Source organism: Companilactobacillus insicii (assembly GCF_003946015.1).
Lineage (GTDB): Bacteria > Bacillota > Bacilli > Lactobacillales > Lactobacillaceae > Companilactobacillus > Companilactobacillus insicii.
On sequence record NZ_RHNU01000008.1, the window covers coordinates 1 to 57,671 of the forward strand.

General features: G+C 35.0%; 43 protein-coding genes, 5 tRNA genes and 1 riboswitch (1 of these 49 running past the window's edge). Of the genes, 42 read left to right on the forward strand and 6 right to left on the reverse strand.

Features of this window, described 5'->3' with window-relative positions; translation table 11 throughout:
- Nucleotides 1–131 precede the first annotated feature (131 nt).
- The 5 genes from EKM79_RS03750 (at nucleotide 132) to EKM79_RS03770 (ending at nucleotide 11,056) form a co-directional block, all read left to right on the forward strand.
- Complete coding sequence (locus tag EKM79_RS03750; RefSeq protein ID WP_125566036.1) at nucleotides 132–1,232, forward strand: DUF3324 domain-containing protein; 1,101 nt, start codon at nucleotides 132–134, stop codon at nucleotides 1,230–1,232.
- A 98-nt stretch (nucleotides 1,233–1,330) separates the two neighbouring features.
- Nucleotides 1,331–2,311: a WxL protein host-binding domain-containing protein gene (locus tag EKM79_RS03755; protein ID WP_125566038.1), complete on the forward strand. Its 981-nt coding sequence runs from the start codon at nucleotides 1,331–1,333 to the stop codon at nucleotides 2,309–2,311.
- A gap of 1 nt (nucleotide 2,312) precedes the next feature.
- Nucleotides 2,313–3,353 (forward strand): DUF916 domain-containing protein, encoded by a 1,041-nt coding sequence (locus tag EKM79_RS03760; RefSeq protein ID WP_125566040.1) that lies wholly within the window; start codon nucleotides 2,313–2,315, stop codon nucleotides 3,351–3,353.
- 153 nt (nucleotides 3,354–3,506) lie between these two features.
- Nucleotides 3,507–6,422 (forward strand): BspA family leucine-rich repeat surface protein, encoded by a 2,916-nt coding sequence (locus EKM79_RS03765; protein WP_125566042.1) that lies wholly within the window; start codon nucleotides 3,507–3,509, stop codon nucleotides 6,420–6,422.
- A 188-nt stretch (nucleotides 6,423–6,610) separates the two neighbouring features.
- A complete protein-coding gene (locus tag EKM79_RS03770; RefSeq protein ID WP_125566044.1) occupies nucleotides 6,611–11,056 on the forward strand; it encodes a BspA family leucine-rich repeat surface protein in 4,446 nt (1,481 codons plus the stop codon).
- Nucleotides 11,057–11,079: 23 nt separating this feature from the next.
- On the opposite strand, the gene EKM79_RS12350 is transcribed toward EKM79_RS03770, so the two are convergent.
- Together EKM79_RS12350 and EKM79_RS12355 are read right to left on the reverse strand one after the other, a co-directional pair.
- Nucleotides 11,080–11,940: a hypothetical protein gene (locus tag EKM79_RS12350; protein ID WP_246005616.1), complete on the reverse strand. Its 861-nt coding sequence runs from the start codon at nucleotides 11,938–11,940 to the stop codon at nucleotides 11,080–11,082.
- Nucleotides 11,941–12,111: 171 nt separating this feature from the next.
- A complete protein-coding gene (locus EKM79_RS12355; protein WP_246005617.1) occupies nucleotides 12,112–12,600 on the reverse strand; it encodes a helix-turn-helix domain-containing protein in 489 nt (162 codons plus the stop codon).
- Between the two features lie 92 nt (nucleotides 12,601–12,692).
- Nucleotides 12,693–12,867: riboswitch (Lysine riboswitch) on the forward strand.
- An 88-nt stretch (nucleotides 12,868–12,955) separates the two neighbouring features.
- Between EKM79_RS12355 and EKM79_RS03780 the strand changes: the two genes are divergently transcribed.
- The 4 genes from EKM79_RS03780 (at nucleotide 12,956) to EKM79_RS03795 (ending at nucleotide 16,277) form a co-directional block, all read left to right on the forward strand.
- Nucleotides 12,956–14,407 carry an amino acid permease gene (locus EKM79_RS03780; protein ID WP_125566046.1) on the forward strand — a complete coding sequence of 484 codons (1,452 nt, stop codon included), beginning with the start codon at nucleotides 12,956–12,958 and terminating at the stop codon, nucleotides 14,405–14,407.
- Nucleotides 14,408–14,694: 287 nt separating this feature from the next.
- Nucleotides 14,695–15,984, forward strand: coding sequence for a serine--tRNA ligase (gene serS / locus EKM79_RS03785; RefSeq protein WP_125566048.1), 1,290 nt, complete (start codon nucleotides 14,695–14,697; stop codon nucleotides 15,982–15,984).
- Between the two features lie 65 nt (nucleotides 15,985–16,049).
- Nucleotides 16,050–16,122 (forward strand) — tRNA-Asn (locus EKM79_RS03790).
- 82 nt (nucleotides 16,123–16,204) lie between these two features.
- A tRNA-Thr gene (locus tag EKM79_RS03795) sits at nucleotides 16,205–16,277 on the forward strand.
- Nucleotides 16,278–16,332: 55 nt separating this feature from the next.
- Here the strand turns inward: EKM79_RS03795 and EKM79_RS03800 are convergent.
- Nucleotides 16,333–17,328 (reverse strand): aldo/keto reductase, encoded by a 996-nt coding sequence (locus tag EKM79_RS03800; RefSeq protein WP_125566050.1) that lies wholly within the window; start codon nucleotides 17,326–17,328, stop codon nucleotides 16,333–16,335.
- 741 nt (nucleotides 17,329–18,069) lie between these two features.
- On the opposite strand from EKM79_RS03800, the gene EKM79_RS03805 reads away from it, so the two are divergent.
- On the forward strand, nucleotides 18,070–19,422 hold the full coding sequence (locus EKM79_RS03805; protein WP_125566052.1) for an FAD-dependent oxidoreductase: 1,353 nt from the start codon (nucleotides 18,070–18,072) through the stop codon (nucleotides 19,420–19,422).
- Between the two features lie 49 nt (nucleotides 19,423–19,471).
- Here the strand turns inward: EKM79_RS03805 and EKM79_RS03810 are convergent, their stop codons facing one another.
- On the reverse strand, nucleotides 19,472–20,164 hold the full coding sequence (locus tag EKM79_RS03810) for an EAL domain-containing protein (protein WP_125566054.1): 693 nt from the start codon (nucleotides 20,162–20,164) through the stop codon (nucleotides 19,472–19,474).
- Between the two features lie 93 nt (nucleotides 20,165–20,257).
- Here EKM79_RS03810 and EKM79_RS03815 point away from each other — a divergent pair, with 93 nt between their 5' ends.
- From EKM79_RS03815 to EKM79_RS03855, 9 genes are all read left to right on the forward strand, one after another.
- Nucleotides 20,258–21,613 carry an FAD-dependent oxidoreductase gene (locus EKM79_RS03815; protein ID WP_125566056.1) on the forward strand — a complete coding sequence of 452 codons (1,356 nt, stop codon included), beginning with the start codon at nucleotides 20,258–20,260 and terminating at the stop codon, nucleotides 21,611–21,613.
- A gap of 293 nt (nucleotides 21,614–21,906) precedes the next feature.
- Complete coding sequence (locus EKM79_RS03820) at nucleotides 21,907–24,465, forward strand: YfhO family protein (RefSeq protein ID WP_125566058.1); 2,559 nt, start codon at nucleotides 21,907–21,909, stop codon at nucleotides 24,463–24,465.
- A 97-nt stretch (nucleotides 24,466–24,562) separates the two neighbouring features.
- Nucleotides 24,563–26,071 (forward strand): glycerol kinase GlpK, encoded by a 1,509-nt coding sequence (gene glpK, locus EKM79_RS03825; RefSeq protein ID WP_125566060.1) that lies wholly within the window; start codon nucleotides 24,563–24,565, stop codon nucleotides 26,069–26,071.
- Between the two features lie 88 nt (nucleotides 26,072–26,159).
- Nucleotides 26,160–27,665 (forward strand): glycerol kinase GlpK, encoded by a 1,506-nt coding sequence (gene glpK, locus EKM79_RS03830; protein ID WP_125566062.1) that lies wholly within the window; start codon nucleotides 26,160–26,162, stop codon nucleotides 27,663–27,665.
- Between the two features lie 167 nt (nucleotides 27,666–27,832).
- Nucleotides 27,833–29,311, forward strand: coding sequence for a peptide MFS transporter (locus tag EKM79_RS03835; RefSeq protein WP_125566064.1), 1,479 nt, complete (start codon nucleotides 27,833–27,835; stop codon nucleotides 29,309–29,311).
- Between the two features lie 126 nt (nucleotides 29,312–29,437).
- Nucleotides 29,438–29,520 (forward strand) — tRNA-Tyr (locus tag EKM79_RS03840).
- Between the two features lie 5 nt (nucleotides 29,521–29,525).
- Nucleotides 29,526–29,597: transfer RNA gene (locus tag EKM79_RS03845), tRNA-Gln, on the forward strand.
- 117 nt (nucleotides 29,598–29,714) lie between these two features.
- Complete coding sequence (locus EKM79_RS03850) at nucleotides 29,715–30,416, forward strand: GntR family transcriptional regulator (protein ID WP_125566066.1); 702 nt, start codon at nucleotides 29,715–29,717, stop codon at nucleotides 30,414–30,416.
- 79 nt (nucleotides 30,417–30,495) lie between these two features.
- Nucleotides 30,496–31,893 (forward strand): O-antigen ligase family protein, encoded by a 1,398-nt coding sequence (locus tag EKM79_RS03855; protein ID WP_125566068.1) that lies wholly within the window; start codon nucleotides 30,496–30,498, stop codon nucleotides 31,891–31,893.
- A 24-nt stretch (nucleotides 31,894–31,917) separates the two neighbouring features.
- On the opposite strand, the gene EKM79_RS03860 is transcribed toward EKM79_RS03855, so the two are convergent.
- The gene (locus EKM79_RS03860; RefSeq protein WP_125566070.1) at nucleotides 31,918–32,649 is read right to left on the reverse strand and encodes a WecB/TagA/CpsF family glycosyltransferase; all 732 of its coding nucleotides are present in this window, start codon (nucleotides 32,647–32,649) and stop codon (nucleotides 31,918–31,920) included.
- Nucleotides 32,650–32,706: 57 nt separating this feature from the next.
- Here EKM79_RS03860 and EKM79_RS03865 point away from each other — a divergent pair, with 57 nt between their 5' ends.
- The 9 genes from EKM79_RS03865 (at nucleotide 32,707) to EKM79_RS03905 (ending at nucleotide 40,930) form a co-directional block, all read left to right on the forward strand.
- Nucleotides 32,707–33,771 (forward strand): glycosyltransferase, encoded by a 1,065-nt coding sequence (locus EKM79_RS03865; RefSeq protein ID WP_125566072.1) that lies wholly within the window; start codon nucleotides 32,707–32,709, stop codon nucleotides 33,769–33,771.
- A 56-nt stretch (nucleotides 33,772–33,827) separates the two neighbouring features.
- Entirely contained in the window at nucleotides 33,828–35,300 is a 1,473-nt protein-coding gene (locus tag EKM79_RS03870; RefSeq protein ID WP_425454020.1) for a nicotinate phosphoribosyltransferase, read from the forward strand.
- Between the two features lie 3 nt (nucleotides 35,301–35,303).
- Complete coding sequence (gene nadE / locus EKM79_RS03875) at nucleotides 35,304–36,122, forward strand: ammonia-dependent NAD(+) synthetase (protein WP_125566076.1); 819 nt, start codon at nucleotides 35,304–35,306, stop codon at nucleotides 36,120–36,122.
- 101 nt (nucleotides 36,123–36,223) lie between these two features.
- On the forward strand, nucleotides 36,224–37,417 hold the full coding sequence (locus EKM79_RS03880; protein ID WP_125566078.1) for an aminotransferase class I/II-fold pyridoxal phosphate-dependent enzyme: 1,194 nt from the start codon (nucleotides 36,224–36,226) through the stop codon (nucleotides 37,415–37,417).
- 33 nt (nucleotides 37,418–37,450) lie between these two features.
- Entirely contained in the window at nucleotides 37,451–38,914 is a 1,464-nt protein-coding gene (locus EKM79_RS03885) for a glycosyltransferase family 39 protein (RefSeq protein WP_125566080.1), read from the forward strand.
- The gene (locus tag EKM79_RS03890) at nucleotides 38,907–39,878 is read left to right on the forward strand and encodes a glycosyltransferase family 2 protein (RefSeq protein ID WP_125566082.1); all 972 of its coding nucleotides are present in this window, start codon (nucleotides 38,907–38,909) and stop codon (nucleotides 39,876–39,878) included. Before EKM79_RS03885 ends, EKM79_RS03890 begins: the two co-directional genes overlap by 8 nt.
- Nucleotides 39,879–39,880: 2 nt before the next feature.
- Nucleotides 39,881–40,312, forward strand: a complete 432-nt coding sequence (locus EKM79_RS03895; protein ID WP_125566084.1) for a hypothetical protein — start codon at nucleotides 39,881–39,883, stop codon at nucleotides 40,310–40,312.
- On the forward strand, nucleotides 40,312–40,773 hold the full coding sequence (locus EKM79_RS03900; RefSeq protein ID WP_125566086.1) for a SprT family protein: 462 nt from the start codon (nucleotides 40,312–40,314) through the stop codon (nucleotides 40,771–40,773). Before EKM79_RS03895 ends, EKM79_RS03900 begins: the two co-directional genes overlap by 1 nt.
- Before the next feature lie 71 nt (nucleotides 40,774–40,844).
- Nucleotides 40,845–40,930, forward strand: a tRNA-Leu gene (locus tag EKM79_RS03905).
- A gap of 242 nt (nucleotides 40,931–41,172) precedes the next feature.
- Here EKM79_RS03905 and EKM79_RS03910 read toward each other — a convergent pair.
- Nucleotides 41,173–42,438 (reverse strand): tyrosine-type recombinase/integrase, encoded by a 1,266-nt coding sequence (locus EKM79_RS03910; RefSeq protein ID WP_164505994.1) that lies wholly within the window; start codon nucleotides 42,436–42,438, stop codon nucleotides 41,173–41,175.
- Nucleotides 42,439–42,669: 231 nt separating this feature from the next.
- Here EKM79_RS03910 and EKM79_RS03915 point away from each other — a divergent pair, with 231 nt between their 5' ends.
- From EKM79_RS03915 to EKM79_RS03975, 14 genes are all read left to right on the forward strand, one after another.
- Nucleotides 42,670–43,467, forward strand: a complete 798-nt coding sequence (locus tag EKM79_RS03915; RefSeq protein ID WP_125566090.1) for a hypothetical protein — start codon at nucleotides 42,670–42,672, stop codon at nucleotides 43,465–43,467.
- 219 nt (nucleotides 43,468–43,686) lie between these two features.
- Entirely contained in the window at nucleotides 43,687–44,484 is a 798-nt protein-coding gene (locus EKM79_RS03920; protein ID WP_125566092.1) for a hypothetical protein, read from the forward strand.
- 247 nt (nucleotides 44,485–44,731) lie between these two features.
- On the forward strand, nucleotides 44,732–46,435 hold the full coding sequence (locus tag EKM79_RS03925) for a hypothetical protein (RefSeq protein ID WP_125566094.1): 1,704 nt from the start codon (nucleotides 44,732–44,734) through the stop codon (nucleotides 46,433–46,435).
- Nucleotides 46,436–46,543: 108 nt separating this feature from the next.
- Nucleotides 46,544–47,131: a recombinase family protein gene (locus EKM79_RS03930; RefSeq protein WP_125566096.1), complete on the forward strand. Its 588-nt coding sequence runs from the start codon at nucleotides 46,544–46,546 to the stop codon at nucleotides 47,129–47,131.
- A 66-nt stretch (nucleotides 47,132–47,197) separates the two neighbouring features.
- Nucleotides 47,198–47,728, forward strand: a complete 531-nt coding sequence (locus tag EKM79_RS03935) for a hypothetical protein (protein WP_125566097.1) — start codon at nucleotides 47,198–47,200, stop codon at nucleotides 47,726–47,728.
- Between the two features lie 97 nt (nucleotides 47,729–47,825).
- Nucleotides 47,826–48,101: a hypothetical protein gene (locus EKM79_RS03940; protein ID WP_125566099.1), complete on the forward strand. Its 276-nt coding sequence runs from the start codon at nucleotides 47,826–47,828 to the stop codon at nucleotides 48,099–48,101.
- Between the two features lie 352 nt (nucleotides 48,102–48,453).
- On the forward strand, nucleotides 48,454–49,056 hold the full coding sequence (locus EKM79_RS03945; protein WP_211331266.1) for a recombinase family protein: 603 nt from the start codon (nucleotides 48,454–48,456) through the stop codon (nucleotides 49,054–49,056).
- Between the two features lie 271 nt (nucleotides 49,057–49,327).
- Nucleotides 49,328–52,366, forward strand: coding sequence for a MucBP domain-containing protein (locus tag EKM79_RS03950; protein ID WP_125566103.1), 3,039 nt, complete (start codon nucleotides 49,328–49,330; stop codon nucleotides 52,364–52,366).
- Nucleotides 52,367–52,731: 365 nt separating this feature from the next.
- Complete coding sequence (locus EKM79_RS03955) at nucleotides 52,732–53,163, forward strand: hypothetical protein (RefSeq protein ID WP_125566105.1); 432 nt, start codon at nucleotides 52,732–52,734, stop codon at nucleotides 53,161–53,163.
- Nucleotides 53,132–54,037: a hypothetical protein gene (locus EKM79_RS03960; RefSeq protein WP_125566107.1), complete on the forward strand. Its 906-nt coding sequence runs from the start codon at nucleotides 53,132–53,134 to the stop codon at nucleotides 54,035–54,037. The genes EKM79_RS03955 and EKM79_RS03960 overlap by 32 nt, the downstream gene beginning before the upstream one ends.
- Before the next feature lie 36 nt (nucleotides 54,038–54,073).
- Nucleotides 54,074–54,250 carry a hypothetical protein gene (locus EKM79_RS12190; protein WP_164505996.1) on the forward strand — a complete coding sequence of 59 codons (177 nt, stop codon included), beginning with the start codon at nucleotides 54,074–54,076 and terminating at the stop codon, nucleotides 54,248–54,250.
- Nucleotides 54,251–54,277: 27 nt separating this feature from the next.
- Complete coding sequence (locus EKM79_RS03965) at nucleotides 54,278–54,589, forward strand: CAP domain-containing protein (RefSeq protein WP_125566110.1); 312 nt, start codon at nucleotides 54,278–54,280, stop codon at nucleotides 54,587–54,589.
- Nucleotides 54,590–55,413: 824 nt separating this feature from the next.
- On the forward strand, nucleotides 55,414–55,965 hold the full coding sequence (locus EKM79_RS03970) for a PBECR4 domain-containing protein (RefSeq protein WP_125566112.1): 552 nt from the start codon (nucleotides 55,414–55,416) through the stop codon (nucleotides 55,963–55,965).
- 993 nt (nucleotides 55,966–56,958) lie between these two features.
- Nucleotides 56,959–57,671: the 5' portion of a DNA-methyltransferase gene (locus EKM79_RS03975; RefSeq protein ID WP_125566114.1), read on the forward strand. It continues 67 nt past the right edge of the window; the window shows 713 of its 780 coding nt (coding positions 1–713); the start codon lies at nucleotides 56,959–56,961; the stop codon falls past the right edge of the window.

The following is a 57,671-nucleotide window of genomic DNA, read 5'->3' on the forward strand; positions in this document are numbered from 1 at the left end:
AAAAGAACCATCAGAGAAATCCCATTAGATTTCTTTGATGGTTCTTTTTTTAGAGTCTAGAGTTTTGTCCCAGACTCTTTGCTTTATAATAATCCTATAATGGATGTGTTTTTAGTAATGGAGGATATAGCATGAAAAGGGTAGTGAGTTTTTTTACATTTATATCAATAATCTTAGTTGGTATAGTGACAGTTGGATTAAATAACAATCTTACTGTAAATGCGGCTGTTAATGGAGGATATGCACTTCAAGTCGCAGGTGATTCTAATGATAACGTAAATTTAGATAATAAGTCTTATGTGATTACAGGAGAGCCTGGAAAAAAGGTAGAGGTTAAACTTGCGATTGTTAACCAAGAAAGCAAAACGAGAACTTTCTTATATAATGCAAATACTGCATATACTGCTTCTGGTGGATCTATAGGATATGATAAAACAAAAGTAACTGATCCATCGTTAAAAATTCAAACCAGAAAATTAATAACACCAAATAAAGGGACAATAACTATTCCTGGTAAGTCTAGCGCAACAGTTACTGCAACAGTCACAATCCCCAAGAAAAACTTTAATGGTTACCTTCTAGGTGGATTTAATGTTAGCCCATATAAGGAAAAGGCAAAAGGTACTGTTTCATCAAACGGTACTTTGATTAAGAATAAATTTAGTTATTCAATTCCTATACAGATTAAACAAACTGGAAATGAAACTGTAGAACCTAAATATTCAGTTAGAACTGTTAGACCGGGAGTTGTAACATCAGATAAGGGACAAACTCCAGGAGTATTGGCCAATGTTCACAATTCAACAAATAGTTTTTCCGGTGCTTTAGACTCTACTGCTGTAGTTACTAAAAAGGGTGATAAATCATTTAAAATCAAGACTGCTAATGGATCTCAGAATATTGCTCCAACATCAAATTATGATTATTCTATTTCTTGGGGTAAGAAAGCTTTGCAATCTGGAGAATATCATTTAAAGCTTACATATAAAACAGCTGGTGGTATAAAGAGTTGGGTTATTAATAAAGACTTTACTATTACTAACTCAGATGCTGCTAAGTATAATAAGCTTGCTGGTATCAAGCCTAATTATCTATGGTTGTATATTCTTCTTGCAATTTTAGCCTTAGCTATTATTTTAGGATTAGGTATTTACTTGGGTAAGAGAAATAATAAGAATAACAATGGTGGTAATAATGGAACAAACAATCAACCAAGAAAACGCCGTCGTTAATATTTATAAATAAAAAATTAAATTGAGCTGTTCCAAGACTTGGAACAGCTTTTTTAGTATTATTGATATATACATATCTTGGTTTGTGGGGTAAGAAAATGAAAAAAAGAATTATTTATTTATTATCTGTAATTGGTTTTTTTATGTTGTTCCTTTTTGTGACAACAAAAACGGTGCAGGCAGATATTAACGGTGTAACTGTTACCCCTCTGATTGGTGATTCTGATATTACCGATAGGTTTCAAATAATTAGTAAGAACGGCGGAGAAAGAAAGCTAAAAATATCCATTAGTAATTTTGGTATTAGAAGACTAAGGCTAAAAGTTGTACCGACCAATGCAACAACTTCCTCTGACGGTAAGATAGCTTATACTGAAAATATAAAAACAGGGGATTATGGATTACAATCTGCTTTTGCAGATATGACTAAGTCTCAAATAGTAACTTTAAAACCAAATCAGACAAAAGATCTTACTTTCAAAGTAAAAATTCCTGATAAAAAATTAAAGGGATTAATAATGGGTGGTTTCAATATTTACGATACTTATCGTGCAGCTAAGGGAACCGCTAATGTCCCAGTTTGGATAACAGAGGATAACAAACCAGTGGGTGGAATATTAAGTTTACATAGTTTATCGTTGGCTGCTGAAAACTATCAGCCGCATGTATATGTTAATCTTCAGAACAATCAACCGGGTATGATGAAAAAAGTAATTATTCATGCAACTGTTAAACGTAAAAGCTGGCTTGATCGCTTTAATTTGGGTCCTAAGAAAATGACAGCAGATTTAACTTATCCTACTGTTGCTCCAAACTCAAAAATACCAATTGATTTTAATCAAAATCAAACACCTATCACTCCTGGCAAGTATAAAGTTGATGGTGTGGCAAGAAGTGGAAAAGCTGTCTGGAATTTCAAAAAGACTTATACTATTACTGAAAAGCAAGCTAATGATATAAATTCACGTTGCAAAAATCTAGTCTATGATAAGACAATTACTTATATATTGATTGTATTAGTCTTAGTATCTCTCATCGTATTAATCTTTTGGGGAATTTGGCACCAGAATAGGAGTTAATATGAAACGAAAAAGTATATTTTTATTTACGATATTATTATTTCTTGTGGGTCTCATATATCCGGTTAACAGGGTAAGTGCTGCTGCTGATAAATCTTATTCAGTTCAAGCAGTATTACCGGATAATCAAATTGACAAGAATGAATCATATTTTGATTTAAAAGTTGAGCCTAATAAGGATCAAGATCTAAAAGTTATGATTATCAATACTGGTAGTGAACCAATTAAGGTGAAGGCCGAGGTTAATGATGCATACACGGCTGACTCTGGTGTTATTGGTTATGATAAGTACAATGTTAAATTGTTTAAGAATCAGAATCCTTCATTAAGTTCATTGGTTGAGGGTAAACGTAAGACCTCTGTAAACTTAAAAGTTGGACAGGCTAAGACTGTTAGTTTTAAAGTTAAGTCGCCGGCCAATGAATATACTGGAATTATCTTGGGCGGCGTAACTACAACCGCTAATGTAAGTCCTACAAAATCTAAGAATATCAATATTAAGAATCAAGTTAGATATGTTAAGGGAGTCGTTCTTCGCTCTAAAGATGATGGAGTAGTTCCTGACATGCATATGACCAATGCTAAGCCTAAGTCTGTAGCTGGTAATTCTGGTATTGCTTATACGTTGGATAATTCTGCACCAATCAATATTAATGAAGTTACTTTAAGTGCTAAAATTTATCACAATAGTGATACTACGAAATACAGCGCTAAGAATCTTCAAATAGCACCTAATTCTAAATTTGATTATTTTATTCCTGTAAAAGATTTAAGTGCTGGTAAATACAAAGGTGTCATTACTGTTAAGAGCAAAGCTGGTTATGAAAAAACCTTTACTAGGACCATTTCTGTAAGTAAGAGTGATGTTGATTATATATCGGAACAAGCAGAACAGAAGGTTAGCCGCAAGAGCAATCAATGGATAATAATCATTGTTGGAATTGTTGCTTTGATTCTAGTTGCTTTGTGGATGTTCCTGTATTATTCACAACGTAACAATAAGACGGGTTCACATGGTAAGAGAACTAGAAGTCGTAGATAATATTAAAAAATAAGCCTTTTGGCTTATTTTTTTTGACCCTTTGCCTAAATTATAGATAATTTATATCTTTTAAATTATTAAAAGTCTGTCATAATGAAAGCGTATCATAAATATTTTTATAATATATTTTCATAAATTGGAGGGAGACTTTTTATGAGATTTATGCAATTGAAACACGACCCAAATGCGGTTGTTAGAAAGAAACTGATTAAATCTGGCAAAAAGTGGGCAGTAGTATCCGCACTTTCGTTTGCCGGAGTTCTTTTGGGAGGTACACTCACTGGATTAGATGTTAATGCTGATGTAGTAGGAACATCAGATATATCTAATCCTGATTCTGTGGTTAATACTGGTACTGAAAAAAAGCAGTCGAAATCTGTTACAGCCAATGTGACGATAAACTCTAACTTAGGAGAAGAGACTGTAAACAATGTTACTGGTGAAGTAGGACAAACTGTAACTATTACTGTACCTGCTAAAGAAGGTTATAGGGCTGATAAAAGTATGATAGTTGCTACCGTAAATGCTGATGGCACTATTACTACTGATGAATCAGTTAATTATACTTCCGTTGAAACAGAAAATAATGAGGTAGCAAAACCCGAAATAGCTTCAGAACCCTTAGAGGGTAATTCTAATTCAAGTACTATTTCAGATGTTTCAGCATCTCAAATGAATACTCAGAGTGTAGCTCAAAAAGCTGCTACTACTTCAGATATAAATTCTGAAGCTGATAATCTGGATGATGGTGGTAAATTTGGTTATTCCAGTTGGTATATTGATAATGGTGGAACTCTTCATATAGGTGCTGGTAAATTGGGATCGTATGGAGTTACAAATTGGAAGAGTAGCACACATTTTAGTGATATTAACTCTGTTCAAATAGATGCTGGTGCCATTGCCAATGCTAATTCGGAGTCTTTATTTAGTGGATTGTCAAATGTTACATCAATTGATGGCATAGGTAACTTAGATACAAGTAATGTCACAAATATGTATTCGATGTTCTCAGGCGCTTCAAAAATACAATCGCTAGATCTTTCCAACTGGAATACAAGTAACGCTACAGATATGCATTATATGTTCAATGGCATGAGTTCTTTGGAAGATTTAAATTTGTCATCTTTCAATACTGAAAATGTTACAGATATGGGAAGTATGTTTATTGCTGATTTTTCTTTAAAGAAGTTAGATTTATCATCGTTTGATACAAGTAAAGTTACAACCATGTCTGGCATGTTTTCAGGCCCCGATTTAAGCAGACCTGGTAGCATGAAATTGGAAGAAATAATAATTAATCCGGATAAATTTAATACCTCTAATGTCACAAATATGGCTTCTATGTTTTATAGGTTACCTGAATTGAAGAGTATAGATACGTCCAAGTTTAATACTAGTAAAGTAACTTCTATACGAACAATGTTTAATAGTGATTCATCTCTAAAAAGTTTAGATTTATCCAGCTTTGATACTCGTTCTTTGGCTGGTCAGAATGAACAAGTTAATAGTATGCTGTACGGAACTAAGTTGTACAAGATAAAGTTTGGCGCGTACACGGGTGTGGATACTTCGATAGCCTTAACACCAGGAAATTGGCAAGCAGTTGGATCTGGTACTGAGAATGATCCTCAAGGGGAAAAATTAACTGCAGATCAAATTATGGAACGCTATTCTTCAACAATGCCATCTGTTGCCGAAACTTATGTTAGATTGGTCAATGGCACAACTTCAGTAGATACCTCATACAGCGACAATTCAAAAGAACCAAGTACTATTACTTCTGGAAATATTCAAGGCGTACCTGGAAATAACTTTACAACGACGGTAGTTGTACCTGCAGTTGAAGGATATACACCGTATAAGAATGAAAATGAAAAACTTGTTAAAGATTATTCTGGAAATTATTCAACAACAGTTTCAGGTACAATTGATGAACCGAATACATTTATAACGAAAGATAGTATTATTTACAAACCAGATGTTGTTATTACTAGTGTTATTGCAAGAGTACTCAATGAGTCCGGACAATTTATGGGGCAGTATACAATTCCTGATATTTCTGAAGAGGTTAATAACTACGATGTTAGTGAGTTGCTGCCTAATTACAAAGGTTACACACCTAAATCAACTACTGTAAACATTACAAAAAATGATGAGGGTGGTTTCTCAGCTACAGATATCTTCTACAAGAAAGATAATGAAGAGGTATCTGCCGATGTAACAATCAAGTCAAACCTAGGGGACCAAACAGTTAAAGATGTCCCAGGAACACCTGGAAAACCATTAAAAGTTAAGGTCCCAATAATTGCAGGATACACTTCAGATAAGTCAGAAGTTGATGCAACAGTCAATGCAGGCGGAACAATTACTGTTAATGATCCAAAAAATGCAGGCTACGTAACATACACTAAGATACCAACAAGCAATGGTGGAGGAGGTTTATCAACACCTACACCAACAGAAGAAATATCTAATGTATATATTGATGTGGCTACTTTTGCTGATCAACCAGCCGCAAGGTTGTATGATTCGAATGGTCAATTGATTACTAATCGTGCCTTGAAGCCTAACACTGGTTGGTATGCTGACAAGAAGTTAACTAAGAATGGTATTTCATACTACCGTGTAGCTTCTAATGAGTGGGTCAAGATGAACTATGTTTACGTTTATAATTCGAACAACAAGTTTATTGAGACTTACAATGATTCTAGCAAGCATTTACTCAATGCTCATCAAAAACAAATAAGTAGAGAGCTTCGTCCAACGAGCGATTGGGTGACTGATATTTCTACTTATATGAATGGTGTTAAGTATTATCGTGTTGGCAGTAATGAATTTGTTAGCACCAATGATGCTTTTGAGTACATCCCATTACGTGCTGTAGTTCAGACTAATAATTACAATGTCACTGTTTACGATGAACGTGGCAATGCTGTAACTAATAGGCAGTTGAAGGCTAATAGTAGTTGGTTAACTGATAAATCAGCGGTTATTAATGGCGTGACTATGTATCGTGTAGCCACTAATGAATGGGTTAGAGCCATTGATGTACTGAATGTCAAAGAATGATTTTTTGTTAAATATTATTAATGAATGATTTTAACACATGGGCATCCTCAATGAGTATGCCTATTTTTTGACCATTTATTTAAATTATATCTAATTGATGACTTTAAAATTATTAAAAGTCTGTCATAATAATAGCGTATGATAAATATTTTTATAATATTTTTTCATAAATTGGAGGGAGACTTTTTATGAGATTTATACAACTGAAACACGATCCAAATGCGGTCGTTAGAAAGAAAATGATAAAATCTGGCAAAAAGTGGGTAGTGGTATCTGCCCTTTCGTTTGCCGGCGTTCTTTTGGGAGGTGCAGTTACTGGGTTAGATGTTAACGCAGATGTAGTAGGAACATCGGATGTATCTAATTCTGATTCTGTAGTTAATACTGGTACTGAACCAAAGCAGTCGAAATCTGCTACAGCCAATGTAACGATAAACTCTAACTTAGGAGAAGAGACTGTAAACAATGTTACAGGTGAGGTAGGACAAACCGTAACTATTGCTGTACCAGCTAAAGAAGGGTATAGAGCTGACAAAAGTATGATAGTTGCTAATGTAAATGATGATGGCACTATTACTACTGATGAATCGGTTAATTATACCGCCGTTGAAACAGCAAAGAATGAAGTAGCAAAGCCTGAAGTGGCTTCAAAACCCTTAGAAGATGATCCTGATTCAAGTACTGTTTCAGCTGATTCAGCATCTCAAATGAATACTCAAAGTGTAGCTCAGAAAACCGCTACCGTTTCAGATGTAAATTCTGAATCTGACAATTTGGATGATGGTGGTAAGTTTGGTGATTCTAGCTGGTATATTGATAATGGCGGAACTCTTCATATAGGTGCTGGCGAATTAGGACCAGAAGGATCTGCAAATTGGAGGCAAAGTGAACATCTAAATGATATAACTACAGTCAAAATCGATCCTGGTGCAATCGCTAATTCGGATTCTAGCTATTTATTTAGTGGAATGTCCAATGTTACATCAATTGATGGCATAGGTAATTTAGACACACGCAATGTTACAAATATGAGTTATATGTTCTCAACTTGTGAAAAAATACAGTCGCTAGATCTTTCAAACTGGGATACAAGTAATGTTACAAATATGAGTTATATGTTCTCAACTTGTGAAAAAATACAGTCGCTAGATCTTTCAAACTGGGATACAAGTAATGTTACAAATATGAGTTATATGTTCTCAACTTGTGAAAAAATACAGTCGCTAGATCTTTCAAACTGGGATACAAGTAATGTTACAAATATGAGTTATATGTTCTCAACTTGTGAAAAAATACAGTCGCTAGATCTTTCAAACTGGGATACAAGTAATGTTACAAATATGCGTTATATGTTCTCAAATTGTAAAAAAATACAGTCGCTAGATCTTTCAAACTGGGATACAAGTAATGTTACAAATATGAGTGATATGTTCCATGCGATGGGTTCTTTGGAATACTTAAATTTGTCATCTTTCAATACTGAAAAGGTTACAGATATGAGCTTTATGTTTTATTATGTTTCTTTCTTAAATAAGTTGGATTTATCATCGTTTGATACAAGCAATGTTACCGACATGAAAGGTATGTTTGAGTATGCTTCTAGCGTGGAAAGTATATTGTGGGATCCAGATAAATTTAATACTTCTAATGTCACTGATATGAGTGGTATGTTTGATGAGATGGGAAAATTAAAGAGTGTAGATATATCTAAGTTTGATACTAGTAAAGTAACTTATATGCCGAGAATGTTTGCCTTTGATGATTCTCTAGAAAGCTTAGATTTATCCAGTTTTGATACATCTTCATTAGCAGGCCAGACTGCATCAACGAATGGTATGTTAGGCGGAACCAACTTGTATAAAATTAAATTAGGTAAGAGTACAGGGCTTAGTAGTAGAGCATTTCTTATCGACGGTGATTGGCAGGCTGTGGGTTCCGGTACTGAGAGCAATCCTCAAGGTAAAAAATATACAGCTGCTCAGATAATGACGCTTTATTCAACCATGCCAGCAGTTGCTGAGACCTATGTCCGTTTAGTATCTCAAGTATCTGGTAGTTTAGATGTGGAAACATTATATAGTGACAAAGCAGATAAAGGCAGTATTCCAGTTGATAACTTATCTGGAGTACCCGGAGGTACGTTCACCGTGAATATCACTGTTCCTGCAGTTGCTGGTTACATACCGTATAAGAATGGTACAGAAAAACTTGTTGCAGACAAAGATGGAAATTATACGACTTCAGTATCAGCACAAGTTAATGGTGAGAATGATTTTAGTACAAGTGATACTATCACTTACGTTAAGTCTTCATTCATCGGTCACGTGATAGCAAAGACACATTATGACGATGATCAACAACCAGATGGCACATTGGATCTAGGCGAAATAACTGGTGATTTTGGTACAAAGGGAACCATAGATATATCTGATACTACGAAATATCCATTACCAGCTAATTACTCACTAGATAATCCAATAATAAATTACTCTATTGATAGTAATGGTAACCTGAGCGTTGATACTATCAACTACATAAGAAATAAAGTAGGTGGCATGTTAGAGGTACCGACTTCATATGATGATAAAGGAGAAGGAATACCGATAACGACCGATGTAAATGAACTGCCAAATACTCCATCAAGTGTTGAAATAACAGTTCCATCAGTGGATGGTTATACGCCATACAAGAATGGCGAGATGCTTGTAGCAGATGGAAGTGGAATCTATAAGACAATGGTAGACTTCACAATTGATGAGAATGGGGAAGTATCAACATCAGCTGAAATCCACTATAAGAGAGATAAAGTAAGCGGAACAGTAGAAGTACCCACCTCATATAGTGACAAAGCAGATGAAGGCAGTATACAAGTTGATAACTTATCTGGAGTACCTGGCGATGCACTAACTGTGAACATTACTGTTCCAGCAGTAGATGGTTATACACCATACAAGAACAATACAGAAAAACTTGAAAAGGATAAAGATGGAAATTATACGACATCTATAGCAGCTCAAATTAATGGTGATAATGACTTCATTACAGGTGATAGTATCGTCTATAGGAAGTCCACGTTTGATGTAATAGCAAAGACACATTATGACGATGGAGAAGAACCAGATGGTACGTTGGATCTTGGTGAAATAACGGGCGATTTTGGTTCAAAGGGAACAATAGATATATCCGATACTACCAAATATCCATTACCAACAAATTATTCATTAGACAATCCAATAATAAATTACTCGATTGGTAATGATGGTACATTGAATGTTGGTACTGTTGAGTACAAGAGGCTTCAAGCAAAGGGACCTCTAACAGTTACAACAAAGTATGATGATGGCACACCAGATGGTAGTATTGAGATTCCGGATGTATCTGGAACATATGGATCCACAGGTAATTCCGAAAATGTAACAAATCTTCCGGTACCAAAGAATTACACAACAGATACCAAGTCAGTAACGTATTCAGTTGATGATACAGGTAACTTGACAGCAACCAGTGCGATTGAATACAAGAGGCTCCAAGCAAAAGGATCTCTAACAGTTACGACGAAGTATGATGACGGCACACCAGATGGCAGTATTGAGATTCCAGACGTAACAGGAGCATATGGATCCACAAATCCTGCTTATGATATTTCGAAGTCTGTATCAAAGGATGGTTATTCGACAAATGACAATACAATTCCCATTTCAATTGATAGCGAAGGTAAGATAACCACTACAGGAGCAGTTCACTATACCAAAAATACTCCCGACACTGTTACAGCCGACGTAACAATCAAGTCTAATCAAGGGGATCAAATAGTTGAAAATATCTCAGGAAAACCTGGTGACCAATTTAATGTCACCGTTCCAACAATTGCAGGTTATACTTCAGATAAAGCTACAGTTGATGTAACGGTCAATGCAGATGGAACAATTACTGTTAATGATCCAGATAATGCGGGATATGTAACATACACTAAGACGCCAACAAACAATGGTGGTGGAGGTTCTTCAACGCCCACACCAACAAAAGAGACATCTAATGTGAATATCGATTTGGCAACTTTTGCGGATAGACCAGCTGTTCAATTGTATGATTCTAATGGTAATTTAGTTTCGTATCGTGCATTGAAATCAAACACTGATTGGCACGCTGATAAGAAGATGACTAAGGATGGTATTTCATACTATCGTGTAGCTTCTAATGAGTGGGTCAAGATGGATGATGTGTATGTTTATAATTCAGATGATGGATATATTGAGACATATAATGACTCCAATAAGGACTTGCTTAATGCACATCAAATTAAGTTAGATAGCCAACTTCGTCTATCAAGCGGTTGGGTAACTGACGTTTATACTTACATGAATGGTGTTAAATACTATCGTGTTGGTAGAAATGAGTTTGTCAGTTCAAGTGATGTATTTAAGTACACGCCAATACATGCTGTTGTCCAAACTAATAATTACAACGTTACGGTTTATAACGAACGTGGCAATGCTGTAACTAATAGACAGTTGAAGGCTAATAGTGGCTGGAGAACTGATAAGTTGGCTGTAATTAATGGGGTACAAATGTACCGTGTAGCAACTGATGAATGGGTTAAAGCCGCAGATGTATCAGTTGTCAAAGATTATTAGTCAAAAAAAATAAGCCGAGAGGCTTATTTTTTTGTCTTTGTTTTCTTTTTATCAGCATCACGGTTCTTAAGCTTATCAACGTAAACTTGATTCAAACGAACCAGTAGCCAGATATAATCAGTACGTGTATTGGTAATGTTCCAAGGAATAACTTGCATCCCTTTTGGATACAACTCTAATTCGTAATCTCTAGGTAAAATATCAAGTGTTGAGATCAATACGTCAACATCTTCGTATTGGTCACTTGGAACAACTTGAACGAATTCCAGCGTTCTAACATTTCTTAGGACTACTTCTTCAGCTGCATTACCGGGATCAACCAGTACTTTGACATGGATATAATCTTCTTTTTGAATGGTATTGATGTAACTTGGCAGAATCTGATATAAGTCATGTGCAATAGCTTCGGCAGCATTATGAACACCGTGATATTCATCATCATCAACATTCGCAAAGAATCCGAGTACGTTCTGATACAGAGACGATAGTGTCTTGGTATCTTCAGGATTCTTATCATAATAACTTCCCTTGATAATTTCGTCATTAGCCATTATGTAGTAGAAGATAATATCACGTGAAACGTAGGTCATAATATCCTTTAGAACTTTTTGGTTGTGATAAACGGTCATGTCATCACGATAGTGTTCCTTTAAGAAGTCTATAAAGTGATAAACCAAAGCATAAAACTTAGGATTAATTCTGACATCGAAGTTCATTGGTTGTGCGTAAATTTCAGCACTTGGTTGGAAGACCATCTTATGGAATAAGTTAAGCAATTTATTCTCGTTATCTAGTGCATTGATTGGAACGATTGTGTAATCTTCACGACGAAGAACATCTTCACCGAGCTTTTGGTTACCAAATACGTCATTATAAGTGTCCATGTTAGTAATATAATTGCGTTTGGTCAGCCTAATACGCGATATGGCTAGGAAATATTCAAGCTGAATATAAGTTATAGGGTTACTGAAAGTCTTGCCAGAGCGGTCAATAATGTCGTCTATATCGTCTTGCTTAATTAATGGAAATGGCCATTCTTGCCCATGATATATGTATCAGTAGACAAAGTATGCCATCCAACGGATACTTTTTTCGTCTCCCTTGATCTCCAATGTAGAGTTGGAGATTTTTAAGCCGAAGTTTTTTAGAAATGATCTAAAAGCAGACATTCTTCGGTTTAGGGTCGACTTGCTAGTGAAGTGTTCGTTACTAAAAGCATCGAAAGAGGGATTAGCGTTAGTTAGTCCGTAATTAAATGCTTGGAAGACAATAGAGTTTTGGACCAAATACAATCTGTATGTATCGATTGCAATCTTCGAGAAATCAATAGATTCGATCTTAGTGACTTTTGGATCCATATCCGGAGCAACATCCATAATATCTTCTAGCAATGCTTGGAAGATGTTATAAGTCTTCTGATATGTAAATTGCATTCGATTACTAATATTGCTAAGGTTTAGCTCTTGAGGTGGCAATGACTTGATTACCGTGAGCATACGATATTTTTCAACATCTTGTTTAACTAAAAAAACTTGCTCCAACATGTTCGATTCCCCCGACTCTGGCGTATTAAATAAAACACAATTAATTTGTGACACTACTTGCTACTATGGTAACATTTATTTATAATATTTTGTAATCAGATAGAGGCGCATTGTCAATAATTAGCACTTTTGAGTACGATAGGGTACAAAGATTTAGTGTAAAAGGTGACAATGCCGAAATTATGTTACTCCTATTGGTAAGATAGTTGGGCCGTTATTTAACAAGTAACGGACTGTCGCACGTTGGTGCGTTGAGCTATTGATCATTTGGATGAAAACATAATCCTTATTGTCAGTAGTTTCTTCTGGTAATAAGGATTTTTTTGTAAAATCCAAGATGGGGGAAACGAAAAAAATGGAAAATACTGATGTAAATCGGTCGTTGAAAACTAGACATCTGTCCATGATTGCTCTTGGTGGATCAATCGGTACTGGACTCTTCGTTGCTAGTGGTTCGTCAATTTCGACAGCCGGTCCCGGAGGAGCTTTGGTGGCTTATGTCGCCATTGGTATCATGGTTTACTTTTTAATGACTAGTTTAGGAGAGATGGCTACTTATATGCCTGTTTCAGGGTCTTTTGCTACATATGCTACTAAGTTTATTGACCCTGCCTTTGGATTCGCCTTAGGGTGGAACTATTGGTTTAACTGGGCAATTACGTTAGCTGTTGATCTTTCAACTATTTCGATTGTTGTTAAGTATTGGTTCCCGAGTTGGTCATCGTGGAAGATTAGTTTGAGCTTCCTGATTGTTCTATTAATTATTAATTTGGTTTCAGTTGGTTCATTTGGTGAGACTGAATATTGGTTATCATCTATTAAGGTTACTGCTGTTATTGTCTTCTTGATCGTTGGCGTGTTGACAATAATGGGTATCCTTGGTGGTGATGGTCATGCACTTGGTTTAAGCAATTATACGTATAAGCACGCACCATTCGTTGGTGGAGTACCGGCGGTACTGAGTGTGTTCGTTGTTGCTGGATTCTCGTTCCAGGGTACTGAATTGATCGGTATCACTGCTGGTGAATCCGCAACACCTGAGAAGAGTATCCCTAAGGCTATCAAACAAGTTTTCTGGAGAATCCTTCTATTTTATATTTTATCCATTGCCGTTATTGGCGCAATTATTCCTTATACAAGTCCTAACCTTTTGGGTTCAGAGGCTGGGGATATTGCAATTAGTCCATTTACTATCGTCTTCAAGAAGGTAGGTATTCCGTTAGCTGCTGGTATTATGAATGCTGTTATTCTGACATCTGTTATTTCTGCCGCTAACTCTGGACTTTATGCTGCTAGTCGTATGCTTTGGTCAATGAGTAAGAATGATATGGCACCACATGCCTTTGAGAGAACTAATAACCGTGGTGTTCCAGTATTCTCACTCTTACTTACAGCCTTAGTCGGTGGAGCCGCATTGTTCACTAGTTTGTATGGTGATTCATTCTATGAATTATTGGTTGCTGCCAGTGGTTTGACCGGATTCATTGCTTGGATCGGTATTGCGTTCTCACATTATCGTTTCAGAAAAGCATATATGAATAAGGGCTACAGCTTGGATGATTTGAAGTACAAGGCTAAGTGGTTCCCATTTGGTCCAATCCTCGCTATTATTCTGGGAATTATTATCATAATTGGTCAGGATATTCGTTCATTAGTTGATTTCAACGTTATGCGTTTGTTGATCAGTTATAGTGGACTTATCGTCTTGTTTGTCTGCTGGGCATACTACAAGATCCGTCACCATACGAAGTTCTTGAAGTTAGACGATATTGATGTTGAACATACTAAGAGACATTATCATTATTAATTTGAATTTTTGGTAATTTTAAATTACTATATAGATAAATAAACAAAGCCAAGAGAGTACCTATACTGAATCTTTCAGAGAAGCGATGGTTGGTGTGAATCGCTAAGATTTTTATTCCAGTGCCCTGGCTAACGGGTAATGCCGTTCGGATTGATCCGATATAGTCTGCGAGTGCAATGTATTTGTTATACATTGAAACTGGGTGGTACCGCGAAAAGTAGTCGATTCGTCCCTTTATGGGATGAGTGGCTACTTTTTTTGCTTACAAATTTTAGGAGGAATAATCAATGCTTGATATTAAGATGATCAGACAAAATCCAGATTGGACAAAAGATAAGTTAGCTTCACGTGGTGTTACTGCTGAAGAAATCGATCATTTGTTGGACTTGGACAAGAGCCGTCGTGATTTACTAGTTCAAAGTGAAACTTTGAAGGAAAAGAGAAATAAGGTTTCTCAAGGTATCGCTGAAAAGAAACGTAATAAAGAAAATGCTGACCAAGAAATTGCTGACATGAAGCAAGTTGGTTCAGACATTAAGGAATTAGATGCCAAGTTGGAAGATACAGCTGACAAGATGAACTATATTTTAGTTCGTCTACCTAATATTCCTGATGATTCAGTTCCAGTTGGACCTGATGAAAGTTACAATAAGGAAATCCGTAAGTGGGGAGATATTCCTGAATACAAGTTCACACCAAAGCATCACTGGGAGATCGGTGAAGATCTTGGTATCTTAGATTTTGATCAAGCTGCTAAAGTTTCTGGTAGTCGTTTTGTTTATTACATCGGTTTGGGTGCTAGACTTGAACGTGCTGTGTACAACTTTATGTTGGATCAACACCAACAAGAAGGTTATACAGAAATGATTACACCTTACCTAGTAAATAACCAAGCAATGTTTGGTACATCTCAATTCCCTAAGTTTACTGAAGATGTTTATACGGTTATGGTTGACGAAAACCCACTAACATTGATTCCTACCGCTGAAGTTCCATTGACTAACTACTTTGCTGGTAAGATTCTTGATGGTGCTGAACTTCCTAAGAAGGTTACTGCCTTATCACCAAGCTTCCGTTCAGAAGCAGGTAGTGCCGGCCGTGATACTCGTGGATTGATCCGTATGCACCAATTCAATAAGGTTGAAATGGTTAAGATTGCTAAGCCAGAACAATCATTTGACGAATTGGAAAAGATGACAGCCGATGCTGAAAATATCTTGAAGAAGTTGAATATCCCTTATCACGTTATTGTTCTATCAAGTGGGGATGCAAGTTTCAGTTCAACTAAGACATACGATCTTGAGACATGGTTGCCAGGACAAGGCAAGTATCGTGAAATCTCAAGTTGTTCAAACTGTCTAGACTTCCAAGCACGTCGTGCTCAAATTCGTTATCGTGACGAAAATGGTAAGGCTCAACTAGTTCACACATTGAACGGTTCAGGTTTGGCTGTTGGTAGATGTGTTGCTTCAATCCTTGAAAACTATCAAAATGAAGATGGTTCAGTAACAATTCCTGATGTTTTGGTACCATACATGGGTGGAGTAACAAAAATTACTAAAGAAAATGCGAAATAGATATTGACGTTTTATTAGTAGATTGATAAAATTTAATAGTTGTTGAAAAGCGACTATTGAATTATTCCGGATTAGCTCAGTTGGTAGAGCATCTGACTGTTAATCAGGGTGTCGTCAGTTCGAGTCTGACATCCGGAGTTATATACTTAGGAAAAACCTAGGTGCGCTGATAATACATCTAGTTCTTAGGAATTAGATGTATTTTTTTTAGGCGTTTTATGCCATCTTAGCTCAGTTGGTAGAGCATCGGTATCGTAAACCGGCGGTCACAGGTTCAAATCCTGCAGATGGCAGATATAACAAAAAAAGAGAGTGCTGATTTTTAATCAGTACTCTCTTTTTTTTGCATTACTTGATTAGTTTATTTATTTCATTTACTTCGTCAGATGAGAATTCAAGATTGTCTAATGCTTTTAGATTCTCGTCCAAGTGATCATTATTAGTAGTACCGATAATAACACTAGCTACAACTGGATCTCTTAATAACCAAGCAAGTGACATTTGACTTAGAGTTTGGTGACGTCCTTTTGCAATCTCGTTCAGTGAGTTGAGCTTTGCTACTAAAGCATCTTTACCGTTGTCTAAGAGACTTGAGTTTGTGTGATGAATCTTGAATTCATCAGTAATACCGTTAAGGTATCTGTCTGACAATAATCCTTCACACAATGGTCCATAAGCAATTACTCCCGCACCGTTATCCTTTAGTAGTTTAGCAAGACCACTAGTTTCAACGTGATTATTTAACAAGTTCATACTCATTTGATCTAGCACGAATGGAGTTCCCAATTTCTTGAATATTTCAATTGCCTTTTTCATTTCAGGAACTTCATAATTAGAAACACCGACGTACAATGCTTTACCTGATCTAACGATATCGTTAAGTGCATAAGCTGTTTCTTCAACGGGTGTTTTGTCGTCATAGCGGTGTGCATAATAAATATCCACATAGTCAAGATTCAATCTTTGTAGTGAATCATTGATACCTTGAATCAATGACTTTCTTGATGTACCAATACCATAAGGACCGTCATGGATTTCGTATCCAACTTTAGTTGAAATTACTAATTCATCACGATAGGCTTTTAAGTCATCCTTTAGAATTTGACCAAGGAGTTCCTCAGAAGTACCGAAGCCGGTTTCTCCATTACCATAATGATTTGCGACATCGAAGTGAAAGACACCTTTGTCAAAAGCGTGAAGGATCACATCTCGTCTGTCACTTAGTGGGGCAGCACTACCGAAGTTGCGCCATAAGCCCAATGAAATAGGTGGAAGCATCAAGCCAGTTTGGCCAGCGTGACGCACAGAATTATTTTTGTAACGATTATCTGATGCAGAATACATTTCCTCAACCTCCCAATTATTCAATACTACTTCATGGTAATCTAAAGAAATAGGTTACTCAAGCAGGAAGGCCACATTGTCAGACGCAAAAAAATAAGTTCGCCTCTTGGGGGGACGAACTCATTTATTTGTCACACACACTGTGTAACGGGTTACCAGTAGTGCAAGTGGCCAGATATGATTTTGTGAGGTTTCCAAATTTGTCAAAAATAGAGAGGGATTTTATTAACTAATGAAAGCATTCAATCAGTGATCATCGGAATGGGAAAATGGAAACTGACGAAACTTAACTCGTAAATATAAATTGATTGAGGGGGGCAATTCATATTTATTTTTGAGTTGTAATATAACTCGTTACGATATGAGGATGTGTACCGTAACTTGTTTTACTTATTTAATAAAAGGAAGGAATTGCATTGGCAATCATATCTGTACCCCTTTCACACTGAAGAGTATACAACATTTGTTTAAACATTTCTATTCATATTAGACAAAAATTTTTATTTGTTTTTAACATCACAAACTATTATTTTTGTATGATAATATAAGTACTTCTTGTTTTACGGTCAGAAACAGCAATTTGGTTAGTGAGGGAGAAGGGAAACGTTGCTATAGATGGAATTGTATGCTTTATAGATTAAAGCATATTTTTTTATAAATCTTGGGAAAGCGTTTACGGAAAATAGACATTCCGTCTTTAGTAATAGTTTGAATTATCACAATAAAAGGATGGTAGATACTATGAAAGTTAGTATTATTGGTTGTACACACGCAGGTACATTTTCAGCAATGAATATTTTGAAGGCACATCCGGACTGGGAAGTTACAGTCTATGAACGCAATGATAATTTATCATTTTTGTCATGTGGAATCGCACTTTGGGTAAGTGATCGTGTTTCAGATCCTAATAAGATGTTCTATTCAAGCCCTGATGACTTAGCTAAATTGGGTGCAAACATGCAAATGAGACACGATGTAACTAATATCGACTTTGATAATAAGACATTAACTGTTAAGAATTTGGAAACTGGTGATGTTTCTGAACAAGACTATGACAAGTTAGTTATTACTACAGGTTCAGCTCCTATTGTTCCTAATATCCCAGGTATCAAATCAGATAAGGTCAAACTATGCAAGAATTGGGCTAATGCCGTTGAATTAAGAGAGAATGCACAAGATGTTAATAGTGCCATCGTTATTGGTGCTGGTTATATCGGTGCTGAGTTGGCAGAAGGTTATGCAACTCTGGGTAAGAAGACTACATTGATCGATGCTCTACCTGATGTTCTAGCTAAGAACCTTGATAAGAATATGTCAGAAGTAGCTGAACAAGATTATGTAGATAATGGCGTTATTCTCGGATTAGGTGAGAAAGTTCAATCATTTGAGGAGACTGCTGACGGTGTTATCGTTAAAACTGATAAGAATGAATACAAAGCTGATGTTGCTGTAATGTGTGTAGGTTTCCGTCCTAATACAGATATGTTCAAGGATGAATTCGAGACACTACCAAATGGTGCCTTGATCGTTGATGAATATATGCACACAAGCAAACCGGATGTATTCTCTGCCGGTGATGCCGCATCAGTTCATTACAATCCAACAAATGACAACCAATACATTCCTTTAGCAACTAATGCCGTACGTCAAGGTATCTTGGTTGGTGCAAATATTGAAAAGAATACTGCTAAATATATCGGTACACAATCATCTTCAGCCGTTGAGTTATTTGGCAGAACATATGCTGCAAGTGGTTTGACTGTTGGACATGCTAAGATTCTTAATAAGGAAGTTGAAAGTGTAACTCTTGAAGATAACTATCGTCCAGAATTCATGTTATCAACAACTCCAGTTTTGATGAACCTAGTATGGGATCCAGATACACGTGTGGTACTTGGTGGTGCTTTGACAAGTATGTATGACGTATCACAATCAGCTAATTTACTATCATTAGCTATTCAAAAGAAAGTAACTATTGATGAATTATCAATGGTAGACTTCTTGTTCCAACCAAACTTTGATAAGCCAGTTAATTACGTAAGTGCTTTGGCAATTGCTGCTGTAGAAAAAGCTAATAGTAAAGTATCAGAATAAAGAACAAAAAAGAGCTGCGATAAATTTTGAATTTATCGTAGCCCTTTTTTTAGTACAAACAATAGTCGTTTGGTAATTTTAATAATTGTGGTTTGCTGTAGTAATAACCTTGTTTTAAATGCACCCCTAGTTTGTCACTAAGTTGATGATCAGCTTTGTCTTCGATTCCTTCGACAATCAAACGCAATCCATATTCCTGACTCATTGCGTGCCAGAAGTGAATTTTTTGTTGCATCCTTTCGTCGATGAATTTTTTACTGAAGTTTTGTAATGCAAACTTCAATTCTGAAGCAAATGGTAATAGATCTTTGATGTTATGAAAAAGATTAACACCAGTACCAACGTCATCAAGGGAAATTTGCATTCCTCTATCCAAGAATTCAGTTAGTTTTTCTAGTACTTCTTCAATTGAATATTTATTAGGACTTTCATCCTCTGTTAATTCAACGACTAGCTTAGTTGGGTAAATTTGTTGCTGACTTTGGATTATAGCTTCAGAAATCGTTGTTGTCATAAGTTGTTCACGACTAATATTTACGGATAAACGACGTACCTTGTCTGATAATACCTTAGTTGTTTGGATCAATAGGTCGGCAGTAATTTGTGGGTCTATTGCTGAAAATGATTCTGGCAAGCGCCAACCAACCGGTGTATGTTCCTTCATTAGTAATTCGTATCCAATGATTGTATCCGTATTAGTGTCTACTTGAGGTTGAACAAAATAACGATAAACTGATTCCAATAAGTAATTCCTCCAAAATATAAATATTTACATAAATGAATATAACACTATAATATACTATGATAATATTCGACAGAAAGAAAGGGTTAATTTATGAAAGTCGTCGTCATTGGCTGTACCCATGCAGGCATAGCTGCTGTAAAGCAAGTTTTAAAGTATTATCCGGAATCGGAAATTACTGTATATGAACGTCAAGACAGTATTTCGTATTTGTCATGTGCAACATACTTGCATATCGAGGGGACAGTTAAGACACTTTCAGATGCTCTGTACGCTGAACCAGAAGAGTTTGAAAGTCGGGGTGTTCATATGGAAATGAACCATGATGTCATTCGTGTGGATGCTAAAAAACATTCGTTGTTGGTCCAAAACTTGAATACTAAAAAAATGGAAAACACGACTTATGACAAGTTAATTGTGGCTAGTGGATCAATTACTGCTATTCCAACTATTAGTGGGGTTGAGAATCCTAAGGTCTTGTTATGTAAGACATATGAACAGGCTCGTGATTTATGTAAGACTACATTAAATAAGCAACGCATCGCTGTTATCGGTGGTGGATATGTTGGTGTGGAATTGGCTGAAGGATACGCCAAATCTGGACATGAAGTCTTTTTGTTCCAACAATCACCTTATCTGCTGAATAAATATGTAGAGCCAGTAATTTCAGAGGCAGTTTCAAAGGCACTCGAGGAAAATGGCGTGAAAGTTGAGACGGGAGCTAGAGTCCAGTCATTTTCGGATACTTCAAACGGAGATCTGATGGTTACAACAGATAGTGGTGAGTATGAAGTTGATATGGCAGCAATGAGCTCTGGTATAATGCCTCAGACCGAGCTGTTTCAAGGGCAAGTTGATATGACTGAAAATGGTGCGATTATCACTGATGATTATATGCAGACCTCTGATCCAGATATTTTGGCAGCAGGGGATGCGGCAGTTATTCATTACAACCCTACTAAATCTATTGGATATTCACCTTTAGCTTCCCATGCTGTACGTCAAGGTGCTTTGGCTGGGATAAATGTTTTTGAACGTCGTTTGAGATCAATCGGAACACAATCAACAACTGGAATGCTGGTCTTTGGCCAGACAGTTGCTAGTACAGGATTAACGATTGAAGATGCAAAGAAGGCTGAGTTTAATGTGGCTAGTGTTACTTATGTAGGACCTTATCGTCCTGACTTCATGCCTGACACTCATCCGGTAACGGTTATTTTGGTATATGATCGTAATACTCGCAAGATTTTGGGAGCTCAATTGATGAGTGAACACGATGTTTCTCAATCTGTTAATATTGTTTCTGCATTGATACAGAATGGTGGGACAATTGATCAGTTGGCATTATTGGATATGTTGTTTTCGCCAAACTTTAACAATACATTTGATTACTTGAATGTGGCTGCTCAAAAAGCTGTCAATCAAGAAGGCGGATATTTGAGGACTTAAACTATATAAATATGAAGAGAGTGGGACAAAACATGTTCAGCTTTCGAGCATTAAGGCAAATTACTCCAGTAATCCGATTTTGGATTGCTGGAGTAATTTGTTTTAAGCGGAAAAAGCTATGTTTGGTTCCACGTTTATGCTGCATGTTTAAAGACAATAATGATTTTTTCCCAAACTTTTTTTGTGAAAAAGTGTGTTTGATACGATGACTATCAAGTCTTTTTCAGTGTAATCAACTTGATTATATGTTATTAATTACGTAAGATTTTAAGGTGACTTGACGGGAGTTTAAAATGAAAAAAAATCGTATCTGGTATTACCTTGGAGCCTTTGGAATCAATTTAGTTATTATTTCGATAATATTTTGGTCTAATGGGTTAGTTCCGTTTGGAAATAATAATTTTTTGACTAGTGATTTGGGAACACAGTACATTGCGTTCTTGACTGAGTTACGTCGCCAATTGGTTCATGGCAATCTACATTTATATTTGTTCAGTCAGTCTTTAGGAGATAATTTTTTTCCTATTATTAGTTATTATTTGTTATCGCCATTCAATCTTTTATTGGTGCTATTCAAAGCTCAGTCAGTACCGGTAGCGGCTGATATTATTATTATGCTGAAGATCTCAGTAATGGGAGTCTCAATGGCATATTTTTTAACACAGTATTTCAAGCAATCACGTCCATCCAATTATATTTTCACAATTGCATATAGTTTTTGTGGATTCGTAGCGTCGTATTTTTATGATTTAATGTGGCTCGATGCATTGATAATGTTGCCGATAGTTGCGGTAGGGGTTATGCGAGTAATTCAAGATAATAAGTTTGTTTTGTATTATTTTTCGATATTATTCTCAATTATTTTTAATTATTATCTTGGCTACATGCTCTGTATTTTTTCTGTATGCTTCTTTATATTTTTGACACTGGAAAATAATTTGATGCAGCAACGTACACGTTTCATTACTATTAGGAATTATTTGGTGACTTCGTTATTAGCAGGATTGAGTTCGGCAGTAGTTTTGGTTCCAACTTTAGCAGGGATGATGAAGACAGCCAAAACTTCTTTTAATGGTTTTAACTATTTGCCATCAGCACGTTTTGGATTAGAAGCTTTCACTCAATTAGGTATTGGCGGTAATACATTTGTCCAGAGACTTCATCATGGACCGTCAGTATTCATGACTTCGACAGTTTTGATTTTGTTATTAAGTTATTTCTTTAGTAATCGTGTAACTAAATCAGATAAGAATAATTCGTTATTTTTGATTGGTATCCTATTGCTTAGCATGTTTGTGACTACATTCAATACGGTTTGGCATATGTTCCAAAATCCGGCTGGATTTCCTTTTAGAAATAGTTTTATTTTTTCTTTTGTCTGTATTTTTGTTGCTCATAAGGCCTTTTCAGCCGGGGTATTCAAGGATACTTCAGCGATAATTAAGGCAACTTGTACAGCGGGTATTTTAATCTGTATTGGGTATGCGACTGAATGGCTTGTTCCTAAGTTTATTGAAAAGATGGGTTATGAGACTCCAGGTAATGCGTACAATGGCTATTACTTCTGGTTAAGTCTGATTTGTATTGTTGTATCAGGATTATTAATAATTTTATTTAGTAAGAGTAAATACATTGGTATTGGTATTTTACTTATGATTTCTTTTGAAGTTTTTGCCAACTTTAATTCAGTATTGGGTACAGCATATTTGGGTAATCAAAAGGTATACAGTCAACAATATAAACGTGAGAATAGTATCTTGATGGATGTTAAGAATAGTAGTCATCCAGGGCACAGAATAATTGTATCTAAATCGGGATTAAATAAGGCTTTCCCTGAACAGTACAATAATTATAATGATCCAGTATTATTTAATATCAATGGATTGAGTCTTTATAGCTCAACACTTAATCAAGATACGATGACAATGATGAATGATTTGGGATATTTTAGTTTAAATGTCCGAAGAGTTAGTTATTTTGGTGGTACTCATATTACTAATTCTTTATTTGGAGTTTATTTTGATATTAGTCAGTTGGATCATCAATATATTGTTAATGAACATTATGACGCTCCAACATTAGGATTTTTGGTTAATAAGGATGTTTATGATTTCCAAATGATATCTAATCGAGCTTTGGACAATCAAAATCGCTTATGGCAATCACTTAATGGTAATGACGTGCAATATTTGAAGAACGTATCAATCAATAATATGTCTCAAAATGACGTAAAAAATCGAACAATGTACACTTATCAACTGAAAAGTGAAACTACAGGACCGTTATACTTTTATGTTTCACCATTCAATTATCATGCTTCCAGAATCTATGTAAATGGTAAACGTATCAACACTCCTCAGATTCAAGTTCAAAAGGCCGCCGTTATGGATCTAGGTGATTTTGAAAAAAATAAAGCTGTTGAAGTTAAAATATTGACTCGTAAACCATTAGAAGTTAATCCAAGTTATTTCCGTTCATTAGACTTCGATAAGTATGAATCTACAATAGATAAGTTCCGCAAAGGCTCAATGAAAATCAATTCAGACTTGAATCACGATACGGTAATAGGAACGATTAATGTTCAGAAGAGTTCGCCACTATTGTTAAGTATTCCGTATGATAATGGCTGGATCGCATACGATAATGGTAAAAAAGTTAAGATTCATAAAGTTATTAGTAATTTAATGGCAGTAAATCTTAAGAAGGGATACCATAAGATAGAATTAAAGTATCAAGTTCCAGGACTTAAATTAGGATGGATTATATCTATTATTTCAATCGGCTTATTTTTAATTTATTTGGGTTTTAATAAATATTTGGATAAAAATAATAGTAAAATGTTTGTGAAATAGCTAATTATTGTAAAATAAGTCTTTTAATTTTCAATATTTAGCTAAATGTTATAGACTTTTATCATGAAACGCTTACATAAAGAGATGAGGTGCAGAAATGTCAAATGAATACATTATGGCAATTGACGAAGGGACAACAAGTACACGTGCGATTATTTTTGATAAAAAAGGAAGCAAGGTCGCAGATGCTCAGCGTGAATTCACGCAACACTTCCCAGAACCTGGTTGGGTAGAACACGATGCCAATGAAATTTGGAATGCTGTTCAATCAACTATTGCCAATGTCTTTATTGAATCTGGTATTAAACCAAACCAAATTAAGGGTATAGGTATTACTAATCAACGTGAAACTACTGTGATTTGGGACAAGAAGACCGGATTACCAATTTATAACGCAATTGTTTGGCAAAGTCGTCAAACTACAGATATAGCTAACAAACTCAAAGAAGCCGGTTATGATGATATGATTCATCAAAAGACTGGATTATTGATCGATTCATATTTCTCAGCTACTAAGATTCGTTGGATCTTGGACCATGTAGAAGGTGCACAAGAACGTGCTGAAAAGGGTGAATTGTTATTCGGTACAATCGATAGCTGGTTATTATGGAAGTTATCTGGCGGTGCTACTCATGTTACTGATTACTCGAATGCAAGTCGTACGATGTTATTCAATATTCATGAATTGAAATGGGATAAGGATATTTTGAAGATTTTGAATATCCCAGAAGCAATACTTCCAGAAGTTCGTCCTAATTCTGAGGTTTATGGTAAGACAAAAGATTATCATTTCTATGGATCAGAAGTTCCAATATCGGGTATGGCTGGTGATCAGCAAGCTGCTTTGTTTGGACAAATGGCTTTTGAACCGGGAATGGTCAAGAATACATATGGAACTGGTGCTTTCGTTGTTATGAATACAGGTGAAACACCACAATTATCTGATAATAACTTATTAACGACTATTGGTTATGGAATCAACGGTAAAGTTTATTATGCGCTGGAAGGTAGTATTTTCGTTGCTGGTTCTGCCATTCAATGGTTGAGAGATGCCATGAAGCTTGTGGATTCTGCTCCAGAATCTGAAGAAGCAGCTATAAGTTCACATGATGATGACGAAGTATACGTTGTTCCTGCCTTCACTGGGTTAGGAGCACCATACTGGGATTCTGATGCTCGTGGTGCAGTCTTCGGATTGACTCGTGGTACTAGTCGTGAAGACTTCATTAAGGCAACACTTCAGTCACTTGCATATCAGTCTCGTGACGTTATAGATACGATGAAAAAAGATACTGGCATTGATATTCCTACATTAAAAGTTGATGGTGGAGCTGCTAATAATAAATTCCTAATGCAATTCCAAGCAGATATTTTACAAACTCCAGTTCAGCGTGCTAAGGATTTGGAGACGACCGCTCTAGGAGCAGCCTTCTTAGCTGGATTAGCCGTTGGTTATTGGAAGGACCTAGACGAAATCAAGAAGGATTATGCAACAGGGGCTACTTTCAAACCTGAAATGGACGAGAAACGTTCCGATTACTTGTATGAAGGATGGCAACAAGCTGTTAGTGCCACTAGACAGTTCAAGCATAAAGCTATTAAATAGATATAATTAATAAATTAATAATAAAGAAAGGTTTAATTATGTAAGTGATTAAACCTTTTTAGTGTTATTAGATTATGTGAGGATAAAAATGGTAAAAAAAGAGTACATACTTGCAATCGATGAAGGGACAACAACTGCTAGAGCAATTATTTTTGATCATAGTGGTAATAAGATAGCGTCCGCCCGTCATCCGATTCGTCAAATCCTACCAAATCCTGGTTGGGTCGAGCATGATGCTACAGAAATTTGGAATGCCGTGCAGACTACAATTGCTACTACATTGATTGAATCGGGGATCAAGCCTGATCAAATCGATTCTATTGGTATTGCTAGCCAGCGTGAGACTACTGTTATTTGGGATAAGAAAACAGGATTGCCAATTCACAACGCGGTTGTTTGGCAAAGTCGTCAAACTTCAGATTTGGCTAATGACTTAATCAAAAATGGTTATGAGGAAGAAATTCATAAAAAAACTGGTTTAATCGTCAGTCCATACTTCTCAGCTACTAAGATTCGCTGGATCTTGGATCATGTTGAAGGTGCACAAGAACGTGCTGAAAAGGGTGAATTACTCTTTGGAACAATCAATACTTGGTTGTTGTGGCAATTAACAGATGGTGATAGTTTCTTAACTGATTATGCAAATGCAAGTCGTACGATGCTGTACAACATTAATGATCTTAAGTGGGATGATGAGTTATTAGAGTTATTTAATATTCCTAAGGCTATGTTGCCAGAAGTTAAGTCTAATTCTGAGCTGTTCGGTGTAACTAAGAATTATCATTTTTATGGTTCAGAAGTTCCAATTACAGGAATGACTGGTTCACAGCAAGCGTCACTATTTGGACAAATGGCCTTTGAACCAGGAATGGTCAAGAATACTTATGGTACTGGTGCCTTTGCTGTAATGAATACTGGTAACAAGCCAGCTTTATCCGATAACAATTTATTAACGACTATTGCATATGGAATTGATGGACAAATAACTTATGCATTGGAAGGTAGTATTTTTGTTGCGGGTGCTGCTCTACAGTGGTTACGTGACGGAATGAGAATTGTTAAGCATACTCCAGATACTGCTGCCGCCGCTAAACGTTCTACTGACCATAACGAAGTTTATGTAGTTCCAGCTTTTTCAGGTCTTGGTGCACCTTATTGGGATGATAAAGCACATGGTACAGTCTTTGGTATCACCCGTGGAACGACTGACGATGATTTTATTAAAGCAACATTACAGGCTATTGCATATCAGACAAAAGATATTATCGATACGATGAGTTCTGATTCAGAGATTCCAATTGAAGTATTGAAGGTCGATGGTGCGGCAACTGCCAATGATTATTTAATGCAATTCCAATCAGACTTGCTGGGAATTCCATTGCAAGTTTCTTCAGAATTAGAGACCACTTCACTAGGTGCAGCCTTTTTAGCAGGATTGGGTAGTGGCTACTGGAAAGATATCGATGATATTAAGAAGAACTATCAAACAGGTACAACCTATGATCCTAAGATGAAAGAGGAGATTCGTAAGGATCTTTATAATGGTTGGAGAGAAGCAGTCGCTGCAACAATGGCATTTAAGCATCATAAATAAAAAAACATAGCTATCTAACAATAAATAAGAGTCCACATTAAAAGACTCTTATTTTTATTTGTTGATATAACGGCATTCTTAAACTAAATATTAAAAAAGTTTTGACAGATTGAAGTTGAGAGTTTAATATTAACCTATTGTTGTGTAATGTGAGGAGAGATTTTTTAATGGATGCAAAGAAGAAAGACCGAGGTTTCTTCGGACAACCTATAGGTCTGCGAACATTGTTCTTAACTGAATTTTGGGAAAGATTCAGTTACTATGGTATGCGTGCTATCTTACTTTTCTATATGTATTATGCTATAGATAAGGGTGGACTTGGTATGAACCAAGTTACAGCCGCATCAGTTATGTCTATCTACGGTTCACTAGTTTATATGTCTAGTGTTATTGGTGGATATATCAGTGATAGGATTTTGGGTGCCAGAAGAACTGTCTTCTGGGGTGGTGTCTTGATCATGCTTGGTCATATCGCCTTATCATTCCCATTAGGAGAATCAGGATTATTCTTATCAATTGGTTTGATTACTATTGGTACTGGTCTATTGAAGCCTAATGTTTCTGAAATGGTTGGTGGATTGTATACAGATGATGATCCACGCCGTGATTCAGGTTTCAGTATTTATGTTATGGGTATCAACTTGGGTTCACTTATTGCTCCACAAGCTGTTAACTCAATGTGGCATCACTTTAGTTTCCATGCTGGATTCTCATTGGCTGCTATTGGTATGTTCATCGGATTGATTGTTTACTGGTGGGATGGTAGAAGATATCTTCCAGAATCAAGTTTACATGCTCCAGATCCAATCTCTGGTTCAGAACTTAAGAAGTTCTACAGACGTGTTGCGTATGGTGTCGTAGCATTGATTATTATTGTTGCCATTATGGCATTTGCAAATGCACTAACAGTTGATAACTTCATTGTTATCCTTAGTGTACTTGGTATTGCATTGCCGGTTGGATACTTTGTAATGATGCTTACAAGCAAGAAGGTTACAAAGGTTGAACGTTCACGTGTTGTTGCTTATATTCCATTGTTCATCGCTGCTGCAATTTTCTGGGCAATTGAAGAACAAGGATCAGTTGTTCTAGCACTATTTGCTGCAGAACAAACACAATTACATTTTGCTAACTTCAGTATTTCAGCTCCACAATTCCAGATGCTTAACCCATTCTTCATCATCATCTATTCACCAATATTTGCATGGTTATGGCTTAAGTTAGGTAAGAGACAACCATCTTCACCTTCTAAGTTCTGGTTAGGTTTAGTAGCTACTGCCGTTTCATATTTCGTACTTATGATTCCATTGATTGGCTTGAGCCCTGCGGGCAAAGTTAGTCCATTGTGGCTAGTTTTAAGTTGGGGAATTATTGAAATTGGTGAAATGTTGATTTCACCAGTTGGATTGTCAGCTACAACTAAGCTTGCTCCTAAGGCCTTCTCATCACAAATGATGAGTATGTGGTTCTTAGCTGATTCAGCTGGACAAGCTGCAAATGCGCAACTTGTTAAATTATTCGAACCTGGTAATCCAAGTAACGAAATGATGTTCTTTGGTATTACTGGTGTTGTAACTCTTGTTGTTGGTGTAATCTTGGCTCTACTTGTACCTAAGATCAAACCATTGATGCAAGGTGTTAACTAAAAATGTATGTTATTGGTGGAACAGGCCATATGGACTGTTCTTTTTTTGTGAAAAATTCTTTAGAAAATACTTGAAATGTCTAAATATTTTCGGTAATATTATTAAGTCGAGTAAAGACGAAGACATGGAGGGGTAGCGAAGTCTGGCTAAACGCGGCGGACTGTAAATCCGCTCCTTCGGGTTCGGTGGTTCGAATCCACTCCCCTCCATTAATTGGGTTATAGCCAAGCGGTAAGGCAATGGACTTTGACTCCATCATGCGCTGGTTCGAATCCAGCTAACCCAATAATTACAAAAAAGGGCCGATTATATCGGTCCTTTTTTTTATTAATTAGTTGAACTACGGTATAATCTATACTATTAGTTTTATAAGCACTTAGCTGCTCAGAAGGAGAATTTCAAAATGAGAGTTCCAGTTTACATTCAAATACATAATAGAATCAAAAAAGAAATTGAGTCGGGCAAGTGGGCAGTTGGTGAAAGAATACCATCCGAACGTAAATTGGCTGAAGATTTTGATGTGAGTCGTATGACTCTTAGACAAGCAATACAGACGTTAGTAGATGAGGGTATTTTACAACGTCAGGTTGGTTCAGGTACTTATGTTTCTAGTAGCAAAGTTCAAGAAAAAATGTCTGGGACGACAAGTTTTACTGAGATCACTGAGAGTCAAGGCAAGAAGCCATCTAGTAAGACCGTATCTTATCATGTTGCCGATCCTTCTATGAGCGAGATGGAAAAGTTGAAGCTTGAAGACGGTGACCAAGTATTAAGAATGGAAAGAATTAGATATGCCGATGATCAACCTATTTGTTTCGAAGTAACTACCATTCCAACTACCATCGTTAGTGACCTAGATAAGGAAGACATAACGTCTTCTCTTTACAAAGCCTTAGAAGACAAAGCAGGTTTGCGCCTAGGAACTGCAACTCAGACTGTGTCAGCTATGCTATCATCAGAAAAAATTGCTACACTATTGAAGGTGAAACGTGGTTCCGCAATACTACGTTTGCGCCAAGTTACAACATTAGATGATGGACGTCCATTCGAATATGTTCGTTCACAATACGCTGGAGATCGCTTTGAATTTTATCTAGAAAGATAAAGTCAAATATTTTTTTCAGACGTAATTTAAGGTAATATAGAAATAACATTGTTCTAAAATTTTTAGCTGGGAGTCACTTATGCAAAGCTTTGTAAAAAAATATAGTATTTTCTTAATGCTATATATTGTATTTCAACCGATACTGGATTCTATCACCGGCTTAATGATGAGAATGCACATTGACATTACATTTGGTGTGTTGATTCGAATGGCTGTTATGGCAGTGACGGTTTTCTACCTGTTGATATATCTAATATTAAATCGTGATAATAAAAAAGGCTTTATGATAATTGGCTATTTTGTACTATTAGCATTAATGTCAGTTATAAGTTTAGTCGTAAATATAAAAGCAAAAACACTTTTCGTTCCATCACTAGAATTAACAACTCTAGCAAAGAGTCTTTATTACCCTGTAATGTTGTTAGCGTATTTTTATGCGTTTGAAGAATTAGCTGAGGATAGAATTATCAATCGATTCTTCCCAAAAGTCATTTTCTATGCTGTCAATATTGTCAGTGTAATTATGATAATTGCACATTTTACTAATAGTTCATTCAGTTCCTACTCATATTATAAGTTGGGTGAGAGTGGCTGGTTCTTTGCCGCTAATGAACTGAGTGCTATCGTATCAATAACATTTCCAATTATGATTTGGTATGCACTTGAGAAGATCAATGTTTGGACTAGAATTTATTACTGGATAACTGTTATCTTAGCAATATATTCAGCGTTATTGATTGGAACTAAGGGATCATTAATTGCAATAATCTTTGGTATTTGTATGGGTATCTTATCAGCAGTAATTCAATTATTTAGACATGGCACAAATAAGAAGCTCATGGCGCTTTTAGCCGGGGTACTTGTAGTAACACTTGGTGGGATTTTCTTAGCTTATCCGGCCATGGCAGTGTCTAGAACGGCTGAATTACACACTGAGATGATTAAAGATAAGAAACGAAAAGCAAAAACTAAAAAGGGTCTAACAAAAGACCAAAAGAAATACGTTAAGACAAATAAAACCATTTCATACTTGTTGAGTGGACGTACAATTTACTTCGAAAATGCATCACATAATTTCTCGAAGGCTACTCCAGCTCAGAAGATTTTTGGAATGGGTTATGCAACTAACTTTAAGAAAATTAAAAATGCTAAGCTGGTTGAGATGGACTACATTGATATTTTCTTCCAGTTTGGCTTCTTAGGAACTATTGTTTATATGGCACCATTAATTTACTGCTTAATTTACTTGATTGGCGCATTCTTCATGAAGTTTAAGTACATGTGGTCATTCAAGTGGGCATTACTTGTAGCAAGTGTTTCATTAGGATTTGGTATGGCACTTCTAACAGGACATGTGATCGAGGCACCATCAGTAAGTATTTACTTCGTTTCGATACTAGCATATGCAATGTTTAACGCTAGAATCTTCTTACGGACGAATGGTAATCCTGATACAATTGGTGTAAATGATTATTAATTAGACAAAAAAAGAACTTGGAAATTATTTTTCCAAGTTCTTTTTTTCTGCCTTAATTAATCTCATATATTTAGGAATTGCAAGCATACGTCCAAATCTAGTTGGTTCTTTGATTAGACGATATAGCCATTCTAGACTTAACTTTTGGAATATCTTAGGGGCACGTTTTTTAGTTCCAGAGAAGACGTCGAAACTTCCACCTACACCGATCCAAATTGCGTCGTTTTGTCTGCGATATTTGTTGATAAAGAATTCTTGTTTAGGTGAGCCTAGTGCAACCAAGATGACATTTGGCTTTTTGCTAACAATATCATCGACGATTTCTTGATCATCTTTGAAGTATCCATCGTGATAACCTACTAAGTCTATTTGTGGAAATTCACGTTCGATACGCTTAGCACTAGCTTCGATAACCTCTGGTTTTGCACCAAGAAGATAAACTTTGAGTTGTTTTCTATTAGCAGTTTTTATTAGAAACATCAAAGTATCGAATCCAGTTATACGTTCGTGCATTGGTGTGCCTAAGGTCCTGGCACCTTTAATAATTCCAACTCCATCAGGAATGACATAATCGGCACTGTTAATTATCTTTGAAAATTCGGGATTTTCACGCGCTGAGAGAACAATCTCAGGATTTGGTGTGACGATGAATCGATTAGATCTGCCATCCATGTCATCACTTAAATACTTATGAAATTGTTTCTCAGTGTAATTATCAAATTCTGTACCCAAAATATTTATTCTATTCTTGTGCATACCGTTCTCCTTTACTGTATTATTATACACGAGAAAGATTAATTTGAGAGGTGCGCTATGAGGGTTTTACATATTAATGCTGGTAATGAAGACGGCGGAGCAAGAACTTATATTGTTAATTTGATGAAGGGACAGAAGCTAACTCATACAGAGTCTGGTCTGTTAACTTTCGAAGATGGTCCAGTTGCTAAAATGGCGCGTGAAAATGACTTAAAAGTCGCTGTAATGCCTCAAAAACAACGTTTTGATTTATCGATTCTGAAACCATTGATTGCTTATATAAACAATAATCAGATTGATATTGTCCACACCCACGGTCCTCGAGCCAATTATATCGTTTCATTGATCCACAAAAAAATTAATGCTAAATGGGCAATTACCGTCCATTCTGATCCTAGAATCGATTTCTCTGGTCTCAAAGGGAAAGTAATGCTAAAACTTAATCTTCATGCTTTGAAACAAGCAGATTTTATTTTTTACATGAATCCAAATCTGAAATCGTACTTTGAAAAATTACGAATCCATGATGATAAATTATTCGAAGTGTTTAATGCCATTGATTTTTCAGGTTCTAACCCATTACCAATGAGACATAATACTTTTAATATTTTAGAAGTTGCTCGTTTAGTGGAGGTTAAGAACCATAAGCTGCTGCTGAATGCATTGAGCAAAGTTAAATTCAATTATCGCCTAACGCTAGTTGGTGATGGTCCACTGATGTCAGAATTACAAAAGCTGGCAAAAGATTTAGGTATCGATGAAAAAGTTGAATTTGTCGGTTTCAAAGAAAAAACTGGTGATTTTTATGAAGATTGCGATATCTCAATTTTGACTTCTAAATCAGAAAGCTTACCAACTGTTTACTTAGAATCGGCATATTATGGACGTCCAGTAATTGCTACTGATGTAGGGGCTACTAATAAGATTATTAATGATAGTACTGGTTGGTTAGTCGAATCAGAGAATGAAGAACAGTTAGTTGCAGCCCTTGAAGATGCCTATCACGATTGGCGTAGCGATACGTTGAATCAAAAGGGATTAGCACTTTATCAAGAGAGTCGTGAAAATTACTCGATTGAAAAATTAGCCGAATTAGTTGACAAAGGGTACAATTTACTTTAAGTATTGAATGTACCAATACTGTAAATCTGTAATCCATCTAAAATCAAGGAGATATGATGACCCAATACCAAGACGAAGGTTTAACTTTACATACTGATTACTATGAATTGAATATGATGTATACGTACTGGAAGAAGGGACTCCACAATCGTAATTCGGTTTTTGAATGTTATTTTAGAAACTTACCTTTCGATAATGGATATGCCATTTTTGCCGGTTTGGAACATGTTATTGATTATTTAAACAATCTTAAGTTTTCAGATTCAGATATTGATTACCTACGTGAATACGGAGAATTCGATGAGGATTTCTTACGTTGGTTAAAGGATATGACCTTTAACTGTACTATTCGTTCAGCTAAAGAGGGAGATTTGGTCTTCAATGAAGAACCGATTTTCCAAGTAGAAGGTCCATTGGCTCAATGCCAGTTGATTGAAACAGCTGTGCTGAATATGATTAATTACCAAACATTAGTAGCTACTAAAGCAGCTCGAATCAAGACTGTTTGCGGTAGTGATCCAGTTCTTGAGTTTGGATCACGTCGTGCTCAAGAAGTAGATGCTGCTATTTGGGGTAGCCGAGCTTCTTATATTGGTGGATTTGATGCCACAAGTAATGTGTTAGCCGGTAAATTATTTGGTATTCCTATTTCAGGAACACATGCACACGCATTAGTCCAAACTTACCGTAATGAGTACGAAGCATTTAAGGCTTATGCTGAAACACACAAGAATTGTGTATTTTTAGTTGATACTTATGACACTCTTAAAAGCGGTGTTCCTAGTGCAATTAGAGTTGCGAGAGAATTTGGCGACAAGATCAACTTCCAAGGTGTCAGAATCGATTCTGGTGATATGGCATATATTTCTAAGCGTGTTCGTGAACAATTGGATGAGGCCGGATTCACTGACGCTAAGATTTATGCCTCAAATGACTTAGACGAAAAGACTATTCTAAACTTGAAGATGCAAGATGCTAAGATTGATGTTTGGGGTATCGGTACTAAGAATATTACTGCTTTCGACCAACCCGCACTTGGTGCTGTCTATAAGTTGGTAAGTATCGAAGATAATCGTGGTAACATGATGGATACTTTGAAATTATCAAGTAATGCAGTTAAGATTTCTACACCAGGTAAAAAACAAGTGTGGAGAATTACTAATAACAAAAAGAATAATAAATCTGAAGGTGATTACGTCACACTTTGGAATGAAGATCCTCGTAAACATTCATCACTATATATGTTCCATCCACAATATACTTATATCAATAAGACGGTTGAAGATTTCCAAGCAGAACCATTGCTGACAGATATCTTCGTTGATGGTAAGCAAGTATATCAATCTCCAAGTGTTCAAGATATTAGATCTTATTGTGCTAAGAATCTTGATTCTCTATGGGATGAATACAAACGTATTTTAAATCCACAGATTTATCCAGTTGACTTGTCATCAAAACTTTATAGTCATAAGATGAAATATATCGAAAAGATTCGTAATGACGTAAATAACATTAGAATAGGTGACTAATAAATGAGACCACTCCAAAAAGAAATCATTGAATATGAAGGAACAAAACCTGTAATTGATGCAGAAGAAGAAATTCGTCGTTCCGTTGATTTCTTGAAGAATTACTTATTAAATCATAAATTTTTAAAAACATTAGTATTAGGAATATCAGGTGGACAAGATTCTACTTTGGCTGGTAAATTATCAGAAATGGCTATGACAGAGTTGCGTGATGAAACTGATGACCAAGATTATAAGTTTATCGCGGTCCGTTTGCCATATGGAGAACAAGCCGATGAATCTGATGCGATGCAGGCTATTGAATGGATGAATGCCGACGTTGTTTCTAGAGTCAATATTAAAGATAGTGTTGATTCAATGGTCAAGGCAGTTGAAGCTAATGGATTAAATATCACTGACTTCAACAAGGGAAATATTAAAGCTCGAATGCGTATGATTGCACAATATGCAATTGCCGGAGATAATAAGGGTGTGGTCGTAGGAACAGATCATGCGGCCGAAAATATAACAGGGTTCTATACAAAATTTGGTGATGGTGCAGCGGATGTTACTCCATTATTCAGATTAGATAAGCGTCAAGGCCGGGCTATGTTAGAGAAGCTAAATGCTCCTAAGAATCTTTATGAAAAAACACCAACGGCTGATCTTGAAGAGGATCGTCCAAGCCTTCCAGATGAGAAAGCTCTTGGTGTATCGTACACAGACATAGATAATTATCTTGAGGGAAGAGATATTCCTGTAAAGAGTGCTGAAATAATTGAGAACTGGTACAAAAAGACAGCTCATAAACGCAGAACTCCGTACACGGTTTTTGATAAATAGTCAAACATATTGCATTTCATATTTGGACATTCATTTTTTTGAATGTCTATTTTTTTAACAAGTTGAGATATGATAAAATATGCCGAAAGAGGTGTTTAAACATGAAGAAAAATATTTTATCCTTAATGAAACCAGAAGTAGTGGCCATCAAGCAACAAGATATCTTTAAGTTTAATGCCCGTGCTAAGGCAATTCCTGATGTTGTTAACATGACTATCGGTGAGCCTAGTTTTCCTACGCCGGATCACATTAAATTGGCTGCAATTAAGGCCATCGAAGATAATAAAACTCATTACACCGTTCCAGAAGGTGACCATGAGCTATTGAATGCTGTTGCAAGCTACTTACATACCAAATACAATTTAAACTATGATCCAGAATCTGAAATTATTGCTACAACAGGTGTGACTGAAGGGGTATTTTCCGCCTTCAATGCAATTTTGCAACCAGGAGATGAAGTGCTGATTCCATCACCTTCATTTACTATCTATGGTCCTGATGCAAACTTTAATAAATCAACACCAGTTTATATCGATACTTCTAAAACTGGATTTAAAGTTACACCAGATGTGTTAAATCAAATTATGCTTACACATCCAAAAATAAAGATTTTCTTATTCAATTATCCAAGTAATCCAACAGGTGTTAGTTATACGCGTGATGAGTTGATTGAACTTGCAGATGTATTAAGAAAGTATGATGTCTTTGTATTAAGTGACGAAATTTATAGTGAATTGACTTATAATTTTAAGCATGAGTCCTTCGCTAATTTCTTACCTGAGCAAACATTATTGCTGAATGGATTGTCTAAATCTCACGCAATGACTGGTTGGAGATTCGGAGTTGTCTGTGGACCATCTGAGATTATTTCTCAGATCAACAAGATCCATGAATTAGCAACTACATCAATTACATCAATTACTCAAGCTGCCGCATTAGAAGCTTATAAAAACGGTCTTAATGATCCAGTAGCCATGCGTAATGAGTATTGTCGTAGACGTGATGTATTAGCAGCAGGATTGGAGCAACTCGGATTTGAATGTCCAGATCCCGATGGAGCCTTTTACTTGTTTGGTAAGATTCCCGATGGATTGGAACAAGATGACGTCAAGTTATGTTTTGATATTCTTGAACAAGAACATCTTGCTATTTTGCCAGGTAGTTATTTTGGTATTGGTGGAGAAGGTCACATTCGCTTCAGTTACGCTTCAAGCATGGAGAATATTGAGGAATGTATTAAAAAGTTAGGTGAATATGTGGCAACACACATTCATACTGATGAAACTGCAATTTAATTGTAGTTAGAGGGAACGATAGAAGAGGGAACTATGCTTAACAAATTTCAGAGTGTTATCAGTAAAATTGTATTAATTTGTGTTGCTATATTCACATCAGTAGTATTCGTACAGATGGTGATTTATTTTGGTAAGAATTATTTAACTTATGAACCAGTATTCAACGTACTGGTTCTTATTTGTGCCCTTATATTAGTATTATTGGCAGCACTAGTTTTAATAAGAATATCGGATGAGAATCCTGTTAAAAATAAAATAGTTTTATTTAGTTTGATTACTATTTTCGCAATCGTGGCAATTATTTGGATCAAATTATTGCCACAGACTCAATACAGTGATTTTAGAGCTTTCTGGCACAATACGCCAAGGGCTTTAAGCGGCAAGAGTATCTATCAGATGGATAATGATTATTTTGCTAAATGGGCCTATCAGACAGGATTTTTGGTTTATGTAATGGCCGTGGTCAAAATATTCGGTCATCACATTATTGCAATTCAACTATTGAATGTTTTATACCAAGTCTTAATTTTGGTAGTAATGTATAACTTGGTAGTTAAGATATTTGATAATATCAAAATGGCTCGTTTATCTGTTTTGTTATTAATGATTGATTTAGATTGGTTTGCATTGAATAGCCAAACAAATAATCAATATTTAGGGATGCTATTATTCTTAGTTACATTTTATTTGATTATGTTAAATAAATATTGGTCATTTGGGCTTGCTGGATTAACCTTGGGACTAGGAAGTATCATTCGTCCTATTGGACCAGTCGTCATTGCAGGTATTGTAGTGTTCGCCGTTATGTATTTATTTATTAGTAACAATAAGTTGCATTTAGATGCTGTTTGGAAACTGTTACTAACATTGTTAATTTATTTTGTTATTTTTAGTGGCGCTGGTATGGCTATCAAGTCATCCGGATTAAATGAGTATGGCCTGTCCAATCGTGATTCTGAATGGAAGTTCGTAATTGGTTTGGATTATAATTCTAGAGGTGTCTATGATCAAGCTATGGTTGATCGATTCGATCTAAAGGACACTAGAAATACTATGAGCAAAAAAGAGTATAGTGTAATTCGTGAGAATATTAATTATTTGAATAGCAATCATAAATGGTTGAGTTTGCTTTGGAGTAAAAATAGCACTCTTTGGGCCCAAAACTCTACGGCAGCTGATTTTACTGGATTTGATAAAATACATTCAGCTAGAGCAACGTCGTTAATGAGGATGACGGCATATATGGGTACGGTCATTTTGATCATATTCTCATGGCTTGGTTCACTACTATTATTCAAACAAAAATTCAGTAATAATATTTATTTGTTATTATTACCATTAATGGCTTATGCGGTTGTACAACTATTAATTGAGGTACAAGGAAGGTATCGTCTAGAATTCATTCCGGTGATTGCTATCCTTGGAAGTGTAGGATTGTATAATTTTGTTAAAATGATAAGTCAAAAATGGAGGGGGAGTCATTCACGCAATGTTTAAACTAAGTATTGTTGTGCCTTGTTATAATGAAGAAGAGGTACTCCATGAGACGACTAAAGAATTAACAAGAATAGTGACTAATTTAATCAAGGCTGATAAGATTTCAGCTAATAGTAAAATAGTTTTTGTTGATGATGGAAGTAAGGATAAGACTTGGAGTTTGATCGATCAATTTTCAAAGGAGAATACAGTTGTCAGTGGTGTGAAGCTGAGTCGTAATTTTGGACATCAGGGAGCATTATTGGCAGGTGTTACGTCGGCTTCTAAGGATTCGGATGCAGTAGTTACGATTGATGCCGATCTTCAAGATGATGTTAATGCTATTCCTAAAATGGTCGACTCGTTTATTGCCGGTTCTGAAGTTATTTATGGTGTGCGTAATAATCGTGATACCGATAGTGCTTTTAAGCGTAATACAGCCGAGCTGTTTTATAAGTGTATGGGTTGGCTTGGAGTTAGGTTAGTTCCTGATTCAGCAGATTTTCGTCTAATGAGCAAACGTGCTTGTGAGGTATTGCTGAGTTATAAAGAGACTAATTTGTTCTTAAGAGGAATTGTCCCATTAGTTGGTTTTAAATCAGACAAAGTGTATTATGCTAGAAAAGAACGATTTGCAGGAGAATCTAAATATCCGCTACGCAAAATGATCAAGTTTGCAATGGATGGTATTACGTCATTTTCTATTGTTCCTATTAAAATGATTATGGGATTAGGTTTCTTCATTGTTTTAATTAGTATTTTCTTATTAATTTATACTTTGGTACAGAAGATTAATGGACATGTTGTATCAGGATGGTCATCAATGATGATTTCGATTTGGGCACTTGGTGGTGTTCAATTGATTTGTATTAGTGTTATTGGTGAATATGTTGGTAAGATATTTAGTGAAGTAAAACATCGTCCAAGGTTTACTATTGAAAGAGATATATATACTGAAAAGACTTTGAAAGAAGAGGAAGAGTAACTATGAATCAAACACAAAAGAAAGCAATGATCTACGGTAATTTAATCAATAATTCTGTTCAAACTATTCAAGATGAACAAGATAAGTTAAATCCAGAATTCGATAAGTTGCGCAAGGCATTGGATCGTGATCAAGTAGAAAAGATCGATGCCGTTGAATATACAAAGATCATGCATGATTTCAAATCAGGTACTGATACTTATGCTGATATTTTAAGCAAGTTAGAGAAGGCTAAAGCACCAGCTAGATTCATGGGGACACATATGTCATTGGTTAGTTCATTCAAAAAATACGTTGAAGCTTGTCAAGAAATGACAGACAGCATTAATGAAGATCAGACAATCGATCGTAAGAAGTTCAATGATGCTGAACAAGTTCAAGATGAGAATATGGATAAATTTTCAAAATATATTCAAAAGATGACACAGATTTAATGACGAATGAAGAATTGACAATCTTGATTAAAAAGGTTTCCCAAGAAAATTTTGGGAAACCTTTTGTTCATAGTGCTGTCTTTAATAGTCGTTTGCGCACAACTGGTGGAAGGTTTCATTTGAATGACCGGCATATCGATATCAATCCTAAGATATATCAGGTATATGGTATGGATAGGCTAGTAGGGGTTATAAAGCATGAACTATGTCACTATCATTTGTATAATGCAGGGATGCCTTCACAGCATAAAAATCAAGAATTCAAGCTACTGCTAAAACAAGTTGGTGGACTAAGATATGCTCCACCTCTTAATAATGCAAATAAGCACAAGAGAATTCATATGTATGAGTGCGTTAAGTGTCATACGATTTATCAACGTGTTAGAAAAATTAATACCAGTCGATATGTATGTGGAAAATGTCATGGGAAGTTAAAGTTTATAAAAAATATTAATGTTTAAGTAAGATTTATCGAACATCTACTTGTAATTGATTTTAATGAATTGTAAAATGTTACTTGTACGTCAGGAATGCGGGTATGGCGGAATTGGCAGACGCGCAAGACTAAGGATCTTGTGGAGAATTATCTCCGTGGAAGTTCGAATCTTCTTACCCGCACTATTATTTACCTGTTCTATAGGAGCCTATGACCCTTGAGGTTGTGGGCTTTTTGTTTGCTTAACATTCGAACGTAAAAGGGCAATGATGACATAAATGATGACATTTTTGACTATTTTGAAAGGTAATTCGAATCTTTTATAGTGTTTTTACGAGATATTTTAGGTAGAAAAAGAGCATTCAATTTTGTGGTTGAATGCTCTTTTTTAATGTAAAAGTCTCAATGATGACATGAATGATGTCTAAATTGCTTCGTTAAGTAAGTCTTTTTGACCTAATTTTCTTTTTGCATCATCTAGGTCATGCACATAATACTTGTAAAATGTCTTGATGTCATGACCCATATTTTGCGCGATTGCCTCCGCAGGGCTACCTGCCTCAAGTTGCCATGTAGCGTAAGTATGACGGCAACTATATAACTGATATTGCTTAACTTTTAAGTCGGATATGTATTTAGTAAACTGCTTTGATAGCCATTGAGTTTGGTACAAACGATTTGGGTATTCACGATGGGAGCTTACTAAGAAAATGTTGTCTTCCTTGCTGATTTCATCTTTACTCATTAATGATTTAAGCTCTGTCATCTTCCTGTTGATTTGGTCATGAAGTAAGTTGGCTACACTGTCATTGAAATAAACTTTACGAGGAGTATCTGTTTTAGTTTGTTTTAAGGTGGTTCCTCTTCCAGCCACATAAGTTGCCGCTTGGTAGATTATGAAACAATTATTCTCAAAATCGATGCTCTTATTGATATCTAATGCATCAACCTCCTGAGTTCTCAAACCCGTCAAGACCATAATCTTAGCAACAACGTACATTTGATAATCTACTTTTTTCAAGTGATTCAAAATGATTTTCATATCTTCCTTACTAAATGCATTACGATTTTCAAGTCTGCTTTTCGACTCTTCAATAAGGTGTTTTTGGTCAACTAAACGTTTTATTTCTAGGCTTAGCGTTGGATTTGAATCTACAACATTGTTAGCCATAGCACTTTTGAAGACGTTTGATAATGCCTTCTTATAATTTTCAAGCGAGCCTCTAGAAGGCGTCTTGTAAGGCTTTCTATCTGATTTAGTCTTTGATATAACTTCAAATAATTCTTTAACGGCTTTTAAATTGATAGCACTTATCTTCATCTTCTTAATTTTATCAAAGGCTTTCATATTTAGTTGTGAGTGGTAACGGTCGTATGTCGCAGTCGCAGGTCTGTTGGGATTCCATTCGGTCTCAATGTATTCACCTAGGGTTATCTCATTTCCGTCGGCAACGAACCCGCTGTCGATTTTTTCTTGTTCTTCAGTAATCCATTTGTACGCTTGCTTAAATGCATCATTTATATTCTTAGCGTTGGATTTTTTACCAAATGTCTTTGACTGTTGGGGTTTCAATTCACCATATTCGTCCTTAAAACGATGGTACGTTAACCACGAAGATGCTGAGCGCTCTGTAAGTGTTATTTTGATACCTTTAATGGTACGTGTTTCTTTGTTGTTTGTTTCTGTCATTAAATTAACCATCCTTAAAATTATTGTGTGTATTGTTTACTAATCGATTAGTTTACAAGACAAAGAATATAGAAAAAAATTCGTAATGACCATAGACTATTATCATTTTTTCCACATTTCAGGAAAAATATTTAAATGATGATAAAACTAGCGGTTAATAATGACACATTATTAACCGCTCTTGATATATAATTTTCTTAACGTTTATGCTACTTAAGAGGTAATTAACTAATGACAGAACTTGATGATATACAAGAGCAAATTCTCTTAGAAAATGGTCTAGTCAATGCAAAAAAAGTCGATAAAAAATACTTTGATTATGTTAGGTCAGACAATAATTTTGACCTTTTTAATGCTGGATATTATGATTGCGAACAACTTTTAAATTATCTAAGTAAAAAACAATTGGATGATTATTTGTTTGTTTCAAATGGATTTTATGCATTTGTTTTATTTGATATAGACTCGTTAACTCTCATTCAATTAGTTTATATTAAAGATGATTTCAAGGTAATTGATTCATATATAAAGCAATTTAACGACAGAATGATTAAACAAATGAATCCGCTACAAGTTGTTAATACTACCGACAAAGCGTATAAAATAATGATTTTAAGGTTGTTACTCATTAGTAATAAAGTTGAAGATGAAGGCAAGAGAAAAGTCGCTCTTTCAGCGTATCAACATTCTGAATACCATTTTGCTGACTTTGATTTTAAAAAACTATTCTTAGAGACAAAGAATAATGCTGAAGATTTGAATAAACTTCATTCTAAAGAGTTGGGTTCAATAATTAAAATTTGGAGGGGGGTAAGTAGCAAGTCATCGAATTTAGAAGATGCTTTGGGCTGGACCCTAAGTAAGGATATAGCTTTAAAATTTGCCAAGAGATTTAACACAGATGATGGAAATGACCATTTATATTCCTCATTTGTAGATGGTAAAGATGTTTTAGCTTATATAGATGCTGAAGAAGAGATTTTAGTTGATTACAATGATTTAACTTCGATTGAAGAAGAGGATATCTGATAAAATAACGATTTAGGAAGACTGTTAATTCAGTCTTCTTTTTTTTGCTTACTGAAACAAGAAACTTGTTGAAACCTTGTTATAGACGTGTACGTAAGGTGTTAGCAATTTGTTTCTATCAACTTAATAATCTTCAGGTTGAGATTCAAAATCGTAGATAACTAGTGAAACAAATAGCCGAACCCCCTTACAAAAAACATTTAAGAGGAGGTTGGTACTATGAGAAAGTATCAATATGGTAAAGATGTACATAGGGCAGTTTCAAGTGATGAGATTGTGAAGCTATTAATTCAAACGGGAGGAATGACTGTAAAATCAATTACCGATATTTTAGCTGTAAATGCTAATAATAAAACTAGGTCACTAGTTAAAAGTAGTTTAGTAAGTTCTTCTTATTTGACTGGTATTACTGCTGGAAGAGCACCAAGAGTTTTTTATAAAAAGGGTTCTACATTAGATATTGATAGAATTATGAACGGAATGACTATAGGTTATGTTATGTGGTATTTAAGACAGCGTGGACTATTTACAACTAGTATTGATATCGATAAAGATTTCTCGTTATCAACATACCTAGCCTATAAAATTAATGAAGATAGGCATTTACTTCTAAGGGTCAAGATTATTCTTTTTGATAATAACGTTAAGAGTAGAGTTGAAGATGCAATTAAACATAATTTTTGTCCAGTGGTAGTTACAAACTTTAATGAACGTGAGTATTGTTACGATATGTTGTCAGATGTTTTAAAAAACAACAGGATTTTATCAATTGTTATTAAACAAAGACAAAACGCAAAATATCTATCCAGTTATTTAGTCTCAGGTAAGGGTGCACTGTCACTTGAAGATGAAGATGTTGATAAATTTGTGGGTGCGTTGAAAAAACTCAAGTCCATAAATGACGAGGAAATTTATGAAGATATTCTGGCGGAATATAAAAAATCTAAGTTGTTGAAAGAGCAACATTTATCCTCACTATACCCAACAAAGGTAGGTGATAGTGATGCAGGGATTTAATACTAAATATTATCTATATAAAATTGCTCATAGATTAGTTGTGGATAGCGCTATTACGTACTTTAGCCTAAAAAGAAGGCTATCTAATTTTAAAAATAATAGGAGAATCAGTAACCTCACACTGCTGATAATTACTGGTGTTACTTTAGTTGTTGAACTTTATTTATGGCATAAATTAAAGATTCTTAGTTTAATTATCCAATTGGTTTTATTGCCAATAGTTTTAAAATTTTTTAACTATAAATGGGTGGAAGAGACGGCTGAATATATTAATAGGTTAGATACATCTGATAATGAATTAAACGTATTTTATTTATTAAGTCAGGTATTCTCTACAATCAGCGATATTGAAATAAGAAGACACGTCATTTTTAAAGATGAGGAAACATATATTAATCAAATTTATGGTGGTTGTATGGTATTGAATTTGGGCTTTTATAATTACAATGTTTTATCTATCATTAGTGACTTTGATGAGGTATATTGTAAAGCAAACTATGTGATACCAAAATTAGATTCTAAGTTCATTTACATCGATTTAGACTATCTGATTAATGTTGATGAAGATTCATATATCAAACTGTTGATTGATAATAACCTAGGCAATGATTGGGAAAATATTAAGAACTATAAAAGCACTAAGAGATTAGAAGAACTTATGAAAGAAGACGATGAATACAACCAAGAAATAATGAATATTGTGAGAAGTAAAAAGGCTGTAGAAATCATCAAATTCATAGATAAAAAAGGTATTGAATACGGATTAAGCATCTGGAACTTAAATAAGAACAGTATTATCGAAACTGATAATGCACTTATGATTCGCTGTATTTTGAATGAAGATACTACTATAAATAACGTTAAGACCAATTTACCAAGTATAAGTAAGAGGGTTAGGGTTGAAACTACTGTAGAAGAACTTAGTGATAAAGGGTCCTTAAATTTAGTATTTCAGCTAAAAAACAATTATTCGGGTAGAAAGTTGACCACTCAAAGTGTCATCAACAATGCTACTAAGAATGAACTGGATATAGGAAATGGCGATATGGGTGAGGTAATACTAAAGTTACCAAAAAATGATTTCCCAGCGACTCTCGTCGGAGGGCTATCTAGGTCAGGTAAAAGTACATTAGCTACTATGATGATAACTTCGATTCTAAGCATGAAAAATGATAATGGAAGTTTAATGTATAATGATGTATTTATTGGAACTGTGAAGGATGAAGACTATTCAGCTTTACGTTGGGACAAAGCTGGAATGTATATTTCGGGTACACCTCTTGAAGTTTATAAAATGTTAACAAAGGTAGATGAAATTTGTACTGGGCGTAAAAATCAGTTTATTAAAAATGGTGTGATTAATATCAAACAGTTTAATGAGGTTAATAAAGACCATCAACTAAGCAAAATGTTAATAGTAGTGGACGAATATGCTAATCTTTTGAGCCGTGCTGATTCAGAATACATTGATATTGATGATAAGAAGGTCAAACTCAAAAATGAAATTGAGAGACTGTGTGTGAAAATAGCCCAAGAACACATAAGCAGAGGTGCTACATTAATGATTATCACCCAAAATTTTGCAAAAAACGCATTAGGAAAGGTTTACGATGCACTTGGAACAAAATTTATAGGATATGCACCTGCAAATGTTTCAAATAGTATCGACAACACACAAGAATTGGCAAATGCCATGAAGAATGAAGAACAAACTAGACAGGGACTGTTCTTTATTAATGCACCAGATTTAAAACCAGCTAATAATGTTTTGATTCATAAGATGAATAATGGGTTTTACAAAATTAGAACAAATTTCTTAGATACACAGGATGTTAAGAAGAATTTCAAGAACAAATATGATACTGCTGCTAAGTATAAAGACGATAAGTTACCGCCTGATGATAATGGAGGTAACGGATTAAACATAGTTACAGATTTGGAGGACATTTAATAAGTGTATAGAAACTTAAAAGTTAATATACAGGCATTTGAAGAGCCTGTTTATGCAGAGTTAAGGTGGTTAGAAACTTAGTGTAATAAGTATTAGAGGTGATTTGAATTGAAGTGGGCATATTGTAGAGTCAGTACTTTTGAGCAAGATTTAAATGTTCAAGTAAATTGGGCTGAATCAAAAGGTGTTGATAATGAACACATTTTTGCGGAAAAACAGTCAGGTAAATCTAAAGATAAAAGAGCTAAGTTAACAGAATTGATAAATAAAGTTAATAAAGATGATGTTATATATATTTATAAGTTGGATAGATTAGCAAGAAATACTCAAGATAGCCTTACTATTATGCAACAAATGAGGGATAGGCATGTTGTCTTGGAGTTTGGAGACCTAGGTCGTGTTGAAGACAATGATATTGGACATTTAGTTTTTACCGTTTTTTCAGCAATAGCAGAAATGGAACGCTCAAGAATCGTTGAAAGGACTCAGGCTGGAAAAAAATATCAGAAAGAACATAATCCTTTTTTTAAAGATGGACGTCCTCAAAAGCTTTCTGAATATCAAATTGAACAATTGATATTGCGTAAGAAAACAGAGTCTGTATCAGACTTAGCCAAAAGTTACAGCATAAGCAGGAAAACGGTGTATCGATATTTATCTTTGTATAATCATGAAGAAATTATTGAAGACAAGTAAGAACAGAGGTACAACACACACAACTAATATATTAGAAACTTAAAAATTATAGGGAGTGTGCTAAGTATGAAGACATCAGCTACATCGATACTAATTGAACGTATACCGAAAATCTTGAGTAGGAAGACAAGTGAGCATGGTCTTACTTTTGATGAGTTATGGTTTCAACTTGAAAGGGATAAGGTTGCATCAAAGTACCTGCGGAATGATAAGAACGAGAAAAGGCTTGGTCTTCTGCAAGGGATTTCTACTCGTGTTAAGAATGGTAGAATTTCAGGAATAACTATTATAGACACGGAAAGTGGTAAAAAATGGTTTGCTGTAGATGATAAATTATTTGTTAAAATGACTGAGTTCAAGCGCCATTTAGATGTACTTTCTTCATTAAAATTTGTTGATGAAGATAACAAAGATAATGCTAAGTTGACTGACCTAGACAATAAAATCGGCGTTAAGATAGGCGAACTTCATAAATTGTCAGATGAGGTCATTAAGCTAATGAAACAGCAGGCGGTTAATCAAAGGAAAGAAAATCACGCTACTGCTGATAAAGTTGAAAATACTAAAGATAGCAATAATATCAAGGGTGATGCTTAATTAGCATCATCTTTTTTTGTCGCTGATAATATCGACTAGTGAAACGCTACGAAAGACGGTAAGTTATCAATATAAATTGATAAGTGAGGTTATATTGATGGTGAATTTACGTGTTTTGTACATAGTAACGGACAGTTTTTTTAAAGAGTATTATTTGAAAGATATCAAAGTGGATGAGGCAGACACGATATCTGAATACAACTATGAAGACTGCAAGATTGAACAGACTTTAACTGAGGTAAAGTCTAGGTTATTATTTAAATCTGATTGGAGAATAAAGGCTGTTGAGGGTGAGATTGAATCTTTGTATGCTAAAGAGTTTGATGTAGATAAGGTTATTCATGTCTCGAAAAAAGCTGAAGAAATGATTTAAATCTGAATCAAGTATAGTTATATCAAAGCGAAGACACGTCTTGAAGAAAGCTCAAGACGTGTCTTTTTGATTTGTTTAAAAAAGTTTTGCAAATTGATAATGATTGTCACATTACATTACAAAATGACGTTATCATATTTTTGTTGAATCAATCAGTTAAAGCTAAAAGGCAATCATTAAAGCAGAAAGTCTATGTCATCAACATGATGACAGGCAGTTATATATATATCACATGAAACAATATGAATACTGACATTTAATCAATAACAATATAATAAACATTTTATGTATAGGAAGGGTGTTATTGATGAATGTAGTAGATAGTAGCAACAAGAAAATTTCAATTGGTTATGTGAGGGTATCGACTATTGAGGACAGGCAAAAACTTGGTTATGAAGCTCAAGGTAGAATACTTAAAGATAATAAAGTAGATACGATATATTCTGAAAAGATGAGCGGTCGTAAAGATGATAGACCAGAGTTCAAGAAGGCAATAAGACAATGTAAGAAGAAAGCTAAGGAAGGTTATGAGGTGACCTTTGTTGTAGTTAAGTTGGACAGAGTTTCAAGAAAGATGTCTTCATTGTTAAATATTTTGGAAGACTTAAAATCTAATAACATAGCTTTCAAATCGGTAACGGAGAATATTGATACAAGCAGTCCAACCGGTATACTTATGATGCAACTTTTAGCGATGTTCAGTGAGTTCGAAGTAAATACTTTAAGGACACGTACTAAAGAAGCTTTAAGACAGGCGAAGTTGGATGGCAAAACTTTAGGTCGACCATTTTTAGATGAAAAAATTCAAGATAAGGTTGAACGCTATTACAGAAACCCTGATTTGACTGTGAAACAGGTTGCTTTAAAGTGCGATGTTTCAGAGAGGACGGTGTACAGAATTGCTAAAAGAAGGAAATTATCTCGAACATTCGAGAAAGGGACTTCATTTGTCTAAGCAGTTGATTTATACTTAATTCATGAAATAAATTGTATTACATGCCTTAAACGAACGATTAAGGCAGTGTCTAAATATAAAAAAATAACTTACCTTAAGAGTTGATATTACTGACTTTACATCAGTTTTATCAACTCTTTTTTTGTATGTCCGTGACGTTCGTTTAAGTCATATTACGGTTATTCAAAAAAATAGGAGGATTGTAGATTTAAAGAGAATTAATTTAAATTGTTCAAATTAATTTACAAACATAAAGGGGTTAGAAGAAGAGATGGATTTTAAAAAGAAGCGCCTAAATAAAGCACTTGAGGACAAGGTATACAAGGTTAAGTTAGTACATTCAAAGAAAGGTTGGTTAACCGTAGGTTTAACATTCGTTACATTATTCAGTGCAACTGCATTAGCTCAAAAGACTGTTGATGCATCAGCTGTAAACAATGTAGCTACTGCTAATTCGACTACAAGTAGTTCAGTTCAACTTTGGAATAGTGTTACTAAAGACAGTATTCATAAGGCTAACAGAGGTCTACAAAATGGGACTGATTGGAAGACTGCCAAAGCAGTAAAGGGTGTGGATGGAGAAACATACCTTTTAGTAGGTGGTAATGAATACGCTAACGCTAAGGAAATGGATTTGGCTGATGAGACTTCAAAACAAAGTTTGACAGGTGTTGTTCATGTTGGAAATGTTCAATACGCACAATTGTATTCAGACCCATTATCTGGAGCAAAATTAATCACGAATAGAGCACTTTCTGGTAACTCTGATTGGAAGACTGATACTAAGGTCGTCGTAAATGGCATTACATATTATCGTGTTTCAACTAACGAATGGGTTAAGGGTTCAAATGCTAACTTAACATTAGAAAATAGCCGTTCAGAAAAAACTTATATTAAGAATGCACCCGATGAAGAAACAACAACTACTACACCAGACACGGACACAAATAATGGTGGCAGTGGTTCAAATAGCGGTAATTCGGGCAGTCACAATGGTGGCGGTTCAACCACAACTGATAACGCTACAATTACAATCCATTACGTAGATTCAGATGGTAAAACAATTTCAGCTGACTCAACTCCTAAGGCTAAAGTTGGTTCAGAATATGATGCTTACGCAAAAGAAATTGACGGTTATACGGTAGGAACTTTACATCAAACAATTAAAGTTAATAAGGGTAATAATGAAATTACTTTCACATACTTAACAGATGAACAAGCCGTGGACTACCGTATTATAACCATTTTGTATAATGATGATAAAGGCGTGGGTGTCCATGGCTTTGAGACAGTTCGTGCTAAAATCGGAGAGCCATACACTGTAAAGGCTTTAGATATTAACGGATATACCATCAAAGGTGACGCATCTCAAACAATTAACGTCAGTGGTACAGAAAACAATGTTGTTACATTTACATATACAGAAAATATCACTAAGAAGGATGTAACTGTAAACTATGTAAATGAAAAAGGTACTCCAATTACAACTGCCAAGGTTCTACCAGGACAAGAGATTGGCTCAACTGTAAGTGAAGATGCACCTGAGATTACTGGCTTTACATTGGATGATGATAAAACTAAGTCAGTTACAGTTACTAAAGATGGTGATAACTCAATCACATTCAAATATAAGACTAATGACACTACACCCGTGACTGACAAAGCTGATGTAACTGTAAATTATGTGGATGAAGCTGGTCAAACAATTAAAGCATCTAAGACACTAACCGACCAAAAAGTCGGCTCAACTGTAAGTGAAGATGCACCTGAAATTGATGATTTCACATTGAATGATGATAAAACTAAGTCAGTAACAGTAGACAAGGATAGTGCTAATAATGTAATTACATTTACATACAAAGCTAAAGACACTACACCAGCAGAAGACACTGCAAATGTAACTGTTCATTATCAAGATGAGTCTGGTAAAACTCTACACGCTGATTCAACAACAAGTGAAAAGGTGGGTTCTACTAAAACTATAACTGCTGAGAAAATTGAGGGCTACACTGTAAAAGGCGAGTCAGCTAAAGATGTAACTGTAGATAAAGCTGGTAATGAAGTAACATTTACCTACACAAAGAACGCTGACCCAGAAGTTACTAAGTCAGAAATCACTGTAAACTATGTAGATGAAGATGGTAAGGTACTGGACTCTACTAAAGAAAGCATTGAAAATGGTACATCATATACTGCTAAGGCTAAAGAACTTGATGGTTACACCCTAAAAGGTTCTGATACTCAAACAATTGATTCTGTAAGTGGAAACAAAGTTCTAACATTCACCTACACAAAGAACGCTGAACCAGTCCAACAATCAACCATCACTACTAAGTATGTAGACGAATCTGGTAAAGATATCGCCACTGCCAAGTCAGAAAAGGTTGATAACGGTACAGCCTACAAAGCTGAAGCTGTTAAAGTTAGTGATTACACTCTAAAGGGTGCTGACACTCAAACAATTGATTCTGTAAGTGGTGACAAAGTCTTAACATTCACATATACAACAGACGCCCCACAAGCTACAGTAGATACATCAGCTGTTGCAAGTAAGGTAATTGAACTAGTAAATGCATATCGTCAACAAAACGGTTTAAAAGCCCTAAACGTAGACAGCAACTTATCTGCAGGTTCAGTATCCCGTGCTACTACTGTATCTAAGGTAGTAAACGCATCTGGTAATATTGACGATTCCAGCCATGATGGCTTTGCAGATGAACCACATCTACAACAATACGGTTCAACTAACATGGCTGAAAACTTAGCTGTAACCAACGGAGCGGACGTAGATACCATTGCTCAAAACGCTATGAACCAATGGAAGAATTCACCTGACCATAATAGAGCCTTACTAGATAGTTCACTGACTGACATTGGTGTAAGTGTAGTCCAATTAGACAACGGTCAATTCTTACTACTTCAAGACTTTGGTGGTAATGCTCAAAACGGAGTAGATTGGAATGCAGACCAATTTAATACTACAACAGCCGACCAATTTGGATTGACAGCTGAAGATATCGCAAATCAAGCACCACAAAATGATATTACTTTAACAGGTAACTATTATGTATCAGACCATATCTTCAAGACAAAAGGTGATTACGACTCATTCATTGCATCATCATTTGATAATCCAGACCCACTAGAAGGAAGTATCTGGGATTCTGTAGGTGGTAGCAACGGTATTAATGGTTCATTCCAAGTATATGACAAGCAAGGAAACGCAGTTGGTTGGGGCTTGTTCTCAAACAACATGGACGAACCAATCGATTCATACACATCACAAGGTATCAGTACGTGGATTAAATAGTAACTCTAGGTAATTATTAGCAGGGAAGACTTGATAAACGTCAAGTCTTTTCTTATGTATTTTAAGTGTTATAGATTATAAACATCGGATATAATTTTGAGCCTACACTTATTGAGAAACAACGTATTATACTTGTTTTAGATTGTAAACTTTGGATTATATGAAGTAACTGATGATGTAAGTTTCAACGTACTATAACTAACATAGACCAACAAAGGTGTCTATCCATAAGGGTAGGCACTTTTTGTATGGGGTGAAATAGTTTAAGGAGTGAAATTGTCCTATGAAGACTGTATCTAGTGATTTATGGGTGTGATAAACTATACATATAGGGTATTAATTAAATATATGTAAGGTTTAGGGAAATGGAAGATAAGAAACAGAGCTACAAAGGACATAAATTAGTTTTGATATCTTATATAAGTAATTGGTGGCATCAAATACGTTGGAGAATTTTTTGGGTATCACTATCATTTATAGGATTAGTTTCATTACTTTTATGGGTATCTTTTGGGCATAGCATTGCGATATTTGCAAATGAAACTGTAAGTAAATGGGTCAGTTCAATCGCTCTAATTATTGCTATATTGTGGTTATTGATAAGTGATAGCCATTTGTATAAAAAGTATGTTATGGATATGCCTTTTATAGCTGATAGAGAGAATAATATCTTTAAGTATCATGGCACATCTAGAAATATAGGGTATGGGTTAGCGGTAGTTTCTTTTTTATGGGGAATATTTTCAATGTATTTTCCGAATAAAGATGGGAATATTTTCAATGTATTTTCCGAATAAAGATGGGAAAATTCTTACTGTTTATTTTAATGGTTTGATTGCAATTTCGATGTTAATTATTGCAGGATTATTCATGTATATAGATTATCAGGGTACACAATTAATGAATGTAAGTAGTATGGTTGAAGATGATTCCAAGAAATTATTTGGAAGTTACAATCAAATTTCAGAGTATGAAATAAATAAGCAATATTCCATGGTATTCAAATCATTTTGTAGATATGAACCAAATATTATAGGTGTTCATTCTTATGATTATTCTTTCAGTACAAGTAGAGATATGAAAAATTTAGTTGTTAATTTGAAATATGTAAATGGCTACATTGACCCAAATAAAGATGTAAATGCTATAATACAATCCCAATATATTTTGAATAAAAAGGTTTTAAGGACATTTAAAAGAAGTTTTCATGCAGGTCGGTATCACAATAATTTAGTTGAAGTAATGATTACCTGTTTAGGAAGTGTGTCTAAGGATATTATTAAAGGGTTAAATGAACCTATTGGAAAAGATGATATTGTATTATTTGGTAGTATTTTTGATTATTTACAGAGAAATTTAATTGGTAATATAGATAAACTTAGAGGGTTAATTGATTTGTTTCCGTATAGTAAAAAGCGGATAAATATTCTAAAGGCGATAGTATTGGCAGAATTCCTCGATGATTCTACAGTTGGTATTACTGAGTATAAGGGAGATGCCAATGATAAATTAAATAGAAGTTACTGTATAAAAATAGCGACTACTAAAGAGGGGAAACATAGATTATTTTTGATAATAATTGAAGGAACTGTAGATTATAAGATAATAACTCAAAAATTTCATAAGTTATTAAGTTCAGAAGATTTAAATATTGAAAAAGAAGCAGTTTGATAATATAGTATAGACATGTGGAGAGGAGTGAGTTTCATGACGGAAGAAGTAAGAATTAATAACTTGATGGATTCAGTCAAGGAAAGTATACTTGAAAATTTTAAGATTGCTAAGATTACTCCCAAGTCTGCTGAAAGTATAAAAAGATACTCCATTTTGGATGATAATTTTAGAGCATTACCTAATGAAAAAAAGAAGTGGGTAGTACGTTAATAACAGTAAGTAGAGAGTTGGAAAACAATTCAGCTCTTTTTATTTTGTTGGTATTTAGTTGTAAGTAATAGAGCAGATGTTGATACCATTGCTGACACTGCATTCAACCAATGGAAGAACCATGACGAACATAACAAGAATATGTTAGGTAACAACTTCTCAGCAACTGGTCTAAGTGTAGTAGAATTAGCCAACGGTCAATTCTTCGCCTTACAAGACTTTGCAGGTAAGGGTAGTGCTGATATTGAATGGAATGCAGACCAATACAATTCAGCTTTAGCCAGTGATGTAGGCTTAACAACATCTGACATTGAGGCTCGATTAAAGGTAACACCATGAGTCACTCTAAGTGGTAACTACTTTGTATCAGACCACATTTTCAAATCAAAAGCTGATGCAACTAACTTTATCTATGGACAAATTGACCCACAATATGTAGATGGTGAGAATCCACATTTTGTAAATACAATTTGGGCTAATGGAGTTTTACCAAAGTCAGCGTTAGTATATGATAAGCAAGGTAAAGCTGTAGGATACGCATTATATGCAACTGATATGGATGAACCTATCCAAAGTTACATTGACCAAGGCTTGAATACTTGGATTAACTAGTAACTCTAAGTAATTAAGTAACAAGAGGACTGGATAAACATTCAGTCCTTTTTCTATAAGATGTATCTTAAGTTATGAAGATTGTAAACTTTGGTGCAGATGATTCAGTGAAGTAATATTAGTATCAACGTACTTTAATTAACATAGACCAAGGGGTGTCTATCCATAAGGGTAGGCACTTTTTGTATGTAGTGAAATAGCTTATATAGAATATATTTTATAAATTATAGATTATAAAATATAGATTATATTCTATAAGATTCTTGAAGTTTACCCCCCCCCTCTGTATAATGTACTTGTAAACAAGATGTGGCAGACATCTATAAAACCAGACATAAATGTAGGACATACGGGCCTATCGGTCGCTGGGACCACAATTAAACCAGACATAAATGTACGACGTACGGGCGTATCGGTCGCTGGGACCACAACTAAATCTGCTAAAAGAGCCGTCAGTTTAATTACTGACAGCTCTTTTTTATTTTGTTTTATTTTATATAGTGTATAGTTGTTAGTTAAGGAATTACATTCAGTACGAAAGGAATTATTGCATGAGACGACGTAAAGATGACGGTATGCACGATGCAACCACATCTGATATTGAAATGCTAAATAGGTATAAAGGTAACCTTGTTAAGGCTTGTGATATTTATGACAGAAATTTTTTAAATAAGCGGGTTACCTATGTTACTAAAAACAAGACAATCTCTTTGGTTTGTAAGAAGACTAATTTTATGCATTTATGTGGGTTAGATTATTATAATAGGGACACAAGTCGATTTTATTATGATTGTAAAAAGAATAAATTGAACTTCAAGGAACATCATGTAAAAATAAAAAATGATGGTAATACTCCTAGAAAATTACAAGTTATTGGATGTCTAGGTGATTTGCTAATCCAGGGAAAAGTTAGATTAGTCGGTAATACCATAAGTTACTTTAGTGATTATAATTATGTATTAAGGTCTCATTCCGCAATAATTGGTTTAGGGTGTTCCTGGGGAAAGAATAATTATTATCCTAAATCCGTATTAAACCTAAAGTTTGAGCAATTTGATTCTGGAGAAGAGATACTTGATATTCTTGTTGAGGATTTAGCTTAATGTTCTTATTCATAACTTAAAAGATGATATTCGAACTAACTCGAAGAACCTACCTGACGATGTTTTGAATCATGATTAGGTGTAATTATATTCAGCAAAGACAAGACTTCACACAACTTCGAAGATTGCTGAAGACGATGCTCATTACGAATCCAACTTTATCTATATTCAATTTATTAGTATTAATCTGTCAACTAAAATTATTTTAGGAAATTGATAATAACTCTCAATAATCCATTTCAAAATCAGCTATTATATAAGAGTCAAAAGGTTGCTGTTAGTCAAAAAGCAAACAGTTAAAGCAAAGTAGTGTATCAAGTAGAGGTATGACACGTTAGGTAGACGATGATTAAGCAAGAAGACAAGATATGCATGACAAGAGTTGCTTACTTTAAGTAGGTGACTCTTATTTGTTAACAGTGAAGACAGAAAGAGTGAATGCTGCATGACTGAAATGCTGATTACCTTAGGTTGGTAATTGTCTTCATTAACATGAGTACGATACCTTAAATCATAACTATCTGAAGGAGGCTCAAGACTGCTATAACAAGCATTTCAAACTTCATCATGTGTAATTATATTCAGGATATTGAAGAGCTTGAATAAGCTCGAAGAACCCTCATTACGGTTTTCATATCACTAATGAAGACCACAGCATCAATATCTAAGTAAATTAGCATGATTTATTAACTTGAAAAAAGTTTTTGAAAATTGATAATAAATGTCAAAAAATCATTACGAATATTGTTAATATATAAGAGTCAAAAGGTTGCTGTTAGTCAAAAAGTTAACAGTCAAAGCCAAAGTAGTATATTCAACAAGTCAATGTATGATGGTCACTAAGATGAATTAGAAGACAAGAGGTCACTTACTTCAAGTAGTAGGTGACCTTTTTTATATGAGTAAGTTATGAAGACCATGAAAATGTACACCCTTGCGGACAAAATTGTTTTGATATAATTATGATAAATACGATAAAGAGAGTGTGTAATTATGTCTTCAATTCCATCTGATTTAATAGATAACATTCAACATATGAAATATGAGCAATTGCTTACTAAGTTAGAAGACTGTTCGATTGATGTTCTATTAACTGACCCACCATACAACATCAATATCTTAGGCGTTGACTGGGATAAGGGATTTGACCTTGAGAGCTGGCTAAACTCTGTGTTGCCTAAGATAAAGCAGGATGGTCTTGTAATGATATTCAACACTGAGTCTAATGTAAGGAGAGTTATTAAACCTTTTGTAGAAAATTTTCATGATAAAGACCACAATTTTACAGTAGTTGATATCATTGATTGGGGTAAGACCAACCCTCGTGAAAACATTGATACAGTGCGTCAATTTGAGTTTCTATTGATTGCATATAACAACTATAACACCAGTAAAAGCGATAGATATTACTTAGGTGATTTTGACCCATCTTTTAATAATGAAGAGTGGCAAACAGCCAGTGAATTGAAGATGTTTGCGTTAGATAAAGTACCTGTTGAAGACAAGCAGGGTAAAAAGAATAAGCACCCAGACCCTAAACCAGTCCGACTTATTAACGAATTGATTAGAAAATATACAAGACTTGATGACATTATCTTGGATACATTTTCAGGAAGTGCATCGATTGAGGTGTCTTCTTATTATATGTCCCGCCATTTTATAGCATGTGAAATGGAAGAAAAGTACATAAAAGTAGCACTTAAAAG

Bases quoted from the DNA above. Each gene is read 5' to 3' on its own strand.
- EKM79_RS03800 (WP_125566050.1), bottom strand. From the start codon at position 17,328: ATGTATTCTGCATCAGATAATCGTTACAAAAATAATTCTGTGCGTCAC.
- EKM79_RS03835 (WP_125566064.1), top strand. From the start codon at position 27,833: ATGGATGCAAAGAAGAAAGACCGAGGTTTCTTCGGACAACCTATAGGT.
- EKM79_RS03750 (WP_125566036.1), top strand. From the start codon at position 132: ATGAAAAGGGTAGTGAGTTTTTTTACATTTATATCAATAATCTTAGTT.
- EKM79_RS03885 (WP_125566080.1), top strand. From the start codon at position 37,451: ATGCTTAACAAATTTCAGAGTGTTATCAGTAAAATTGTATTAATTTGT.
- glpK (WP_125566060.1), top strand. From the start codon at position 24,563: ATGTCAAATGAATACATTATGGCAATTGACGAAGGGACAACAAGTACA.
- EKM79_RS03950 (WP_125566103.1), top strand. From the start codon at position 49,328: ATGGATTTTAAAAAGAAGCGCCTAAATAAAGCACTTGAGGACAAGGTA.
- EKM79_RS03870 (WP_425454020.1), top strand. From the start codon at position 33,828: ATGACCCAATACCAAGACGAAGGTTTAACTTTACATACTGATTACTAT.
- EKM79_RS03765 (WP_125566042.1), top strand. From the start codon at position 3,507: ATGAGATTTATGCAATTGAAACACGACCCAAATGCGGTTGTTAGAAAG.
- nadE (WP_125566076.1), top strand. From the start codon at position 35,304: ATGAGACCACTCCAAAAAGAAATCATTGAATATGAAGGAACAAAACCT.
- EKM79_RS03970 (WP_125566112.1), top strand. From the start codon at position 55,414: ATGAGACGACGTAAAGATGACGGTATGCACGATGCAACCACATCTGAT.
- EKM79_RS03850 (WP_125566066.1), top strand. From the start codon at position 29,715: ATGAGAGTTCCAGTTTACATTCAAATACATAATAGAATCAAAAAAGAA.
- EKM79_RS03915 (WP_125566090.1), top strand. From the start codon at position 42,670: ATGACAGAACTTGATGATATACAAGAGCAAATTCTCTTAGAAAATGGT.
- EKM79_RS03755 (WP_125566038.1), top strand. From the start codon at position 1,331: ATGAAAAAAAGAATTATTTATTTATTATCTGTAATTGGTTTTTTTATG.
- EKM79_RS03865 (WP_125566072.1), top strand. From the start codon at position 32,707: ATGAGGGTTTTACATATTAATGCTGGTAATGAAGACGGCGGAGCAAGA.
- EKM79_RS03955 (WP_125566105.1), top strand. From the start codon at position 52,732: ATGGAAGATAAGAAACAGAGCTACAAAGGACATAAATTAGTTTTGATA.
- serS (WP_125566048.1), top strand. From the start codon at position 14,695: ATGCTTGATATTAAGATGATCAGACAAAATCCAGATTGGACAAAAGAT.
- EKM79_RS03805 (WP_125566052.1), top strand. From the start codon at position 18,070: ATGAAAGTTAGTATTATTGGTTGTACACACGCAGGTACATTTTCAGCA.
- glpK (WP_125566062.1), top strand. From the start codon at position 26,160: ATGGTAAAAAAAGAGTACATACTTGCAATCGATGAAGGGACAACAACT.
- EKM79_RS03860 (WP_125566070.1), bottom strand. From the start codon at position 32,649: ATGCACAAGAATAGAATAAATATTTTGGGTACAGAATTTGATAATTAC.
- EKM79_RS03940 (WP_125566099.1), top strand. From the start codon at position 47,826: ATGGTGAATTTACGTGTTTTGTACATAGTAACGGACAGTTTTTTTAAA.
- EKM79_RS03820 (WP_125566058.1), top strand. From the start codon at position 21,907: ATGAAAAAAAATCGTATCTGGTATTACCTTGGAGCCTTTGGAATCAAT.
- EKM79_RS12350 (WP_246005616.1), bottom strand. From the start codon at position 11,940: ATGGACACTTATAATGACGTATTTGGTAACCAAAAGCTCGGTGAAGAT.
- EKM79_RS03960 (WP_125566107.1), top strand. From the start codon at position 53,132: ATGGGAATATTTTCAATGTATTTTCCGAATAAAGATGGGAAAATTCTT.
- EKM79_RS03760 (WP_125566040.1), top strand. From the start codon at position 2,313: ATGAAACGAAAAAGTATATTTTTATTTACGATATTATTATTTCTTGTG.
- EKM79_RS03855 (WP_125566068.1), top strand. From the start codon at position 30,496: ATGCAAAGCTTTGTAAAAAAATATAGTATTTTCTTAATGCTATATATT.
- EKM79_RS03780 (WP_125566046.1), top strand. From the start codon at position 12,956: ATGGAAAATACTGATGTAAATCGGTCGTTGAAAACTAGACATCTGTCC.
- EKM79_RS03900 (WP_125566086.1), top strand. From the start codon at position 40,312: ATGACGAATGAAGAATTGACAATCTTGATTAAAAAGGTTTCCCAAGAA.
- EKM79_RS12190 (WP_164505996.1), top strand. From the start codon at position 54,074: ATGACGGAAGAAGTAAGAATTAATAACTTGATGGATTCAGTCAAGGAA.
- EKM79_RS12355 (WP_246005617.1), bottom strand. From the start codon at position 12,600: ATGTTGGAGCAAGTTTTTTTAGTTAAACAAGATGTTGAAAAATATCGT.
- EKM79_RS03910 (WP_164505994.1), bottom strand. From the start codon at position 42,438: ATGACAGAAACAAACAACAAAGAAACACGTACCATTAAAGGTATCAAA.
- EKM79_RS03920 (WP_125566092.1), top strand. From the start codon at position 43,687: ATGAGAAAGTATCAATATGGTAAAGATGTACATAGGGCAGTTTCAAGT.
- EKM79_RS03890 (WP_125566082.1), top strand. From the start codon at position 38,907: ATGTTTAAACTAAGTATTGTTGTGCCTTGTTATAATGAAGAAGAGGTA.
- EKM79_RS03770 (WP_125566044.1), top strand. From the start codon at position 6,611: ATGAGATTTATACAACTGAAACACGATCCAAATGCGGTCGTTAGAAAG.
- EKM79_RS03935 (WP_125566097.1), top strand. From the start codon at position 47,198: ATGAAGACATCAGCTACATCGATACTAATTGAACGTATACCGAAAATC.
- EKM79_RS03815 (WP_125566056.1), top strand. From the start codon at position 20,258: ATGAAAGTCGTCGTCATTGGCTGTACCCATGCAGGCATAGCTGCTGTA.
- EKM79_RS03895 (WP_125566084.1), top strand. From the start codon at position 39,881: ATGAATCAAACACAAAAGAAAGCAATGATCTACGGTAATTTAATCAAT.
- EKM79_RS03880 (WP_125566078.1), top strand. From the start codon at position 36,224: ATGAAGAAAAATATTTTATCCTTAATGAAACCAGAAGTAGTGGCCATC.